The organism is Nocardia rosealba (assembly GCF_020216065.1).
In the GTDB taxonomy this organism is placed as follows: domain Bacteria; phylum Actinomycetota; class Actinomycetes; order Mycobacteriales; family Mycobacteriaceae; genus Nocardia; species Nocardia rosealba.
On record NZ_JAIWNA010000008.1, the window covers coordinates 241,634 to 298,542 of the forward strand.

General features: G+C 68.8%; 53 protein-coding genes and 2 tRNA genes (1 of these 55 cut by a window edge). 24 read left to right on the forward strand and 31 right to left on the reverse strand.

Translation table 11 applies throughout. The features are described 5' to 3' along the window. Positions 1-77 precede the first annotated feature (77 nt). From LDL21_RS25655 to LDL21_RS25685, 7 genes are read right to left on the reverse strand one after another with little or no spacing between them, the layout of a single operon-like run. Positions 78-293 carry a phosphopantetheine-binding protein gene (locus LDL21_RS25655; RefSeq protein ID WP_067641464.1) on the reverse strand — a complete coding sequence of 72 codons (216 nt, stop codon included), beginning with the start codon at positions 291-293 and terminating at the stop codon, positions 78-80. Positions 294-295: 2 nt separating this feature from the next. Further along, positions 296-1,135 (reverse strand): siderophore-interacting protein, encoded by an 840-nt coding sequence (locus LDL21_RS25660; protein WP_225282084.1) that lies wholly within the window; start codon positions 1,133-1,135, stop codon positions 296-298. Next, positions 1,119-2,351, reverse strand: coding sequence for an enterobactin transporter EntS (entS, locus tag LDL21_RS25665; protein WP_225282085.1), 1,233 nt, complete (start codon positions 2,349-2,351; stop codon positions 1,119-1,121). The genes LDL21_RS25660 and entS overlap by 17 nt, the downstream gene beginning before the upstream one ends. Continuing rightward, positions 2,348-3,343 carry an ABC transporter substrate-binding protein gene (locus LDL21_RS25670; protein WP_225282086.1) on the reverse strand — a complete coding sequence of 332 codons (996 nt, stop codon included), beginning with the start codon at positions 3,341-3,343 and terminating at the stop codon, positions 2,348-2,350. The genes entS and LDL21_RS25670 overlap by 4 nt, the downstream gene beginning before the upstream one ends. 22 nt (positions 3,344-3,365) lie before the next feature. After that, positions 3,366-4,178 (reverse strand): ABC transporter ATP-binding protein, encoded by an 813-nt coding sequence (locus LDL21_RS25675; RefSeq protein ID WP_181697518.1) that lies wholly within the window; start codon positions 4,176-4,178, stop codon positions 3,366-3,368. A gap of 8 nt (positions 4,179-4,186) precedes the next feature. Beyond that, on the reverse strand, positions 4,187-5,242 hold the full coding sequence (locus tag LDL21_RS25680; protein WP_181697517.1) for a FecCD family ABC transporter permease: 1,056 nt from the start codon (positions 5,240-5,242) through the stop codon (positions 4,187-4,189). Further along, positions 5,239-6,237 carry an iron chelate uptake ABC transporter family permease subunit gene (locus tag LDL21_RS25685; RefSeq protein WP_225282087.1) on the reverse strand — a complete coding sequence of 333 codons (999 nt, stop codon included), beginning with the start codon at positions 6,235-6,237 and terminating at the stop codon, positions 5,239-5,241. The genes LDL21_RS25680 and LDL21_RS25685 overlap by 4 nt, the downstream gene beginning before the upstream one ends. A 186-nt stretch (positions 6,238-6,423) precedes the next feature. Here LDL21_RS25685 and LDL21_RS25690 point away from each other — a divergent pair, with 186 nt between their 5' ends. Continuing rightward, the gene (locus LDL21_RS25690; protein ID WP_225282088.1) at positions 6,424-7,053 is read left to right on the forward strand and encodes an MspA family porin; all 630 of its coding nucleotides are present in this window, start codon (positions 6,424-6,426) and stop codon (positions 7,051-7,053) included. Between the two features lie 34 nt (positions 7,054-7,087). Next, positions 7,088-7,753 (forward strand): MspA family porin, encoded by a 666-nt coding sequence (locus LDL21_RS25695; protein WP_225282089.1) that lies wholly within the window; start codon positions 7,088-7,090, stop codon positions 7,751-7,753. Between the two features lie 47 nt (positions 7,754-7,800). Here the strand turns inward: LDL21_RS25695 and LDL21_RS25700 are convergent, their stop codons facing one another. Continuing rightward, entirely contained in the window at positions 7,801-9,366 is a 1,566-nt protein-coding gene (locus tag LDL21_RS25700) for an MFS transporter (protein WP_225282090.1), read from the reverse strand. A gap of 118 nt (positions 9,367-9,484) precedes the next feature. Here LDL21_RS25700 and LDL21_RS30100 point away from each other — a divergent pair, with 118 nt between their 5' ends. Further along, a complete protein-coding gene (locus LDL21_RS30100) occupies positions 9,485-10,612 on the forward strand; it encodes a DUF5925 domain-containing protein (protein WP_225282091.1) in 1,128 nt (375 codons plus the stop codon). A gap of 9 nt (positions 10,613-10,621) precedes the next feature. Here the strand turns inward: LDL21_RS30100 and LDL21_RS25710 are convergent, their stop codons facing one another. Beyond that, positions 10,622-11,902, reverse strand: coding sequence for an MFS transporter (locus tag LDL21_RS25710; RefSeq protein WP_225282092.1), 1,281 nt, complete (start codon positions 11,900-11,902; stop codon positions 10,622-10,624). 108 nt (positions 11,903-12,010) lie between these two features. Next, complete coding sequence (locus LDL21_RS25715; RefSeq protein WP_225282093.1) at positions 12,011-12,853, reverse strand: NAD(P)H-binding protein; 843 nt, start codon at positions 12,851-12,853, stop codon at positions 12,011-12,013. 81 nt (positions 12,854-12,934) lie between these two features. Here LDL21_RS25715 and LDL21_RS25720 point away from each other — a divergent pair, with 81 nt between their 5' ends. Both LDL21_RS25720 and LDL21_RS25725 read left to right on the forward strand, forming a co-directional pair. Then, entirely contained in the window at positions 12,935-13,885 is a 951-nt protein-coding gene (locus LDL21_RS25720) for an AraC family transcriptional regulator (protein ID WP_225282094.1), read from the forward strand. 22 nt (positions 13,886-13,907) lie between these two features. After that, positions 13,908-14,324 carry an acyl-CoA thioesterase gene (locus LDL21_RS25725; RefSeq protein ID WP_181697510.1) on the forward strand — a complete coding sequence of 139 codons (417 nt, stop codon included), beginning with the start codon at positions 13,908-13,910 and terminating at the stop codon, positions 14,322-14,324. Between the two features lie 5 nt (positions 14,325-14,329). Here LDL21_RS25725 and LDL21_RS25730 read toward each other — a convergent pair whose 3' ends face one another. The 5 genes from LDL21_RS25730 to pdhA form a co-directional block, all read right to left on the reverse strand. Beyond that, entirely contained in the window at positions 14,330-15,133 is an 804-nt protein-coding gene (locus LDL21_RS25730; RefSeq protein WP_225282095.1) for an SDR family oxidoreductase, read from the reverse strand. 51 nt (positions 15,134-15,184) lie between these two features. Then, positions 15,185-16,543 carry a uracil-xanthine permease family protein gene (locus LDL21_RS25735; protein WP_225282096.1) on the reverse strand — a complete coding sequence of 453 codons (1,359 nt, stop codon included), beginning with the start codon at positions 16,541-16,543 and terminating at the stop codon, positions 15,185-15,187. Between the two features lie 108 nt (positions 16,544-16,651). Beyond that, positions 16,652-17,959 carry a dihydrolipoamide acetyltransferase family protein gene (locus LDL21_RS25740; protein ID WP_225282097.1) on the reverse strand — a complete coding sequence of 436 codons (1,308 nt, stop codon included), beginning with the start codon at positions 17,957-17,959 and terminating at the stop codon, positions 16,652-16,654. A gap of 17 nt (positions 17,960-17,976) precedes the next feature. Continuing rightward, positions 17,977-18,951, reverse strand: a complete 975-nt coding sequence (locus LDL21_RS25745; protein WP_225282098.1) for an alpha-ketoacid dehydrogenase subunit beta — start codon at positions 18,949-18,951, stop codon at positions 17,977-17,979. After that, the gene (pdhA, locus tag LDL21_RS25750) at positions 18,948-20,030 is read right to left on the reverse strand and encodes a pyruvate dehydrogenase (acetyl-transferring) E1 component subunit alpha (RefSeq protein ID WP_225282099.1); all 1,083 of its coding nucleotides are present in this window, start codon (positions 20,028-20,030) and stop codon (positions 18,948-18,950) included. The genes LDL21_RS25745 and pdhA overlap by 4 nt, the downstream gene beginning before the upstream one ends. Positions 20,031-20,201: 171 nt before the next feature. Here pdhA and LDL21_RS25755 point away from each other — a divergent pair, with 171 nt between their 5' ends. Continuing rightward, complete coding sequence (locus tag LDL21_RS25755) at positions 20,202-20,693, forward strand: Lrp/AsnC family transcriptional regulator (protein WP_225282100.1); 492 nt, start codon at positions 20,202-20,204, stop codon at positions 20,691-20,693. Positions 20,694-20,806: 113 nt separating this feature from the next. Here LDL21_RS25755 and LDL21_RS25760 read toward each other — a convergent pair whose 3' ends face one another. Then, on the reverse strand, positions 20,807-22,012 hold the full coding sequence (locus tag LDL21_RS25760; RefSeq protein WP_181697504.1) for a benzoate/H(+) symporter BenE family transporter: 1,206 nt from the start codon (positions 22,010-22,012) through the stop codon (positions 20,807-20,809). A gap of 251 nt (positions 22,013-22,263) precedes the next feature. On the opposite strand from LDL21_RS25760, the gene LDL21_RS25765 reads away from it, so the two are divergent. Then, on the forward strand, positions 22,264-23,082 hold the full coding sequence (locus tag LDL21_RS25765) for a sulfurtransferase (RefSeq protein WP_372462226.1): 819 nt from the start codon (positions 22,264-22,266) through the stop codon (positions 23,080-23,082). 15 nt (positions 23,083-23,097) lie between these two features. Here the strand turns inward: LDL21_RS25765 and LDL21_RS25770 are convergent, their stop codons facing one another. Together LDL21_RS25770 and LDL21_RS25775 are read right to left on the reverse strand one after the other, a co-directional pair. After that, entirely contained in the window at positions 23,098-23,781 is a 684-nt protein-coding gene (locus LDL21_RS25770) for an HNH endonuclease family protein (RefSeq protein WP_225282101.1), read from the reverse strand. Positions 23,782-23,832: 51 nt separating this feature from the next. Further along, entirely contained in the window at positions 23,833-24,195 is a 363-nt protein-coding gene (locus tag LDL21_RS25775) for a hypothetical protein (RefSeq protein WP_067490527.1), read from the reverse strand. A gap of 196 nt (positions 24,196-24,391) precedes the next feature. Here LDL21_RS25775 and LDL21_RS25780 point away from each other — a divergent pair, with 196 nt between their 5' ends. Together LDL21_RS25780 and LDL21_RS25785 are read left to right on the forward strand one after the other, a co-directional pair. Further along, positions 24,392-27,187: a DEAD/DEAH box helicase gene (locus LDL21_RS25780; protein WP_443678058.1), complete on the forward strand. Its 2,796-nt coding sequence runs from the start codon at positions 24,392-24,394 to the stop codon at positions 27,185-27,187. Further along, entirely contained in the window at positions 27,187-27,936 is a 750-nt protein-coding gene (locus LDL21_RS25785; RefSeq protein ID WP_181697500.1) for an SWIM zinc finger family protein, read from the forward strand. Before LDL21_RS25780 ends, LDL21_RS25785 begins: the two co-directional genes overlap by 1 nt. A gap of 2 nt (positions 27,937-27,938) precedes the next feature. Here LDL21_RS25785 and LDL21_RS25790 read toward each other — a convergent pair whose 3' ends face one another. From LDL21_RS25790 to icmF, 4 genes are all read right to left on the reverse strand, one after another. Then, on the reverse strand, positions 27,939-29,231 hold the full coding sequence (locus LDL21_RS25790) for a lipase family protein (RefSeq protein ID WP_225282103.1): 1,293 nt from the start codon (positions 29,229-29,231) through the stop codon (positions 27,939-27,941). 122 nt (positions 29,232-29,353) lie between these two features. Next, positions 29,354-29,761, reverse strand: coding sequence for a DUF3224 domain-containing protein (locus LDL21_RS25795; protein WP_225282104.1), 408 nt, complete (start codon positions 29,759-29,761; stop codon positions 29,354-29,356). A gap of 35 nt (positions 29,762-29,796) precedes the next feature. Continuing rightward, positions 29,797-30,861 carry an amidohydrolase family protein gene (locus LDL21_RS25800; RefSeq protein ID WP_181697498.1) on the reverse strand — a complete coding sequence of 355 codons (1,065 nt, stop codon included), beginning with the start codon at positions 30,859-30,861 and terminating at the stop codon, positions 29,797-29,799. Positions 30,862-30,938: 77 nt separating this feature from the next. Beyond that, on the reverse strand, positions 30,939-34,154 hold the full coding sequence (icmF, locus tag LDL21_RS25805) for a fused isobutyryl-CoA mutase/GTPase IcmF (RefSeq protein WP_225282105.1): 3,216 nt from the start codon (positions 34,152-34,154) through the stop codon (positions 30,939-30,941). Between the two features lie 115 nt (positions 34,155-34,269). Between icmF and LDL21_RS25810 the strand changes: the two genes are divergently transcribed. Then, positions 34,270-35,229 carry a DUF2157 domain-containing protein gene (locus LDL21_RS25810; RefSeq protein ID WP_225282106.1) on the forward strand — a complete coding sequence of 320 codons (960 nt, stop codon included), beginning with the start codon at positions 34,270-34,272 and terminating at the stop codon, positions 35,227-35,229. Between the two features lie 23 nt (positions 35,230-35,252). Here LDL21_RS25810 and LDL21_RS25815 read toward each other — a convergent pair whose 3' ends face one another. Then, positions 35,253-36,041: an NAD(P)H-dependent oxidoreductase gene (locus tag LDL21_RS25815; protein ID WP_225282107.1), complete on the reverse strand. Its 789-nt coding sequence runs from the start codon at positions 36,039-36,041 to the stop codon at positions 35,253-35,255. A gap of 101 nt (positions 36,042-36,142) precedes the next feature. On the opposite strand from LDL21_RS25815, the gene LDL21_RS25820 reads away from it, so the two are divergent. Further along, positions 36,143-37,108: a GlxA family transcriptional regulator gene (locus LDL21_RS25820; protein WP_225282108.1), complete on the forward strand. Its 966-nt coding sequence runs from the start codon at positions 36,143-36,145 to the stop codon at positions 37,106-37,108. Here LDL21_RS25820 and LDL21_RS25825 read toward each other — a convergent pair whose 3' ends face one another. After that, positions 37,109-37,654 (reverse strand): hypothetical protein, encoded by a 546-nt coding sequence (locus tag LDL21_RS25825; protein ID WP_181697492.1) that lies wholly within the window; start codon positions 37,652-37,654, stop codon positions 37,109-37,111. It abuts the gene before it with no gap. A gap of 94 nt (positions 37,655-37,748) precedes the next feature. Between LDL21_RS25825 and LDL21_RS25830 the strand changes: the two genes are divergently transcribed. Continuing rightward, positions 37,749-38,819 carry an enoyl-CoA hydratase/isomerase family protein gene (locus LDL21_RS25830; RefSeq protein WP_225282109.1) on the forward strand — a complete coding sequence of 357 codons (1,071 nt, stop codon included), beginning with the start codon at positions 37,749-37,751 and terminating at the stop codon, positions 38,817-38,819. A gap of 36 nt (positions 38,820-38,855) precedes the next feature. Next, positions 38,856-39,650: an enoyl-CoA hydratase gene (locus LDL21_RS25835; RefSeq protein ID WP_067641528.1), complete on the forward strand. Its 795-nt coding sequence runs from the start codon at positions 38,856-38,858 to the stop codon at positions 39,648-39,650. Here the strand turns inward: LDL21_RS25835 and LDL21_RS25840 are convergent, their stop codons facing one another. The 4 genes from LDL21_RS25840 to LDL21_RS25855 form a co-directional block, all read right to left on the reverse strand. Further along, on the reverse strand, positions 39,651-40,688 hold the full coding sequence (locus LDL21_RS25840) for an Hsp70 family protein (RefSeq protein WP_225282110.1): 1,038 nt from the start codon (positions 40,686-40,688) through the stop codon (positions 39,651-39,653). Between the two features lie 68 nt (positions 40,689-40,756). After that, positions 40,757-41,296, reverse strand: a complete 540-nt coding sequence (locus tag LDL21_RS25845; protein WP_225282111.1) for a MarR family winged helix-turn-helix transcriptional regulator — start codon at positions 41,294-41,296, stop codon at positions 40,757-40,759. Positions 41,297-41,336: 40 nt separating this feature from the next. Beyond that, positions 41,337-41,408, reverse strand: a tRNA-Cys gene (locus tag LDL21_RS25850). A gap of 65 nt (positions 41,409-41,473) precedes the next feature. Further along, on the reverse strand, positions 41,474-42,094 hold the full coding sequence (locus LDL21_RS25855) for an Rv0361 family membrane protein (protein ID WP_225282112.1): 621 nt from the start codon (positions 42,092-42,094) through the stop codon (positions 41,474-41,476). 298 nt (positions 42,095-42,392) lie between these two features. On the opposite strand from LDL21_RS25855, the gene LDL21_RS25860 reads away from it, so the two are divergent. Further along, a complete protein-coding gene (locus tag LDL21_RS25860) occupies positions 42,393-42,758 on the forward strand; it encodes a hypothetical protein (protein ID WP_225282113.1) in 366 nt (121 codons plus the stop codon). A gap of 60 nt (positions 42,759-42,818) precedes the next feature. Here the strand turns inward: LDL21_RS25860 and LDL21_RS25865 are convergent. The 3 genes from LDL21_RS25865 to LDL21_RS25875 all read right to left on the reverse strand — a co-directional run bounded on the left by LDL21_RS25865 (position 42,819) and on the right by LDL21_RS25875 (position 44,573). Then, a tRNA-Arg gene (locus LDL21_RS25865) sits at positions 42,819-42,891 on the reverse strand. A gap of 114 nt (positions 42,892-43,005) precedes the next feature. Continuing rightward, the gene (locus LDL21_RS25870; RefSeq protein WP_225282114.1) at positions 43,006-43,695 is read right to left on the reverse strand and encodes a DUF305 domain-containing protein; all 690 of its coding nucleotides are present in this window, start codon (positions 43,693-43,695) and stop codon (positions 43,006-43,008) included. After that, positions 43,695-44,573: a thioredoxin-like domain-containing protein gene (locus tag LDL21_RS25875; RefSeq protein ID WP_225282115.1), complete on the reverse strand. Its 879-nt coding sequence runs from the start codon at positions 44,571-44,573 to the stop codon at positions 43,695-43,697. The genes LDL21_RS25870 and LDL21_RS25875 overlap by 1 nt, the downstream gene beginning before the upstream one ends. Positions 44,574-44,662: 89 nt before the next feature. Between LDL21_RS25875 and argS the strand changes: the two genes are divergently transcribed. The 10 genes from argS to LDL21_RS25925 all read left to right on the forward strand — a co-directional run. After that, positions 44,663-46,324, forward strand: a complete 1,662-nt coding sequence (gene argS / locus LDL21_RS25880) for an arginine--tRNA ligase (RefSeq protein WP_225282116.1) — start codon at positions 44,663-44,665, stop codon at positions 46,322-46,324. Between the two features lie 34 nt (positions 46,325-46,358). After that, a complete protein-coding gene (gene lysA, locus LDL21_RS25885) occupies positions 46,359-47,780 on the forward strand; it encodes a diaminopimelate decarboxylase (protein WP_067641540.1) in 1,422 nt (473 codons plus the stop codon). Beyond that, positions 47,777-49,111, forward strand: coding sequence for a homoserine dehydrogenase (locus tag LDL21_RS25890; protein ID WP_067641542.1), 1,335 nt, complete (start codon positions 47,777-47,779; stop codon positions 49,109-49,111). Before lysA ends, LDL21_RS25890 begins: the two co-directional genes overlap by 4 nt. After that, entirely contained in the window at positions 49,108-50,202 is a 1,095-nt protein-coding gene (gene thrC, locus LDL21_RS25895) for a threonine synthase (protein ID WP_181697481.1), read from the forward strand. The genes LDL21_RS25890 and thrC overlap by 4 nt, the downstream gene beginning before the upstream one ends. Before the next feature lie 25 nt (positions 50,203-50,227). Beyond that, on the forward strand, positions 50,228-51,154 hold the full coding sequence (gene thrB / locus LDL21_RS25900) for a homoserine kinase (RefSeq protein ID WP_225282128.1): 927 nt from the start codon (positions 50,228-50,230) through the stop codon (positions 51,152-51,154). Between the two features lie 264 nt (positions 51,155-51,418). Further along, positions 51,419-53,548, forward strand: coding sequence for a transcription termination factor Rho (rho, locus tag LDL21_RS25905; RefSeq protein WP_225282117.1), 2,130 nt, complete (start codon positions 51,419-51,421; stop codon positions 53,546-53,548). A 208-nt stretch (positions 53,549-53,756) separates the two neighbouring features. Then, positions 53,757-53,990, forward strand: a complete 234-nt coding sequence (rpmE, locus tag LDL21_RS25910; RefSeq protein ID WP_067490466.1) for a 50S ribosomal protein L31 — start codon at positions 53,757-53,759, stop codon at positions 53,988-53,990. A 95-nt stretch (positions 53,991-54,085) separates the two neighbouring features. Next, the gene (prfA, locus tag LDL21_RS25915; protein ID WP_181697479.1) at positions 54,086-55,156 is read left to right on the forward strand and encodes a peptide chain release factor 1; all 1,071 of its coding nucleotides are present in this window, start codon (positions 54,086-54,088) and stop codon (positions 55,154-55,156) included. An 80-nt stretch (positions 55,157-55,236) separates the two neighbouring features. Then, positions 55,237-56,118, forward strand: a complete 882-nt coding sequence (gene prmC / locus LDL21_RS25920; protein ID WP_225282118.1) for a peptide chain release factor N(5)-glutamine methyltransferase — start codon at positions 55,237-55,239, stop codon at positions 56,116-56,118. A 190-nt stretch (positions 56,119-56,308) separates the two neighbouring features. Then, on the forward strand, positions 56,309-56,909 hold the 5' portion of the coding sequence (locus LDL21_RS25925) for an L-threonylcarbamoyladenylate synthase (protein ID WP_181697478.1). It continues 65 nt past the right edge of the window; 601 of the gene's 666 nt are visible here — the first part of the coding sequence; its start codon is at positions 56,309-56,311; its stop codon lies off the right edge, out of view.

A 56,909-nucleotide genomic window follows, 5' to 3' on the forward strand; every position in this document is an offset into this window, starting at 1 on the left:
GGGGGGCGCCCGCGCTCACCCCCCACGGGGGGGGGGGGGGGGGGGGGGGCCCCCCCGGGGCCCCCCCCCCCCGCTGCTCACGCCAGCAGTTCGATCCACGACCCGAGTACGGGTTCGCCCGCGAGCGTGGGAAAGTCGATATCCGCATGACCAGCCGACCGCCATTTCTCCACCAGCGACATGATGCGCACCGAATCGAGTCCGGCGTCGAGCAGATCGGTCTCGGCGCTCAGTTCGGTCGCCTCGACTCCCAGTACGGTGGCCACATCGGCGATCACCTGTTCGTCGGTCATGGTCATTCCTCTCGATCGAAGTCGGCGACGCCGCGCTTCCAGTAGCCGGCGATGAGCGAGTCCTTGGGACCGATGCCCAGGTCGTCGCGGATGATCTTGCGGACACCACGCAGGCACCCGGCCTCCCCGGCGACCCAGGCGAAAACCCGGTGTCCGGCAGCGACTTTCACCTCGCGGACAGCCTGCTCGAGGATGTCGCTCGTGCCGGGCGCCGCGTCACCCCGGTGCAGCCAGCGCACGGTCACGCCCGCGGGCGGGTCGAGGGGGATCTCCTCGGCGGGCCCGGCGACCTCGATGAATGCCCAACCGGTGGTGTCGCGCGGCATGCGCTCGAGCCAGCGGGCGATGGCGGGCAGCGCGGTGATGTCACCGGCGAGCAGATAGTCGTCGTAGGTCTCCGGGATGACGACGCCACCGGGCGGACCCGCGATGTGGACCTTGGTGCCCGGGGTCACCGCGGTGGCCCAGTCCGAGGCGAGACCGCCGGGGTGGATGACGAAATCGATGTCGAGTTCGCCGTCCTCGACGCTGTGGCGGCGCACCGTGTACTCGCGCGAGATCGGTCGCGGGTTGCCCCACTCGAGCATCGTGCCGTCGAGCTTCGGCAGCCGCAGCACGCCGTCTTCGCCCGGGAAGATCAGGCGCACATGCTCGTCCGGCACATAGCTGTGGAACTTCGCGATGTCCGGGCCGCCGAAGGTGATCCGCAGCAGTGCCGCGCCAACGGGCACGACCCGCAACACCTCCACTTCCTGCAGGCCGATCGGGTACGGCACCTTGGCGTAGTGGTCCCCGGCGAGCACCTCGGCGATGTTCGCGGCGTAGTCACTGCGATCCTTCACCGTTTTCCTTTCTGTGCAGTGGCCCGGCGACGAGCGCCATCAGGCCGGTGAGTACCAGGACGGCGACGCCGTAGAACACGAGCGCGCGTCCGGGTTCGAAGGTCTGGCCGACGAATCCGGCCACCATGGAGCCGACCGCGGTGCCGGCGACGGACTGCACCATCAGCAGGCCCGACATCCGTCCGCGCATGTGGTCGGGCGCGGCCTGCTGCAGCATCGTGTAACGCAGCACCATGTTCACGGCTCTGGCCAGGCCGAATCCGGCCAGCCCGAGAAACACCAGCGCGGCGTGCGACCACAGTCCGGCCGCGATCACGCCGATCGGCATCAGTCCGAGCGAGATCAGCAGCGCCCGACCGGTGTGCGCGCGCCCCATCCAGCCGCTGGTCAGCGTGCCGAGCACCGCACCGGCGCCGGGTGCCGCGTAGAGCAGGCCGAGGGTGCCCGGCCCCGCGTCGAGTTCGACATCGGCGAAGGCGGGCAGCAGCACCAGCGGGCCGCTGACGAGCATCCCGATCAGCCCGGTGAGCAGAATGAGCCGGATGGACTCGTGCCGCACCGCGAACGCGATACCCGCCACCAGCTCACGGACCGGGTTCTCCAAATCGCGTTGCGGTGGCGGCGACGGGCCGATGGCGGTGATCAGCCCGACGGTCGCGGTGGTCGCGAGGGCGCAGAGGAAATAGGCCGTGGCCACACCGGTTTTCGCGACGAGCAGGCCGGCGAACGCCGGGGTGATCATGGTGCCGAGGTCGGTGGTCAGCGAGACCAGAGCACCCGCGGCCGCGACTTTTTCACGTCCGACGAGCACCGGGACCATGGCCATCAGCGCCGAACCGCTCACCCCGCCCGCGAGACCGTCGACGACCGCCGCGAGATAGATGGCGGACAGGAACGGCTCGGGCAGTACGGCATTCACCCCGAGGATCAGGAAGCCGATACCGGCCGCGCTGCGCGACCACTGGATCACTGTCCGGCGGTCGTACCGGTCGGCGACCACCCCGCCCGCGAGACTGCCCGCGAACAGGGCGACCGCGGTGGTGGTGGCGACCCCGGCCACCTGCACACTCGATCCGGTCAGCTGATAGATCTGCAGCGGCAGGGCGACCATGAGCAACCCGATGCCGAGTACCGACACCAGCCGCGCCGCGAACGCGCACCGGAAGGGGCGCGACGCCCGCAGCGGGCTGAGGTCGATGAGCAGTCCCGACGTCACCGGAAACGTTCCACGAGCAGATCGAGTGTCGCCATGACGGTGCGGTAGTCCGGACGCGAGCTGGTGGCGGGGAGTTCGAAGACCTTGCCCGCCTCGAACGACGGCAGCGAGGCGTAGAGCGGATCGGCGCGCAGCTCTTCGAGCGAACGTCCGCCGCTGAGCGGGATGGTGAACAGCACCGGCGCGTCGATCACCGTGCTGAGCAGCTCCGGGCTGAAGCTGATGAAGTCGGCGCTCTGCTCCTTGGCGGGGTTTCCGGCCTTGGCCTCCACCTGCGTGTCCAGCGTGAAACCGACTTCGGCGAGCAGCGCGGGCAGCGCGGCGGTCGGCACGAAGACCGTCGGCTTCTGACTCTTGATCGACTGGAACACCGTCGTCGCGCCGACGGGCGGCTTGATCTTGCTCTTGGCCTCGGACAGCTTGGCCTGGTAGTTCGCGATCAAGGTGTCGACATTGGCCGGCTTGTTCACGGTCTCGGCGATGAACCGCAGCTGGTCCTGCCAGTTGGTTGTCTCGGTCGGCATCAGCACGGTCGGGGCGATGGCGCTGAGCTGGTCGTAGGCATTCACCGACTGCTGGCCGGGGTAGCCCTGGCCACCGCCGATGATCAGATCGGGACGCTGGGCGGCGATGAACTCGAGGTTGATGTTGTCACCGGACGGAACGGCCTGTGTCCCTTGTGCCTTGGCGTCATCGGCCCAGCCGGTCGGGAACTCGCCCGGCTTGGTCGGCACACCGAGCAGGCGCGGGTCGGCCGCGACGACGGGCGCCTCGAGGTCGTAGAGGTAACCGGCCAGGTTGCCGTTGAGCACGACGATGCGCTGCGGATCGGCGGGCACCTTGATGGGGCCCTTCGCGGACGGCACCTCGCGTGGGCCGGAATCGGCGGAGTTCGACGACGAGTCACCGCACCCGGCGAGCACCGCGACCAGCGCGAGAACCGGGACGACGAGGGCGGCGCGAAGCCGGCCCGGGGAACGGTTGGTGAACATGGACGGGGTTTTCCTCATTTCTTCAGTGCACCGGTGCGGCGTTCTCGGCCAGCGGAATCACCAGCGGCGTCCCGGTTTCCGGGTCGTCGACGATGCGGCAGCGCAGCGAGAACACCTCGTGGACCAGGTCCGCGGTGACGATGTCGGCGGGGGTGCCGGTGGCGACGATCCGCCCGTCGCGCATGGCGATCAGGTGGTCGGCGTAGCGGAAGGCGTGATTGAGGTCGTGCAGTACGGCGACGACGGTGCGTTCCGATTCGCGGTTGAGCGCGCGGCACAGGTCGAGCAGCTGGATCTGGTAGGCGATGTCGAGAAAGGTGGTCGGCTCGTCGAGCAGGATGATTGGCGTCTGCTGGGCGAGCACCATCGAGATCCAGACCCGTTGCCGTTGACCGCCCGACAGTTCGTCGACCGGGCGGGCCGACAGCTCGGCGACGCCGGTGGCCGCCATCGCCGCCGCCACCGCCTCCTCGTCGGCCTTGGACCACTGCCGCAGCAGCGTCTGGTGCGGATAGCGGCCGCGCGCGACGAGGTCGGCCACCCGGATGCCGTCGGGTGCGGTGGAGGTCTGGGGGAGCAGGCCGATCTGACGAGCCAGCTCCTTGGCCGGATAGTCCGTCACCGGCTTGCCGTCGAGCAGCACCTTCCCGGATTCCGGGGCGAGCAGGCGGGCGAGCGCGCGCAGCAGGGTGGACTTGCCGCAGGCGTTCGGGCCGATGATCACGGTGAACTTGCCGTCCGGGATGTCTACGCAGAGTTGGTCGCTGATCGTTCGGCCCTTGTACCCGAGGCGGACCTGGTCGGCGCGCAACCGCGCGGCGTGAGTGTCGTTCATGTCGCTTCCTATTTCCGTCGCGCTTCGGCGACGAGCAGATACGCCAGGTACAGGCCGCCGATCGAACCGGTGACGATGCCGACCGGGATGGTGGTCGGGGCGAAGGCGTGCTGGGCGATCCAGTCGCAGGTGACCAGCAGGGTCGCGCCCATCACCGCCGCCGGAACCAGCGCGATCGACGGGGTGCGGGTGAGCTTGCGCGCCAGATGCGGTGCCGCAAGGGCGACGAAGGCGATCGGCCCGGCCACAGCCGTTGCCAGCGAGGTGAATCCGACGCTGAGCGCGATCAGCCAGCCGGTGGCCTTGCCCGCGTCGAGCCCGAGGGCGCGGGCGGTGTCGTCGCCGAGTTCGAGGATCTGCAGACGCGGCGCGGCCGGGATCAGGGCCACCGCCAGCACGGCGAGCACGATCATGGTCGGCGCGACCTGCGGCCACGACAACCCGTTGAGCGAACCCGCACCCCAGGCCGCGGCCGACATCGCCGCGTCGAGGTCGGCCCGCATGATCAGCCAGGTGTTGACCGACGCGAGCATCGCGCTCACGCCGATACCGACGATGATCAGGCGGAACCCGGTCACGTTGTGCCGGAAGGCGAGCAGGTGGATGACCAGCGCGGCGCCGAGGCCACCGACCATCGCGCCCGCCGCAGTCTGGAAACTCCCGCCGCCGAGGGTCAGGATCACCAGGAGCGCGCCGGTGTAGGCGCCGGTGCTGAACCCGATGATGTCGGGGCTGCCGAGGGGATTGCGGGTGACCGACTGCAGGATCGCGCCACTCACACCGAGCGCCGCGCCGAGGGCGAGCGCCAGCAGAATGCGCGGCAGCCGCCAATCGAAAACCACCAGCCGATCGAAGCGTTCGTCACCGATGAACAGCGCGCGGAGCACACGCGGCGCCGGGATCTCGAAATCGCCGCTACCCAGGGCGAATACCGCGGTCGCCAGGGCAATGGCCAGCAGGATCGCGCACACCACAAGCGTGCGCACACCGATCCTCGCCGTGAGACCCGTGCGCCCGGGGCGCACCACCAGCATGGTGCGACCGAAATCGATCTTCGTGCTCATGCCGCGGCCCCCACTCGTGAACGGCGCGCCAGCCAGATCAGCATCGGCGCGCCGAGGAACGCCGTGACCAGCCCCGCGGGCACCTCGTCCGGGCGAATGATGATGCGGCCCAGCACATCCGCCGTGAGGACGAGCAGCGGCGCCAGCACCAGCGAGTACGCGAAGATCCAGCGCTGATCGGGACCGACCAGCCAGCGGGCGATGTGCGGAACCGCGAGACCGACGAAGGCGATCGGACCGACCGCAGCCGTCGCGGTACCGCACAACAGCACCAATGCCAGCGCGGTGAGCAGCCGCGTGCGGTTGACGTGCACGCCGAGCGACCGGGCCAGATCGTCACCGAGGGCAACGGCATTGAGCGACCGCGCGCAGACGGCGGCGATCAGCAGCCCGACCACGATGAACGGTGCGGCGCCCGCGATGATGTCGAATCCGCGCCCGGTGAGCGAACCGGCGTCCCAGCGGCGCATCTCGTCGAAAGCCTTGGGGTCGAGCAGGATCAGGCCGCGCGTGAGCCCGCCGAGTACGGCGGTGGCGGCCACTCCGGCCAGCGTGAGCCGGATCGGGTCGGTACCGGTGTGCCCCGCGGTACCGAGCCGGTACACGACCACCGACACCAGCGCGGCTCCGGCGAAGCCGAACCAGACGTAAGACGTGATCTCCTCCACACCGAGCAACCCGACGGCGACCGTGATCGCGAAGGCGGCACCGGCATTCACGCCGAGCAGTCCCGGGTCGGCCAGCGGGTTACGGGTGAGTCCCTGCATCAGGCAGCCCGCGACGCCGAGTGCCAGCCCGGCGAGTAGCCCGAGAACCGTTCGCGGCAGCCGGTATTCGATGACGGTGACGTGGTCGGGCGTGGTCGCGGCGCTGGTCAGCGCCTGCCAGACCTCGCCGACCGGAATCGATTTCGTGCCGACCAGCAGGCTCAGCAGACAGGCCGCGGTCAGCAGCGCCACCGTCAGCAACCAGCCGAACCAGCGCGGACTTCTCATCAGGGATCTCTCTCATATGGAACCGTGTCACGAGGAGGGTAGCTCATGTTTAGGTGAGCCTAGGCTTATTCAAAGTTAGCTAGGGCAAGGTCTTGATAGGTGAGCCTAACCTGTCTACAGTCCGAGCTGTTCAAGATCGGTGCGAATCGGTCACAACAGTTGATGAGGACATCCACGATGCGAAAAATGCTTGCGGCCACTGCGCTGGCCACGGCCGCGCTGGCCGTTGTCGGCGGAACGGCGAGTGCGGACACCTTCGTTCCGCTGCCCGACGGCGAGAAGGCCGGCCCCGGTGTGTTGATCAAGCGGGTTGCGGAAAGCGCCCTGATCTCGCCGTCCATGGCGGCCAACGGCGCAGGCCGCGTGGCGTGGGTGAGCGGAACCGTGCTGGCCGAGGTGGCCGAGACCCCGAAGGGTGAGCCCCGCCCGTTCGTCGGCGGCAACGGCGCGCCCGGCACCAACAACTCCTCCACGCACGGTTCTTCGCGCGTGAGCACCGGCTACATCGTCGGCTGCCAGGTGAGCATCGCCGACGACGCGATCTCGGCGGGTGTCTCCGGCGGCATCAACACCAGCGGCGTGAACGCGGGTGCCTCCATCGGCGTCAAGCTCGGCCCCGGCGAGGTGAAGTTCATCGGCATCGAGGGCTTCGACATCGTCGAGAAGGGCAACTACCACATCAGCTACAAGGACGTGGAGCTGCAGATCCAGGGCTGCGCCGGTTACGCGCAGGCCCGCGCCTACACCGTCGTGGAGATCATCGGCGACAACTACTCCAAGACCTCCCTCTACGGTGCCCCGTTCAGCATCGGCTGACCTGTCGCCCTTCTCGACGAATAGGAACAACTCCATGACCATCTTCACGAAGGCCGGTGCCCGTCTGGCCGGCGCCGCCGCGGCCACGACTGTCGCGCTCGGCCTCTTCTCCACCGGCGCCGCCAACGCCGACACCTTCATCCCGCTGCCGGGCGGAGAGCTCACCCAGACCCTGCCCGACGGCACCGCGGTGACCATCCGTCTGGTCGGCGAATCGGTGAACATCAGCCCCTCCATGGGCGCGACTCCCTTGCATCGCAATGTCTGGGCCTCCGGCCGGGCCGAGGTGCAGGTCCACGCCGAGCACAAGGGCGTCAAGATCTCCCCCGGATACGTCGTCGGCTGCCAGGTCGACATCTCCGGCGGCAACGCCACCGGTGGTGCCAACGGCGCGGTGAACAACTCGGGCAACGGCAGCGGCGGCGTGACCTCCGGTGGCAACCTGACCCTCGGCCCCGGCCAGGCGTCGACCTTCTGGCTGCTCCAGGTCGAGGGCCCCGATGCCTACGGCGAGGAGAGCTACGTGCCCGCCATCAAGTTCTTCGGCCAGGAAGGTTCGGTCACCTGGGCCGACTCGACCCTCGGCCTCTCGGGCTGCGCCGGCTACGCCCAGGCGCGTGCCTTCGTCTCCGTCGAGGTGACCACCCAGTTCGGTCGCTCGGAGCTGCGCCTGTGGGGCCAGCCGTTCAGCCTCGGCTGATGCCACGGGCCCCGCGGGGAGCTGCGCGCTCCCGGCGGGGCCCCGGCTCATTTCTGCTCGTCGGCACGCTCGTTCGGTGCCGGAACGTGGCGAAGCAGGACGACGACCAGGCCGGCCGCGATCGCGGTGAGTCCGATACCGACGATCGAGTTCACTTGCAGTGCATGGGTATACGCCTGCCGTGCCGTCGTGGTGAGCTCGGCGCCGAGGGCTTCGGGCAGCATCGAGGCGACGTGCAGCGCTCCGGCGAGGGTGTCCTCGGCGGTGTGCGCGAGCTCGGCGGGCAGGCCATCCGGTAGTTCACCGGCCATCTGCCCGCGATAGACCGCGGTGCCGATGCTGCCGATCACCGCGACCCCGAGCGCGGTCGACAGTTCCTGCCCCGTCTCCGAGATCGCGGACGCGGCACCGGCGCGTGCCGGGTCGACCGCGCCGACGATCAGGTCGAGGCCGAGCACGAACATCGGGCTCAGACCGAGTGCGAACACCACCATGCCGGTGACGATCAAGCCGAGATCGTCACCGCCCGCGAGCTGGGTGAAGATCGCGTAGCCGAACATCGCGATCACCAGCCCGCCCGTCATCAGATACGCGGGACGTATCCGAGGCGCGAGGGCGCTCACCGCACCGGCCGCGAACACCATGGCCACCGCCTGCGGCACCGTCCACAGCCCGGCCTCGAACGCCGAAAGCCCGAGCACCAGTTGCAGATACTGCGCGAGCAGCAGGAACAGGCCGCCCATGGCGAGCATGGCAACCATCAGCGCCGCGAGCGAACCGCTGAACCGGACATTGCCGAACAGTCGCAGATCGATCAGCGGGTCGGTGAGTCGTTGCTGTCGCAGCACGAACACGGTGCCGAGCACCAGCGCACCGACCAGGACGGCGACGGGTTCCACGGCCAGTCCGTCCTTGGCCAGTTCCTTGATGCCGTAGATGACACCCATCACCGACACCAGCGACAGCACGGCGCTGAGAATGTCGGGCTTGCCCGGGTTCGGATCCTTGTACTCGGGCAGCAGGAACGGTCCGGCCGCAAGCAGCAGCACCATCGCGGGAACGGCGACCAGGAACACCGAACCCCACCAGAAGTTCTCCAGCATGGCCCCGCCGACCAGTGGTCCGACCACCATGCCGACCATGAAACTGGTCATCCACACACTGATCGCGGTGGTCCGCTGGCGGTCGTCGTGGAACATATTGCGGATCAAGGCCAGGGTCGAGGGCATCAGCGTCGCACCTGCGATGCCGAGCAGCGCGCGCGTGCCGATGAGCATGTTCGCGCTGGTCGAATAGGCCGCGATCACCGAGGCGGCGCCGAAGGCCAGCGCGCCGATCATCAACAGCCTGCGCCTGCCGATCCGGTCGCCGAGAGTGCCCATCGTGATGAGGAAGCCCGCGACGAGGAAGCCGTAGATGTCCAGGATCCACAACAGCTGTGAACTGCTCGGCTGCAATGCCTCGCTGATGTGGGGGATCGCCAGGTAGAGCACGCTCATGTCCATCGAGATGAGCAGGGTGGGCAGGGCCAGGACCGCCAACCCGATCCACTCCTTGACCCCTGCGGTCGGAGTGGGTTCGTCGACCGGCCGGGGGCTCTGGGTGGAAGTCACATCGCCGACGTTACCGACGGATCGAGAACACGTGCCAGCGATTTTCCGGGCCCGGTGACCCAGCGCACAGCCGGAAGTCGTTGGACATTCCGGGTCCGCGACCACGATCATTGGCGCGGTGTCCACACCTATCGACCAGCTCCGGGATCCGTCGCGGGAGACGGGCGAGCCGTTTCCGTGGTCGGCGGCCATCGATTCGACCTATTCCACCCGCGACGCCATCGACGCGCTCGCACTCGCCCCGTTCCTGCGCGGCGAGCAGCCCTTCGCCCGGCAGGCGCACCTCGACCGGGTCCATCCCGACGCGCCGTTGCGACCCGAGGGGTCGACGATCCTGCGCTCGGTCTTCGACGACGACAGCAGTGCGATGCTGGCTGCCGGGGCAGGCTGGTCGCTGCGGGCGGTGCGCTGGGCGGGTGGCTCGGCGACGATCGAGGTGACCGCCGCAAGCGATGAGCTCGCTGTCGAGGTACTCGCGCGCGCCACCGAGGGCGCTGCCCAGGCTCGCGACACCGCGTCGACGGTGGAAATGGGCTTCTGGCACATGGATGTGCGGCGGCCCGCGCGCAGACGCAGGCAGATCGTCGCGCCCGCGTGGCCGGAGATCCGCGGCAACTACACCGCGCCGGTATCGGCCGCGTTCGACCGGCTGATGAGCCTGGGTACCGACGACATCCGCGGCAGGCTCGTGCTGCTGCACGGCGAGCCGGGCACCGGGAAGACCACCGCCCTGCGGGCGCTCGCGCGGGCGTGGGCGCCGTGGTGCCAGGTCGACTGCGTGGTCGATCCGGAGGAACTGTTCAGCAATCCCGGCTATCTGATGGAGGTGGCCGCGGGTGCCGACGGTGACGACGAGGACGGTCGCTGGCGGTTGCTGGTGCTCGAGGACTGCGACGAGCTGATTCGCGGCGAAGCCAAAGAAGCGGCGGGACAGAAGCTTTCGCGGCTGCTGAACCTCACCGACGGCATGCTCGGTTCGGGACGCAAGGTGCTCTTCGCGATCACGACCAACGAGGACCTGTCCCGCCTGCACCCGGCGGTCGTGCGGCCCGGGCGGTGTCTCGCGCAGCTCGAGGTGGGCAGGCTCTCGCCCGAGGAGGCGACGCAGTGGCTCGTCGGCCAGGACCATGCCTCCGCCGCATTCCCCGACGGCGCCACGCTCGCGGAGTTGGTGGCCCATCGTGACGGTGGAATTCAGATCCGCTCGACGGTCGAGCGAACGACCGAGGTCGGTATGTACCTGTAGGACTCGCACTCAGCGATGGACGACGGAGGCCGCCCCCGCGCAGGCGAGGGTGAGGACGAGGGGAACGATCAGCGCCGCGGTGAGCGGGATGATCGCGGTGAGCCAGCCGATCACCGCCGGGCCCGCGAGCAAGCCGAGGTAGCCGATGGTGAAGACGCGCGACATCTCGGTGGCCGCTTTCGGTCCGCCCAGATTGCCTGCTGCCGTGAAGATCTGGGGCACACCACCCGCGAGCCCGAGACCGCACATCGCCCAGCCGACCAGGGAAAGCGGCAGCCAGGGTGAGAGGATCACGACCGCGAAACCGGCCGCGCACAACAGGCTTCCGTAGCGCAGCAGCGCCACCGGTCCGATCGCCCCGCTCACCCGGTCGGCCAGGAAACGGCCGATGGTCATCGTCGCGGAAAACGCGCCGAACGCCAGCGCGGCGTCACCCTCGGACACATCGAGGTGTTCGCGGACTTGCAGCGCGCTCCAATCGGCGGCCACGCCTTCGGCCAGCAGCAGTACGAAGGCGATCAGCCCGAGCCACAACACTTTCCGGTTCCGGTGCGATTGCCGCTCTGCGTCGTTCAGGCTCGAGTCCTCGTCTCGGGCCCGCTGCTCCCGGGCTTGCGGGCTGCTGGACGATCCGGGGGCGCCGGTGATCTCGGGCGGTGTCGGTGGGAGGTCTGCGGCGGGACGTGTGTCGTAGTGCTCGGGGTGGGAAGCGGGCTCGCGGTGGTGGGAGAGGAGATGGGGGACAAGGGCTGCGGTGGTGGCCAAGCCGAGAAGGCCGGCGGCGGTGAGCGTTATCTCGGGGGCGATGCCCGCGCGCTGGGTGGCGGCACCGATGATCGAGCCGACGAAACCGCCCGCCGAGAACATGGCATGGAAGGCCGACATGATCGGGCGGCCGTAGCCGCGTTCGACGAGCACCGCCTGGGCATTCATCGATACGTCGAGCGCCCCGTTGCCGAAACCGAAGCAGGCCAGCGCGATCGCCAGGCTCACCGGCCCGGTCGCCAGGCCCGGCCCGACGATCGTCACCGAGATCGCCGACGCGGCCAGCGCCACCAACGTCCGGCTGCCGAGCCGGTCGGCGGTGGGGCCGGCCAGCCGCATCCCGATCAGCGCCGTCCCGGCGAGCAACAAGACGAACATGCCGAGCGTCGACGCCGACACCTCGGTCCGGTCGGTGATCGCCGGAATATGCACCACCCACATCGCGAGGAGCACCCCGTTCAGCGTGAAAGCGCCGAACACCGCCCCCCTGGCCGACCGCAGCCGACGATCAATCGCTGGCGTCACCCCATCGACGCTACCGGCCACCCGCGAGACCCTCCCCGAATTCAAGATCACCACGCTCTGGTGGCGGCATTTCGCGGCACCGGAGCGTGGTGATCAATCGTCCAGGATCTACTGCGGAGTCCAGACTCCGGTGGCGGCGGTCTGCTTGGCGTATTCGGTGAAGTCGCGGGGTGCACGGCCGAGGGCGCGCTGGACTCCGTCGGCGGTGGCCGAGTTGCGGCCGTCGAGGATGGTGCCGAACAGATAGTCGAGCAAGCCGACCACGTCCTCGGGGAGCTCGTATCCGCGCAGAGCCGCAACGAATTCCGGCCGACCGATCGGGATGAAGGCGATCTCGCGGTCCGCGGCCTCGGCGATCTCGGTGACCGCTTCGGCGAAGGTGAGCGCCCGCGGGCCCGTGAGCTCGTAGATCTCGCCGACGTGCCGGGGATCGGTGAGAGCGGCGACGGTGACCTCGGCGATATCGTCGGCGTGCACGAACGGTTCGGGCACATCACCGTTGGGCAACGCGACAGCACCTGCGAGCACATCGCCGAGGAAGGCGCCTTCGCTGAAGTTCTGGGCGAAGAAGCTGCAGCGCACAACGGTCCAGGCCAGGCCGGACTCACGAACGGCCGCTTCGCATTCCAGCGCTTCGGGCTCGCCGCGGCCGGACAGCAACACCACCGATCCGACGCCGGCCGCGCGGGCGGCGGCGGTGAAGGCGCGGATCGTGTCCGGTGCACCGGGGACGGCGAGGTCGGGCTGGAAGGCGAGGTAGATCGCGGTGACCCCGGCCAGGGCGGGACCCCAGGTGTCGCTGTCGGTCCAGTCGAAGGGGATCTCGGCGGACCGCGAACCGCGGCGCACCGGGTGACCCGCCGCGTCCAGGAGGGCGGCGACGCGGCTGCCGGTCTTGCCGTTGGCGCCGGTGACGAGGAAAAGAGGCTGGTGAGCAGCGGTGTTTGTCATGAGATAAGTACACCGGTGCCGGGCCTGCGTCACCATCGTCGGAACGCTCGCCGACATGCGCGGTCGTCTACTGTGAAAGATGTGGATGCGTTAGCCGGTCTGCTCGAGGGCCCACGTGCACGCGGTGCGTTTCTGATGTGCTCGCTGCTCAACCCGCCGTGGTCGCTGCGGGTCCAGGATCAGGCGCCGTTGACGGTGCTGGCCATGATTCGCGGAAAAGGCTGGGTGAGTACCGAATCCGGTTCGCCCCAACAGGTCGGCGCCGGTGATGTGGTGATCTTCCGTGGGCCGCAACCGTATACGGTGTCCGACGATCCGGCGACGGAGCCGCAGATCGTCGTGCAGCCCGGGCAGGTGACGACTACGCCCGACGGTGAAATCCTCTGCGAGACATTGACTCTCGGTGTTCGGCAGTGGGGTACCGACCCAGGTGGGGAGACCCTGATGGTCACCGGGACCTACGAGTCCGCCGGTGCCGTGAGCACCCGGTTGCTGCGCGCCCTGCCACAGGTCGCGGTCCTACCGCATGGCGACCTGGATTCCCGGCTGCTCGACCTGCTCGTCGACGAGGCGACCAGGGACCGCCCCGCCCAGGGCGCCGTCCTCGACCGCCTGCTCGACCTGCTGCTCATCGCCGCCCTGCGTGCCTGGTTCGCCCGCGACGACGCACCCGCCTGGTACCACGCCTACAGCGACCCGCTGGTCGGCAAGGCGCTGCGGCTGCTGCAACACAACCCGGCGCATCCGTGGACCGTGGTCGCGCTGGCCGACGCGGTCGGCATGTCGCGGGCCGCGCTGGCCCGCCGGTTCACCGAACTGGTCGGCGAACCGCCCATGACATTCCTGACCGAATGGCGTTTGTCGCTGGCCGCCGACCTGCTCGCCGAGACCGATTCGACCGTGGAATCCATCGCCCGCCAGGTCGGCTACGGCAGTGCGTTCGCCCTGAGTACCGCCTTCAAACGGCACTTCGGAGTGAGTCCGCGTGACCACCGGCAGGGTGGGGGAGCGGCTTTGTCGTCGTCGGCCTGAACCGGGCTGGCATCATGACGGCATGGATTACCCCGTGCTGTGGCCGATGCCGACCCGCTGGGCCGACAACGACCAGTACGGTCACGTCAACAACGTGACCTACTACTCCTACTTCGACACCGCGGTCAATGCCTGGCTCATGCGGGCCACCGGCACCGACATCACGGCGCTGCCGGCGCTCGGTGTGGTCGCCCAGACCTCGTGCCGGTTCCACGGCTCGGTCAGCTTCCCCGACCAGCTGCAGGTGGGGTTGCGTATCTCCCGCCTCGGCAAGTCGAGCATCACCTACGACCTGGCGATCTTCCGGGAAATCGACGGTGGTCTCGAGCTGGCGGCCACCGGCGATTTCGTGCACGTCTACGTCGACAACGAAACACGCAAGCCGGTGCCGATTCCCGACGTGGTGCGTACGGCCGCCGCGGAACTCGTGACCGAGTAACAGTCCTACCCGCGCAGTGCTTCCTGGAAACGGCGCATGCCCGCGATCCATCGGTCGTAGTCGGCGCCCTTGTTGCGATACATCTGCAGCACCTCCGGGTGCGGCAGGATCAGGAAGTGTTCGGCGGCCATCGCCTCGATGACGGTCTCGGCGACGTCCTCGGTCGACAGCACCGCGCCCGCGGTCTTCACCGCCTTGATCGCGAAGGCCGCCGCGTCGGGGTTCTCCGGGATGAGGTCGCCGCTGAGCAGCCGGGTGTCCACGCCCATCGGACACAGGCAGCTCACGCGAACGCCCTTGTCGCCGTAGGTGATCGACAGCCACTCGGCGAACGCGACCGCCGCGTGCTTGGTCACCGAGTACGGTGCCGAACCCAGCTGGGTGAGCAGACCCGCCGCCGACGCCGTCGAGACGAAGTAGCCTTCGCCCCGTTCGACCCAACCCGGCACGAGCAGCTTCGCGGCCCGCACATGCGCCATCACATTCACATCGATCGCAGCGGCCCACTGGTCCTCGGTGCTGTCGAGGCCGGGCCCACCGCCGATTCCGGCATTCGCGAAATACAGGTCGACCGGGCCGAATTCACGTTCGGCGGTGGCGATGAGCTGCGCGACCACCTGTTCGTCGGCCACGTCACCACCGACTGCTATCGCCTTGTCGCCGAGTTCGGCGGCCACCTTCGCCGCGCTGTCACCGTCGAGATCGGCGACGACGACCCGTGCGTCACCGGCGACCAGACGGGCGGCGAGTGCGGCACCGATGCCCGCACCCGCGCCGGTGACGATCGCGACCTTGCCTGCTGTCTCCATGCTGGCACCATAACGGCGGTGCCGCCGGTCCCGCACCGGATCGCGAGCGGTTCAGGTGGCGGCCACCGGCTCGCGGACCGGTTCGACGGGTGCCTTCGCAGTGCGGGCAAGGGTGCCGAGGACAGTGTGGTTGAAGGCCAGGTTCAGCAGGAAGGCGGTGGCCGCGCCAAGGGTGACACCGCTGTCCAGCAGGATCTGCGCCGAGGTGGGGAACTTGTCGAACATGTCCTTGGTGAAGACCGGCAGCAGACCGATGCCGATGGCCGTGGCCGCGATGGTGGCATTCACCCGGTCGGTGAGGTCGGCTTGCAGCAAGGTCTGCACACCGACCACGGCGACCGTCGCGAACAGGACCAGACCCACGCCGCCGACCACCGGTTTCGGGATCACCGCCACTACTTCACCGAAGCGGGGGACGAGGCCGAGCAGCACCAGGATCGCCCCGCTCACCGCGGTCACGTACCGGCTGTAGATCCTTGTCGTCGAGACCGCGCCGACGTTCTGGTTGAAGATCGTGTCGATGAACGCGGTGAAGATGCCGCCGAGCACACCGGACAGGCCGTCGCCGACCAGGCCGCGCGCGAGATCACCTCGGCCGAGCGGTTTTCCGGTGATCTCGCTGATCGCCAGCATGCTCGCGGTCGACTCCGCGAACACCACCGCCATCACGATGCTCATCGCCACCACGGCGGTCACCGGGAACTGCGGTGACCCGAAGTGGAAGGGTTGCGGAATGCCGATCCAGTCGGCGGCACCGACGCCCGCCGTCGAAATCAGCCCCATCGGCAGCGCGATCACGATGCCCGCGACCAGCGCGATGAGCACACCCAGCTGTGACCACACGCCACGACCGAGACACACGAAACCGACCGCGATCAGCACCACCACCGCCGCCAACCCGATACTGGACGGCGACGCGAAGCTCGGCGCCTTCGGATCGTTGCCGATGATCAGGCCACCGGCCACCCCGATCAGTGACACACCCACCACGGTCAGCACGGTCCCGGTGACCAGCGGCGGAAAGAAGCGCACCACCCGCGCGAACGGCCACGCCAGCGCCACACCGACCACGCCACCGATCAGCATCGACCCGTACACCGCGTCGAGTCCGTACTCCTTCGCGATCAGAATCATCGGATTGAGCCCGACGAAGGTGGCACCACACACGATCGGCAGCCTCGCCCCGGCCAGCTTGCCGACCCCGAGACTCTGCACCAGGGTGATCACCCCGGCCACCAGCAGATCGGCACTGATCAACAACCCGATCGTCGCCCGATCCAACCCCGCCGCCGCCCCGAAAACCAGCGGCACGGTGATACACCCGGTGTACATGATCAGGACGTGCTGCAGGCCGAAAGCCAGTTGCCGACCCAACGGCAACCGGGTGTCGACAGGATGTGCCTCGCTCATACACAGGTTGTAGCCCCCGATTTTTACAGCGGGAGCGCACCGTGTTTCGCCTGCGTTGCGGGACTCGTATATTCCCCGATCCGCTCAGGTGGGGGCGGTTCGGCCAGGTCAGACGCGGCTGAGGAGGGTCAGGGGGTCCTCGAGGAAGGTCGCGGTGGTGGCGAGGAAGCGGGCGCCGAGTTCGCCGTCGATCATGCGGTGGTCGAAGCTGAGGCCGAGGGTGGTTGTCCAGCGGACGGCTAGTTCGTCGCGGAAAACCCAGGGGCGCTTGCGGATCGAGCCGACGCAGAGGATGGCGGCTTCGCCGGGGTTGACCAGCGGGACGCCCGTGTCGACGCCGAAGACGCCGACGTTGGTGATGGTGAAGGTGCCGCCGAGGAGGTCGGCGGGAGTGGCGTTGCCCGAGCGGGCGGTGTCGGCGGCCCAGCTGATCTCGCGGCACAGTTCGCGCAGGCTCAGGGTTTGCGCGTCTTTGAGGTTCGGGACGAGCAACCCTCGATCGGAGGCGACCGCGATGCCCAGGTTCACGTAGTGCTTGGTGACGATCTGCTGATTCTGCTCGTCCCATGCGGCATTGATGCCGGGGTGTTCGGCGATGGCGGCCAGAGCGGCACGCGCGACCAGGGCCAGCGGGGTGAGGGTGAGTCCTTCGAACGACTTCGTGGTGCGCAGGTGGTCGAGCAGTTCCATCGATGCCGTGCAGTCGACGGTGACGAATGTGCTCGCCTGCGGAATGGTGCGGGCGCTGGCCAGCATCGCGGCGGCGGTGCGCTTGCGGATTCCGGTGACGGGCGTGCGTTCCTCGCGGGCCCTGGACTCGATGAGCCCCGCGTCGTGCCCGTTCTGCTGGGCGACAGCGGCGAGCTCGGCCCCGGGCTTGGCCCGCGGTCCGGTGACCGGCACGGCCGAGCGCACGTCCTCGACGGTGACCGCGCCCTCAGGTCCCGAACCCGCGACGTACCACAGGTCTATCCCGAGCTCCTTGGCCAGTTTCCGGGCCGCGGGCGTGGCAGCGGCCCGGTGCGTGCTCGGCGTAGTGGACGCCATCGACGGTGTGGGCTTGCGGCGTCGCGAGGTGGCTTCGGCCTCGGGCCCGTACCCGACCAGCACGTCCCTTCGATCCTCGGCGGTGGGCGGGTCGGTGACCTCGAGGTCGTTGCGCACCCGGATCAGCGGGGCGCCCACCGGCACCGTATCGCCGGGCGAGGCAAGCAATTCGACGACCGTTCCGGAGAACGGCGACGGCAGCGCGACCACCGCCTTGGCGGTCTCCACCTCGGCGATGGTCTGGTTCAGTTCCACCGTGTCGCCCACGTCGACGGCCCATGACACCAGGTCGCCGTCGGCGAGGCCCTCACCCAGGTCGGGGAGACGGAATTCGAGCACGTGTCCGTCGTCGCCAGCTGGTTGCGGCACGGGCGCACCTTTCGTCGTCATGCGGCTAGGCAGCGGTCGACCGCGGCGAGGATGCGGTCGGGATCAGGCAGATGGTGCTTTTCGAGCTTAGCCGGGGGGTAGGGGATGTCGTAGCCGCCTACGCGCAGCACGGGCGCCTCGAGGTGATAGAAGCAGCGCTCGGTGATCCGTGCCGCGATCTCGGCACCGAGCCCGGCGAATACCGGCGCCTCGTGCACGATCACCAGCCGTCCGGTCTTGTCGACGGATTCGGCGATGGTGTCGACATCCAGTGGCGACAGGCCGCGCAGATCGATCACCTCGATCGAGTTGCCTTCCTCACCAGCGATTTTCGCGGCCGTGAGCGCGGTGGCGACGGTGTCGCCGTAGGCGAGGACGGTGGCATCGGTGCCCTCGGTGAGCACACGGGCCTTGTGCAGTGGCAGGTCGGGTTCGCTGTGGAAGTCCACGTCGGCCTTGTCCCAGTACCGGCGCTTCGGCTCGAAGAAGACCACCGGATCGTCGAGCGAAATGGCCTGCCGGAGCATGTGATAAGCGTCGGCAGGCGTACTGGGCGACACCACACGCAGACCGGCGGTATGCGCGAAATACACCTCCGGCGACTCCGAATGGTGTTCGACGGCACCGATACCGCCGCCGAACGGAATGCGGATCGTCAACGGCGCCTTCACCTTTCCACCCGTCCGGTAGTGGATCTTGGCGACCTGGGACACGATCTGATCGAACGCGGGGTAGACGAAACCGTCGAACTGGATCTCCACCACCGGTCGGTAGCCGCGCAATGCCATTCCGAAAGCCGTTCCCACGATGCCGGATTCGGCAAGGGGCGTATCGATGACGCGATTGTCGCCGAAATCCTTCTGGAGCGTGTCGGTCACCCGGAACACCCCGCCCAGCTTGCCGATGTCCTCGCCGAGCAACACCACCTTCGGCTCGTCTTCCATGGCGCGGCGCAGACCCGTGTTGAGAGCGGCGGCGAAGGTGGTGATCATGACTGCGCTCCTTCGGCGAGGTAGGCCGAGAACTGTTGTGCCTCTTCGGTGATCAGCGGGTGCTCGGTCGCGTAGACGTGATCGAACATGCGGAGTGGGTCTGGGTCGGGCATCTGCAGCGTCGCGGTGCGTACCCGGTCGACGACATCGTCGGCCGCGCGTGCGACCGAGCGGGCGAACTCGTCGTCGAGCAGGCCCTCGCGTTCCAGCAGCAGCCGCACCCGTTCGATCGGATCGCGACGCTCCCAGTATTCGATGTCGGCGGCGGTGCGATACCTGCTCGGGTCGTCGGCGGTGGTGTGCGGACCCATCCGGTAGGTGATCGCCTCGATGAAGGTGGGGCCGCCGCCGCTGCGGGCGCGTTCGACCGCCTGGCGGGTGACGGCGAGCACGGCCAGCACATCGTTGCCGTCCACCTGCACACCGGGAATGCCGTACCCGTCGGCCCGGCGTACCAGCGGCACATGACTCTGCACGGTGACCGGTTCGCTGATGGCCCACTGGTTGTTCTGGCAGAAGAACACCACCGGTGCGCTCCAGGTAGCGGCGAAGCCGAGCGCCTCGGCGATGTCGCCCTGGCTGGTCGCGCCGTCGCCGAAGTAGGTGATGGTGGCGATGTCGGCGCCGTCGAGGTGGGCGGCGTAGGCGTAACCGGTGGCGTGCAGACCCTGGGAACCGACGACGATATTGGCGTTGGTCATGTTCACCGCGTCGGGATCCCAGCAGTGGTGGGCAACTCCGCGCCACAGCCTCGTCAGCTGCTCGGGCGGTACGCCACGGCAATACGCCACCGCGGTCTCGCGGTACGAGCAGAAGATGTAGTCGTCGGGATGCAGTGCGTGCACCGAGCCGACCTGCGCGGCCTCCTGGCCGAGCATGGGTGGCCACAGGCCGAGCTGACCCTGGCGTTGCAGGGCGGTCGCCTCGAGATCGATCCGGCGGGTCACGACGAGGTCCCGGTAGAGGCCCCGCAATCGTTCGGCATCGATATCGGCGACCAGCGCGCCGTGCTCACGATCGAATACGCGACGTCCGTCCGGCTGGATCAACTGGACCGGGTAGGTCTGCTTCTCCGGCATCGAGATCGCCTCCTCTCCACCGCGCCTTGTGGGCCGATGCGGGTACGACTGATCGCTGAGTGCGATGTGTATCACACAGCATCCACGATACCGCCGCCTGCGCAAGTGAACGACACGTGACTGAGCAGAATGCACGTTGTGCTGGGGTGACGCACTGTCATACTGCGTTGTATGACCAGTCGCGAACCCGCCGTGACCCTCGACGCGACCGACGCGCGATTGCTGCGCGAACTGATCGTCAGCCCCCGGGCCACCGGGGTGGAACTGGCCGCCCGGCTCGGGCTGTCACGCAATACGGTGCAGGCGCGACTCGCGCGCTGGGACAGCGGTGGGGTGCTCGGCAGTTTCGAGCGCCGCGTGGAACCGCGTGCTCTCGGCTATCCGCTGGCAGCCTTCGTCGCGGTGGTCGTCGACCAGCACCGGCTGGATGCGGTGGTCGACGAGCTCGCCGACGTTCCCGAGGTCACCGAGGTCTGCGGCATGACCGGCGAAACCGACCTCACCGTCCGCATCGTGGCCCGCGACGCCGACGACCTCTACCGCATCGCGGGCGCCATCCTGAAGATCCCCGGCGTCGAACGCACGAACATGGCGCTCGTCATGCGCGAACTCGTCGGCCCACGCACCGCACCCCTCCTCGACCGCCTCGCCGACCCGGACTGAGGTCGACGGAACCTGCGGGTCAGGCTGTGGGGCCCGGATTCACCTGACCCGGACGGGAAGGCTCGGCGGAGCGCGCGGGTCAGGCCGTGAGGTCCGGATCGATCTCAGCGCACCTACTTCTGAGCTGGGAGTATGCGGCGGACGATGAGGCCGGCGAGCAGCGCCCAGAAGGCGCCGCCGATCCCGAGCAGGGTGGTGCCGGAGGCGGCCACCAGGAAGGTGACCAGGGCGGCGAGGCGGTCGCCCGGGTCGGTGAGGGCGGCGGAGAGGGACGCGGCGAGCGTGGCGAGCAGGGCCAGGCCCGCGACGGTTTCGAGGGTGCCCGCAGGGGCGGCGGCGATGAGGGTGACCAGGGCGGCGGAGGCCAGGCCGAGGACCAGATAGGAGGCGCCCGCGGTGGCCGCGGCGATCCAGCGGCGCTTCGGGTCCGGGCTCGCGCTCGGTGCGGCGGCGAGGGCGGCGCTGATGGCGGCGAGGTTGATGGCGTGACCGCCGGCAGGGGCGCCGAGGACGGTGCCGATGCCGGTGACGAGCATGGCCGGCCGCCACGGCACCTGGTAGTCGAAGGAGCGCATCACCGCCACACCGGGGATGTTCTGCGAGGCCATCGTCACGATGTAGAGCGGAACGGCGATACCGACGATCGCCTGCCAATGCCAGTGGGGTGCGGTCCATTCCAGTGTCGGAACCATGGCGGACAGGTCGAGGTGCCGGTCGGCGACCACGATGTCGATGCCGGTGCCCACAGCCGCCGTCGCGAAGGCCACGAGCACCGCCCACTTCGGTGCGTACCGCTGCAGCACCAGCCACACCACGATCACCGGAACCACCACGGCGGGCGAGGTACGCAATGCCTGCACCGGAGCCAGGCACAGCGGAACGAGCACGCCGGCGAGCATGGCCTGGGCGATCGGCACGGGAATCGCCGCGACCAGCGAACCGAGACGCTGCCACAGACCGGTGACGACGATCAGCACGCCCGTCACAGCGAACGCCGCGACCGCGCCCGGCCACCCACCAGCCACCAGGCCGGTGCTCACCAGCAGTGCCGCGCCGGGCGTCGACCAGGCAAGGGTGATCGGAATCCGGTACCGGAAACTCAGCAGCAGGATGCCGATGCCCTGCGTGAAACACAGCACGAGCAGCCCCGACGCCGCCTGCGCCGGACTCGCCCCCACCGCCCGCAACCCGCTCAGCACCACCGCGAAGGAGCTGGTGAACCCGACCAGCGCGGTCACCGCGCCCGCACCGAGCGGCTGACCTATCCCGGCCGGCTGCTCGGTGGCATCGGACGACGAACTGGTGGAGACCTGCGACATTCGGCAAATCCTGCCCGACGGGTCTGGGAGCGTCACCGGCCAGTAGCGCGAAACTGGCCTGATCCGGCCCGCGGTGCCGGCCGCTCGATCACCACGCTCCGGTGGCGTGCGGCTCTCGGTCGTTGCCGCCACCGGATCGTGGTGATCATCTGTCCAGTCTCCGTCCGATGTGTGGGGTGCCGTTTCGGGTGTGGGTGGGCGGGGAGTGCGTAGGGTGGCGGCGGGGGACGGACCGGGAGTGAGGAGTTGGCGTGGGTGCGGTGCTGATCTCGGCGGCCGAGCTTCGGGAGGAGCTGGCGGCGAACAAGATTCATCTGCTCGACGTGCGGTGGGCACTCGGGGATCCGGACGGTCCACAGCACTATCTCGACGGGCACATTCCGGGCGCGGTGTTCGTCGACCTGGAGACGGAACTGGCCGCCGCACCGTCACCGGCCCGCGGCAGGCACCCGTTGCCCGACCCCGGAACCTTCGAGAAGTGCGCCCGCAGCTGGGGGCTCGGCGCCGATGAGCCCGTGGTCGTCTACGACGCGACCGGTGGCATGGCGGCGGCCCGCGCGTGGTGGCTGTTGCGCTGGGCCGGTGTCGACAATGTGCGCATTCTCGACGGTGGGCTGCCCGCCTGGACCGCGTCCGGCGGGGAACTCGCGACCGGTGCCGAACCCGATCCGACCCCCGGTGACTTGGTCGTTCGCCCCGGCGCGCTGCCCGTGATCGATGCGGACGCCGCCGCGAAATGGTCGGGTGTCTTGCTCGATGCTCGCGCGGGCGAACGTTTCCGAGGCGAGGTGGAACCGGTCGATCCGCAGGCCGGTCATATCCCAGGCGCCGTCAGCGCGCCGACCGCCGAAAACCTCTACCCCACAGGGCATTTCCGCACCGCCGAGGAATTGCGCGAGCGCTTCGCCGAGTTCGGCGACGGACCGGTCGCGGTCTACTGCGGTTCCGGCGTCACCGCTGCGCACGAAATCGCCGCCCTCGCCGTCGCCGGGATCGACGCCGCCCTCTACCCGGGATCCTGGTCCCAGTGGTCCAACGACCCGAAGCGTCCGGTGGCGACGGGCGCCTGACAGCGGCGGCACCCATCAAGGACACGTGCGGGCGATGTCGTGGAGGGCGGCGTTGTCGGCGGCGGTGATCGGCAAGTCGTAGGCGATGGCGACGGTGAGGTACTTGGCGGCGTAGAAGCAGTGGTTGGGCCGGGCGGGTGGCAGCCATTCACCAGGCGTGTCGTCGCTTTTGGACTGATTAGTCGCCTTGCCGGTGGCCAGCAGGTTGACGGCGAGGTCGTTGGCGAAGCGCAGACGGCGTTCCGGTGGCCAGGCGTGTGCGCCCATGTCCCAGGCGGCGGCAAGCGGATAGACGTGGTCGATCTGGATGTCGCCGCCGTCGGACTTACGAAAAGCGATGTCGGTGCCGGTGTAAGGGTCGGTGAGCACGCCTTCCACCACCACGCAGCGCCCCCGGCGAACCACATCGCGCAGCTGCGCGGCCAGCACGTTGTTGCGGGTGTCGCAGCCGTCGTGACCGCCGGGTGCGTCGGTGTCGTCGGACCAGGCCGGACCGAACACACAACCCTGCCCGGCCTTGCAGCCGCGTTCGTACCCGCCGGGGTGCGGTCGCGCATCGATCACGCGCACCTGATCGAGCAGCGCGCTCACCTCTGCCCGCGTGGGACTACCCGGCGCGGGCGCGACCGGTTCGGGCGCCAGCACCCCGCAACCCGCGCACGCGAGCACCAGCACGACCAGCCACGCGAGTCTCCCCATGCACAGGTTGTAGCCGACCCCACCGACAACTTCGCCGACTTGCCTGTGCCACTACAACCAGGCGCGCGCCAGGATGTCGTCGGCCGCGAGCTCAGCGGCGTGTGGCGGGAACCGGGTGGCCGCGATCGAGGAGATGTGGGTGCCGTCGTGGCCGATCAACCACGAACCACCCCGGTCCTCGCACTCGGCGATCTTGGCGAAGACGGTGAGCAGGAAGGTGATGGAATCGCGCGGGTCGGCCGTGTGGGCCAGCCGCTGGGATTCACCGGGCCGGGACAGATCGATCCATACGCCGGACTGACCGTCCAGGCGCATGCCGACGATCTTCCCGGCATCGACGAACGTGAACTTGCGCCGCTCCCACGGGGTGGTGGGGGTGTAGCTCTGCTCGAGAACCTGGAGCAGAATCGTCATCGCTGCCCTCCGCACGCAGTCAAGGGGTTCATCGGCCGAGCCGGTTCGTGGCCGGTTCGCCTGGGTGGATATGCAGTTGTCGCCGGTGATCTTCCGGCCGTGACCAGGGAATATCCAAGTATGTTCCGTGGGAGCCCAGAAATCCAGAGCGATGGCGAAGCACACGGTGTCGGTGGCTGCTGCTTGGATGGCAACCATGCTGCACGGTCTGTGGTCCCCCGGTTCGGGCCTGCTGCTGTGGCACGACGGGCAACCCGTTGCGGTGGGTTCGGTGCTCGGCGACATTCTCGAGCGCGCGCGGTTCCGCCACCGCGCCGAGGTGCTCGTCGTCGACGAGGCGGGCGCACCGGGTCGAGCCGAGGTCCGCGCGCACGCGCTAGCGCCGCCGACGGCCGCCGTCGTGCTGCGCAGCAGGCTGCCCCGCGAGCACATCTCCGGCGACCTGCGATTCCTCGCGCACGTCGCCCGTGGCATCGAGCGCTGGGTGCGGGCAGGTCGGGTGGTGCCGCAGGTGGATCGCGCCGACGGGCAGTGGTGGGTGCGGTGGCGGTTGGTCGGCGGGCAACGGCAGCGCGCGTGGCTCGCCGAGCTGGCCACGGCCATGCCCGCCGCGCTGCGGGTCGCCGGGCCGCCCACCGGGGTGCTCGAGGACCTGGTCACCGAACTCACCGACCCGATCGCCCGCGAATACCTGAGCCACCGTTCGATGACGCACCCGCTGCTGGCGGCGCTGATGAGCGACACCCCGCTCGACGAGGGCTCCTACCGGCTGGCCGAAACACTGTCGCAGTGGCGCGAGGGATACGCCGCCGACGAACCCGAACTGGTCCTTCGCCTGTGCGAACCCGACGGCGAATTCGGCACCGACGACGACTCGGTCGCGCTGTGGCGACTGCAGGTTTGTCTGCGTCCGGTCGACGACGCGCCGAAACCCGTTGTACTCGATGATGATCCGGTCCTGGTACGCACCGCCGCCGAGAAGCTGGGGCAGGCCCGCAAGGCCTACCCGCGCCTGCGTGATCTGCCGACCGACCCGCGCGGCCTCGACCTCCTGCTGCCGACCCAGGTGGTCGCCGACCTGGTAGCCCACGGCGCGCATGCGCTGCAGGAGGCCGGGATTCGCCTGCTGCTGCCGCGCGCTTGGAACATCGCCGAACCGAGCATGCGCCTGCGGGTGAGCAGCCCGGCCGCCGCCGAGTCCACCGTCGGTCTCAGCGGATTGCTTTCCTACCGTTGGGAATTAGCGCTCGGGGACATGGTGCTCACCCCGGCCGAGATGGAACGGCTGGTGCGCAGCAAATCCGATCTCGTCCAGCTGCGCGGCGAATGGGTGCAGGCCGATCACCGCGCGCTGGCGGCTGCCGCCCGGTACGTGGCGCTGCACGCCGACGACACCCCGATCACCCTGGCCGACATGATCGGCGAACTCGCCGCCGAACGGGTCGACAATGTGCCGGTCACCGAGGTCACCGCCGACGGCTGGGCGGCCGAATTGTTCACCGGACACGGCGATCCCGAGCCGGTTCCGGTACCGATCGGCCTGAAAGCCCAGCTCCGCCCCTATCAGGAGCGCGGCCTGAGCTGGCTGGCCACCATGAACCGTCTCGATTGCGGCGCGATCCTTGCCGACGACATGGGACTCGGCAAGACCGTGCAGGTACTCGCGCTCCTCGTGCACGAACGCGAGGCCGTCGGTCCGGTAGGGCCGACGTTGCTGGTGTGCCCCATGTCGGTGGTCGGCAACTGGCAGCGCGAGACCGAACGGTTCGCACCCGACCTGCGCGTCCTCGTGCACCACGGCACCGATCGGCGCAAGGGCGCGGATTTCGCCGCCGCGGTCGCGGAGGCGGATCTGGTCGTCACCACCTATGCCCTGCTCGCGCGTGACGCCGCGTTGCTGAGCGAACAGCATTGGGAGCGGGTGGTTCTCGACGAGGCCCAGCACATCAAGAACGCGACAACCAGGCAGTCACGGGCCGCCCGCGCCTTGCGGGCCCGGCATCGGCTGGCGCTCACCGGAACGCCGGTGGAGAACCGGCTGGAAGAACTGCGTGCCCTGTTCGATTTCGCCATGCCCAAGTTGCTCGGCAGCCCGCAGTCCTTCCGTGCCCGCTTCGCGGTCCCCATCGAACGCGAACGCGACCAGCAGGCCATCGACCGGTTGCGGCTCATCACCGAACCGTTCGTGCTGCGCAGGCTCAAAACCGATCCGGCGGTCATCAGCGATCTGCCCGAGAAGCTCGAGATGACGGTGCGCGCCAACCTCACCGTCGAGCAGGCCGCGCTGTATCAGGCCGTGGTCGACGACATGCTGGAGAAGCTCAAAGATGCCAAGGGCATGGCGCGCAAGGGCGCGGTGCTCGGCGCGCTGACCAGGCTCAAGCAGGTCTGCAACCATCCCGCGCATTTCCTCGGCGACGCCTCGCCCATCATGCGCCGCGGCGGCCATCGCTCGGGCAAGCTCGCCCTGGTGGAGGACATCCTCGACGCCGTCCTCGCCGACGGGGAGAAGGCCCTGCTGTTCACCCAGTTCCGTGAGTTCGGCGACCTGATCCTGCCGTTCCTCACCGAACGGTTCGGCACTCCCATCCCGTTCCTGCACGGCGGGGTGACCAAGCAGCGTCGCGACGACATGGTCACCGGGTTCCAGGCCGAGGGCGGACCGCCATTGATGCTGCTCTCGCTCAAGGCGGGTGGCACAGGCCTGAACCTGACCGCCGCCAATCATGTGATCCACCTGGACCGCTGGTGGAACCCGGCCGTGGAGAACCAGGCAACCGACCGCGCGTTCCGCATCGGCCAGCAGCGTGCGGTGCAGGTGCGCAAGCTCGTCTGCGTCGACACCATCGAGGAGCGCATCGACGAAATGATCAGCGGTAAAAAGGCATTGGCCGACCTGGCCGTCGGGGCGGGGGAGAACTGGATCACCGAACTGGGCACCGACGAGTTGCGTGAACTGTTCACCCTCGGGGCCGAGGCGGTGGGTGACTGATGGCCGATTTCAGCCAGTTCGGTCCGCGCAAACCGGTGCGCGGCGGTGCGCAGGCGCGCGGCGGTTTCGGTCGCACCTGGTGGGGAAAGTCGCTGCTCGAGGCGGTGGAGAAGGTGGCCGACGCGGGCAGGCTCTCGCGCGGGCGCACCTATGCGCGGGTCGGGCAGGTGGTGAACTATCGCGTGGAGCGCGGTGCGGTCACCGCCGAGGTGCAGGGCAGCCAACCGAGCCCGTTCACCTCCGTGTTGTCGGTGCGACCGCTGCGCGAGGAGGAGATCGAGCTGCTGCTGGCCGAGATCCGCGAAGCGCCAGGGATGCTCGCCGAAATCGCTTCGGGCGCTCTACCGCCCGCGCTCGGCCCCCACCTGCTGCCGACCACCGCCGCCGAACTGGACTTCTCCTGCACCTGCCCGGACATGGGCTGGCCGTGTAAACATGTGGCCGCCGTCTGCTACCTGCTCGCCGAACGCCTCGACGAGCAACCGGGCGAAATCCTCACCCTGCGCGGACTCGACCTCGACACCCTGATCGGTGGCGTCGAAAGATCAACCCGCACCACCGATTCCGACGATCCCTACGGTGACCACCTCACCCTCCCCGACCTGCCACGCATCGAATTCCACCCCGTCATCGAGGACCTGGATGCCATGGCTTTGCGCCGTGCCCTACGCATGTCGGCCGAAGACGAGCAGACCGCCGCCACCGGCCTCCGCGAATTACGTTCCCTCTACGCCGAATTCGACAGCTGAGTTCAGCAGGTGCGCTGCGCGGGCTCGCCCCGCAACAGGCCGTGCAGCCACAGCAGCGCGCCCGGCAAGCTCAGCGGGCTGTTGAGCACATGTGACACACCGAGTTTCACCGGATCGCCGGGGAGCGGCTGCTCGTAGTAGGCCACGGTGGCACCGGCGGCGCACCAGTCCGCGGCGAGCCTGCGAGCGCTGTAGGTGGGCACCAGTTCATCATCGGCCGTGCTGTGGATGAGTACCGGGGCGCCGGGTCGCAACTGTCCGACCCGGTCGTCGTCGAGGTGGGCTGCCCAGTCCGGGTCGGAATCCAACGCTTCGACCACGCTCTGTCCGGTGCTCGTCCAGCTACGGCTGTCCCGGAAACCCTGGGTGGCTACGGTTTCGGCCACACACTGCCGTGCGGTGTCGGCCAGCATGCGCTTGCCCGCGTCGTTGAGCAGCCGATCGGTGGCGGGCGCGAGTGCGGGGTTCTCGTCGACGGCGCCGTTGATGTAGTAGCCGAGGGCGCCGGCCAGCGAGCCGCGGTCGAAGTGCCGCAGCTGGGCGCGTGCGTCGACCACCGGTGCTCCGGCGTAGGCGCCGACGATCGGCAGGTCCGGTGCGTAGCTCGGGGCGAGTTCCGCCGCGGCGGCCGCAGCCCCGCCACCCTGCGAATAGCCCCACAGCGCCACCGGGGCACCCGGTTCGAGTCCGTTGCCGGGCAGTTCACGGGCGGCCCGCGCGGCGTCGAGCATGACCTGTCCGGTGGACGCACGCGACATGTAACTGTGCGGTCCCGGAGTGCCGAAACTTTCGTGGTCGGTGAGCATCACCGCACCACCGACCGCGAGGAACGGGTAGATCGCCGCGTACTGCTCGTACTGCACGCCCACATCGAGTCCGCCGTTGTACTGCAACAGAAATGCCAGGGTGTTCGACGGCGCGCACTGGTCGCCCTGACCCTGTGTGCCGGGCGCGAGCACGAGCAGCGGCCGCGGACCGGGTCCGACCCACGGCAGGGTCGGCCGCAGATACGCACCGGTCGCCGCGACCGCCGACCCCGTGCGGTCGGTGGCGGAGAACATCACGCGGGTGGTTTCCGCCGGAAGCGGGCCGTTGCTACCAGGCAGGGTGATCGGCAGCGACATGGGTTCGGTCTTGATCGGCTGTCCCGGCGTCGCCGGGATCTCGGCGGGCGGGGTGTAGAACGTGGTGTCGCCGGTCGGACCGAGCGGAGGAGCGGCCACGGCGGGAGCCGCCACCGAAACGGCCATCACCGCGATGACACCACCGACCCAGCACCGAAACCCTGCCGCCACCACAGCTCCCTCGAACGCGTCCTGTTGACAGGGGTCAACGTAGTTGGACTACGCGGTCACTCGCAGTCGATCGGGCTCATAACGCCGGTCCGGCGTCGAGATTCTGTCGAGCCGACGGTTCCTCAGGGCAGGTCGTACTCGAACCAGATGTGGTGGCCGCCGGTGGGGTCGACGTAGAGGGCCCCGGTGCCGGTGATGCCGGTGAGCTCGCCGGTGCCGCTACCGGGGACGATGTGGAAGAACTCGTCGGTCCGATCGGTGCCGCCGGTGGTGGCGGAATGGACGAAGTTGAACGCGCCAGACCTGCCCGCCAGGCTGCCCTCGAAGGACTCCATGGCGATGTAGGTGCCCGCACCCGTCGACATGTCGAACGCCGAGGTGAACAGCGTGGCCGAGGTGCCCGTGATGTCGCCCGCGTAGAACTTGGTCATGTGGGCGATGCCGACCGGCAGGCCGGTGCTGATCGGAGGTTGCGGCTGCAGATCGGTCGGGTCGAAGGCGGTGAGTTCGAACGTGCCGGTCGTCTTCATCCCGTGATGCTAAACCGTGCCACCGACAAAACCCGTCACCCCAGGTCGATGCGGTAAACGCGAACCGCGTTACCGCCGAAGACCTTCCGCAGGTCCTCGGCCGACGCACCGGCCTTGTTGAGCGCCGTCGCGACGGCGTCGACGGCCACGGGGAGGCTGGTGATCGGCTTGTCGACGGGGAAGTTCGAGCCCCAGATCAGCCGGTCGGGACCGAAGATCGACAGGGCGTGGGCGAGCATCGGACCCAACCGGTCGACGAGCACCGACAGCTGGGTCGACAACCCGCGCGGCGGGACCGGGTGGCCGAGTACCGGCATCATCAGCCCGCTCACCTTGGCGACCACATTGGGCTGGGCGGCCAGATCGGTGATGTCGTCGCGCCAGCGGTCGAAAATGTCGCGACGCTCGCCCGCTGTCCTGCCGGTGTGTTTGCCGACCGGCCCGAAGATGCCGGCGGGGGTGGCCAGGTGGTCGAGAACGATCGTCACCTCGGGAAAGCGTTCGGCCAGCGCCGTCACCTCGGGCAGCTGGCCCGAATACAGCCAGGCGTCGAAGCTGAGCCCGCGTTCGGCGAGCTGACCGAATCCGTCGAGGAAGGCGGGCGCGGTGAGCAGACCGTCGTGCGCGGCGAACGACTTCACTCCCGCATCGGGATGGTGGGCGACGGTGGCCCGGATCCCGCGCAACAGCGGCGAGGCCGACTGATGCGCGTCGAGCGTTGGGCCCAGATCCGCGGCGGCGGGATCGGCCGAGCCGACGATCGCGGTGAGCGTGGGCGTATCGACCCCGAACGGCAGGCTGGCCACCCAGCGCGTCTCGTCGGGCGCCGAACCGGTCCACTCGGCTTCCACGTGCACGAGCCCGCGCACCGCGACTCCGCCTTGGTCGGTGCGGTAGTCGGCGGGCAGATACGGGCCGAGGTAGGCCGTGGGGTCGCCGACGAACTGGAGGTCGCGGCGCGGGGTGAATTTCGCGGCGAGGTCGACCGGCAGCGGCACATACCGCAGCAGCTTGGCGTGCTTGCTGGACAATCGAGGTGTCGTATGCGGATCCCACTGGTGGATATGCGCATCGATGATGTCGAGCCCGGTCAGATCCATGTACGTCCCATCGCCGCGCCGGCATTGCTTCGGGAATTGTCACACGTCGGCAGCGGCGATGGTCGCATTCGGTCGCCTCAGACGGTTCGCCGATACTGTCCGCCGACGGCGAAAAAGGTATCGGTGACCTGCTGCAGAGTGCATACCCGTGCCGCGTCCATCAGTACCTCGAAAATATTGCCGTCGGTGTGGGCGACCTCGGCCAGGCGGGCGAGCGCGCGATGCGATTCCTCGGCGTGCTCGGCGCGGAACTGTTGCACCCGCTCGAGCTGGGACCGTTTCTCGTCCTCGGTGGCGCGGGCCAATTCCACCGTCGGCGCCGCGGCCTCGCTTTCGGGGCCGCGGAAGGTGTTGACCCCGATGATCGGCAGCGTTCCGTCGTGTTTGCGCTGCTCATAGCGCATCGACTCGTCCTGGATGCGGCCGCGCTGGTAACCGGTCTCCATGGCGCCCAGCACGCCGCCGCGTTCGCTGATCCGCTCGAATTCGAGCAGCACCGCCTCTTCGACCAGGTCGGTGAGCTCGTCGATGATGAAACTGCCCTGCAGCGGATTCTCGTTCACCGCCAGCCCCCATTCCTTGGCGATGATGAGCTGAATCGCCAGCGCCCGGCGCACCGATTCCTCGGTGGGTGTGGTGACGGCTTCGTCGAAAGCGTTGGTGTGCAGGCTGTTGCAATTGTCGTAGACCGCGATGAGCGCCTGCAGGGTGGTGCGGATGTCGTTGAACTGCATTTCCTGAGCGTGCAGCGATCGACCGGAGGTCTGGATGTGGTACTTCAGTTTCTGGGCGCGTTCTCCCGCGCCGTACCGGTCGCGCATGGCGACGGCCCAGATGCGTCGTGCCACCCGTCCGATGACCGAATACTCCGGGTCCATCCCGTTGGAGAAGAAGAACGACAGGTTCGGCGCGAATTCGTCGATCGCCAGTCCGCGCGCCAAATACGTTTCCACGTAGGTGAATCCGTTGGCCAGGGTGAAGGCGAGCTGGCTGATCGGGTTGGCCCCGGCCTCGGCGATGTGATAGCCGGAGATGGACACCGAATAGAAATTGCGCACATTGTTGCGGACGAACCACTCCTGCACATCGGCCATCATTCGCAGACTGAACTCGGTGGAGAACAGGCAGGTGTTCTGGCCCTGGTCCTCCTTGAGGATGTCGGCCTGCACGGTGCCGCGCACGGTGGACAGCGTGCGCGCCTTGATCTCGGCGGCCTCCTGCTCCGTCGGCTCCCGGCCCTCGGATTCGGTGAAGCGTCGCCTCGCTTGGTCGATCGCCGCATTGAGGAAGAACGCCAGAATCGTCGGGGCCGGGCCGTTGATGGTCATCGACACCGACGTCGTGGGTTCACACAGGTCGAAACCGTCGAACAGGGTGCGCATGTCGTCGATCGTCGCCACCGACACACCCGAGGTGCCGACCTTGCCGTAGATATCGGGCCGCTGCGCCGGTTCGTGGCCGTAGAGGGTCACCGAGTCGAAGGCTGTCGAGAGGCGAGTGGCCTCGGTGTGGGCGCTGAGTGCCTTGAAGCGCCGGTTCGTGCGCGCCGGATCGCCCTCGCCCGCGAACATGCGGGTGGGGTCCTCGTTGTCGCGCTTGAACGGGAAAACGCCTGCGGTGAAGGGGAATCGGCCCGGCAGGTTCTCCTCGCGCAGGAAGCGCAACAGTTCGCCCGCGTCGGTGTAGCGGGGCAGTGCGACCCGGGGAACGCTTGTGCCGGAGAGCGATTCGCGCCGCAACGGGGTGCGGATCTCGCGGTCGCGTACCCGCACCACCTGCTCCTCGCCCCGATAACTCTCGGCCAGTGCGGGCCATTCGTCCAGCAGGGCCGCCGAGGCGGGCGACAGATCACCGGTCGCCGCCGCCAGCAGGTCGCCGACGGCGGTATCGTCGGGCAGTTCCTCGTGCACCGCGCGCAATCGCTGAACCCGTTGCGCCGCAGCTATTTCCCGTGCCGTGTCCTGGTGGTAGGCGCGCACGGTCTCGGCGATCTCGGCCAGGTAGCGCACCCTGGACGGCGGGATGAGCTGGGCGAACCTGGTCGACACCTTCGTCTCCACCCGGGGCAGCGCGCCCGGCTCCACCGTGAGGCCGTGCTCGGTGAGCCGGGTGAGCAGATGCTGGTAGAGCGCGGTGACACCGTCGTCGTCGAAGGTCGCCGCGCTGGTGCCGAAGACCGGCATGTCGGACGGGTCGGAACCGAATTCCGCACGGTTGCGGATCAATTGGCGAGCCACATCGCGCACCGCGTCGGCCGCGCCGCGCCGCTCGTACTTGTTCACCGCGACCACGTCGGCGTAGTCGAGCATGTCGATCTTCTCGAGCTGGGAGGCGGCACCGAACTCCGGCGTCATCACGTACAGCGCCACATCCACGTGGTCGACGATGCCCGCGTCGCCCTGGCCGATGCCCGGTGTCTCGAGGATCACCAGGTCGAAGCCCGCTGCCCGGCACGCGGCGATCATGGTGTCGATGTCGTCGGGCAGTTCGTGATTGCCGCGCGTGGCCAGCGAACGGAAGTACACGTGTTCGCCGTCGAGGGCGTTCATGCGGATGCGGTCACCGAGCAGGGCGCCACCGGCGCGGCGCCTGGTCGGGTCGACGGCGAGCACCGCGACACGCAGCTTGTCCTGTTGGTCGGTACGCAGCCGGCGCACCAATTCGTCGGTGAGCGAGGACTTTCCGGAGCCGCCGGTGCCGGTGATGCCGAGGACCGGCACTTCGCGCGCGTCCGCCGCGGCGAGGATCGCGGCGCGGTCGGTTTCGGGCAGGCCGCCCTGCTGCAGACAGGTGATGGTGCGGGCCAGGGCGATTCGGTCGCCGGTGTAGAGGGCGTTCAGATCGGGGGCGACGGCGGCACGGTCCACATCGCAGAGCCGGATGAGCTCGTTGATCATGCCGGGCAGGCCGAGGCGCTGGCCGTCTTCGGGGGAGAAGATGCGCACGCCGCTGCGGGCGAGGCGTTCGATCTCCTCGGGGACGATCACTCCGCCACCGCCACCGAAGATGCGCACGTCGCCCGCCCCGGCCTCGCGCAGCGCCTCGGCCAGGTACTCGAAGAACTCGATGTGCCCGCCCTGATACGAGCTCACCGCCACACCCTGCACGTCCTCCTCGACCACCGCGTCGACGATCTCGCGCACCGACCGGTTGTGTCCGAGATGGATCACTTCCGCGCCTTGGGCCTGGAGGATGCGCCGCATGATGTTGATCGCCGCGTCGTGCCCGTCGAACAGGGCGGCCGAGGTCACGAACCGCACCGGATGGACAGGAACGTGCAATGAGGTGCTCATGACTTCCTCCGCCATTTTGTAGAACGCCCGATACTAGGACATCAAACTAATCCTACTGTGAACGGCGTCACTGCGAAAGGGGCGCACTCGGGTGTGGTGCCGACATACTCGACGGATGGTTCGCGAACACGGGGTGGGCGTGGCGTTGGAGCGGTTGGTCGCGGGCGGGGTCATCAGTGGTGACCAGCGTGACGCGGTGCTGCGAGCTGTCGAGGAGCAGGAGCGGGCCGGGCGTGCGCCGACCGGCCGGGTGGTCGCCGAGATGGTCGCCTACCTCGGTGCCGGGCTCGTCGCGGCGGGTCTCGGGCTGTTCCTCGACCGCGCGTGGGCCGATGTCGCCGACACCGGGCGAGTGGTGTTGCTCGCCGTCGTCACCGGGTGTTCGCTCGGTGGCGCCGTGGTGCTGGCCGGTGGACGGCCCGGCCTGTTCCGCCGTGTGCCCATCGCCACGGCCGTGCGAACCAGGCTCGCGTCGGCGCTGCTGGTGCTGGCGGCCATGGCGACCAGTGGCACGGTGGCGACCGCGTTCGGCGAGCGCGGTGGCGAAGCCGAGATCGCGGCTCTGTGCGCGGGGCTGTTGGTGGCGACGCTCGGCTATCTGATGGTGCCGAGCCTGCTCGGGATGGTCGCGATCGCCGGTTTCGGCGTCGCCACGATCGTCGAGCTCACCGACGGGACGCACCGCTGGCTGTGGCAGGGCATCGCGCTCATGGTCTTCGGGGCCGTCTGGTTCGGGCTCGCGTGGGCGCGGCTGCTCGTCGTCGACTGGGCCGGATTTCTGCTCGGTGGACTGATCGCGATAGGAGGCGCGCAATCGGTGACGCTCGGTGAATCGCTGTGGCGCCCAGTCCTTACCGGCTTCGTCGGGGCGGTCTTTCTCGGCGCCTATCTGCTTCGGCGCGAACCGGTCCTCGTTCTCGGCGGTTCCGCGTGCATCGCCATCGGCGTCGGTCAGGTGGTCGCCGACAACACGTCAGGCGGGCCTGCCGTCGCCAGCATCGTTCTGGCCGTCGGCGCGGTCGTGCTCACCGGTGGGCTCGTCGCCACCGTTGTGGGGCCGAAACGGCCCGGCTGAATCACCTTCGCCCAAGGGCTCGGTCAGCAAGCCTGGCGGGATTCGTTGTCGCGGCGGTGGACCCCGAGGCCGGATGCTCCCGGGTGGTTGGCCTGGTGCAGGTTCCAGTCGGCGTCGTAGTCGCCGCTGTCCTGGTGGCGGTAGGGGATGGGCGGTGTCGTCGGCAGGGTGAGTAGCCGGGCGTGCAGATCGGCGGTGATGGCGGCGAAGCGTTCGTGGCTCACCCGGTTGGTGCCGGGGATGATGACCGGCTCGATCACCTCCATGCCGGTGTAGAAGAAAGTGCCGTGGAGCAGGGGGAAGAGGACCTCCGTGAGGTCGCCGTGGATGCCGCGCGGTCCCAGCCCGGTATGGGCGCCGACCGACACCACCGCCGTGGCGCGCTTGCCTGCCAGGCCGCCGTCGCCGTAGCGGCGGGTGCGACCGGACTCGGGATCACGCACCCCGTACGCGTAACCCTGCACCAGTACGCGGTCCAGCCAACCCTTCATGATCGCGGGCATCCCGTACCACCACAGCGGGAAATGCAGCACCACGGTGTCGGCCCAGGCCAGCTTCTCGTGTTCGGCGCGGATGTCGGCGGCCAGCCGGCCGGTGCGCAGGGCCGCTTCGGATTCGTTGGCCACGTCCAACCGCTCGGCGCCGTCATGCGCGAAGTCCTCGGCCGTCACCACGGGGTTCCAGTTCATGGCGTAGAGATCGGATTCGATCACCTCGTGCCCGGCCTCGCGTAGCGCGGCGATTCCGGCGGTGCGCAGCTGGGCGGTCAGCGATCGCGGTTCCGGATGGGCGAACACCCACAGCACTCGCATCGGTCGTAGTCCTTTCGGTAGCTCGTTCGTGCTTCCCAGGCTGCCGAGTCCGGCACACGCACACCAGTGGCCGGAAAGCCGATATGTGAAAGGATCGGGCCATGGCTGTCCATCGGGTCGCGGTCCTGGCTCGTACCGGGGTGATGCCGATGGAGCTCGGCATCGTGCACCAGATCTTCGGCTCGGCCCGCTCCGCCGACGGCGAGCGCCTCTACGAGGTGCTGACCTGCGCGATCGAACCGGGCCTCGTGCGCACGGACGCCGATTTCGCCATCGCCGTCGAGCACGGCAGCGCGGCGCTCACCACCGCCGACACCATCGTCGTCCCGGCCTCGCACGAGCTCGACGAGGTCAGCGACGCCGCGCAGGACCAGGTCGCCGAGCAGCTGCGCCTGGCACGTGCGGCGGGTCGCCGGATCGCGTCGATCTGTACGGGCGCGTTCGTACTGGCCCGCGCAGGCCTGCTCGACGGGCGCCGCGCGACGACCCACTGGCTGTCCGCCGACCGGCTCCGCGCGGCCTTCCCGGCAGTGCGTATCGACGCCGCCGTGCTGTTCACCGAGGACGACGGCATCTTCACCGCGGCGGGCGAAGCGGCAGGCATCGACCTGTGCCTGCATTTGATCCGCACCGACCACGGCGCGGCCGTCGCCGGTGACGTCGCACGGCGCACGGTCGTGCCGCCCTATCGCGAAGGCGGCCAGGCGCAGTTCATCGATCTACCGCTCCCGGCCGAGGACGAATCGACGACCAGCCGCACCCGGGTATGGGCACTGAACCACTTGGATCGGCCGCTCACCCTGCGCGTTCTCGCCGAGCACGCCACCATGAGTCCGCGGACTTTCACCCGCAGATTCCGGCGCGAGACCGGGATGTCGCCGGGAGCCTGGCTCGCCGCACAGCGGCTGATCAGGGCGAGGCAGTTGCTCGAGCAGACCACGCTCGGTGTCGACCAGATCGCCGAGCGGGCCGGGTTCGGTACCGGCGCCTCCCTGCGTCAGCACTTCGCGCGATCGCTGGGCACCAGCCCCTCGGCGTACCGGGCCACCTTCCACGGCGGCGGATAGTCAGCGGATGAGGGTTGTCTGCTGGGCGCGGATGGTGCGGAAGAAGCGGGGGCCCACGTCGGGGCCGTAGTGGTTGTAGGCGTCGATGATCTCGGCCAGTTCGTCGGCGAGGGCGCGCAGGTCGCGGGTGGCGACGATGCGGTCGAACTCGTCGGACTCCCAACCCCACTGTGGCGGGATGTCGTCGATCGTGACGACGATCTGGTCGGCGAAGGGCGTGGTCACCGCGACCGTGAGTTCGGCCGGCGCTGCGGCCAGTGGGCTGTGCACGATCACCTCACCGGGCGCACCGGGGGCGAAGGTGCGCGCGAAGGAGATGTCCTCGCGCACCGACTCCACGATGGCGGCCGTGGTCGCGTGTCTGCCCGGTCGGTGGTGCCGCTCACCGTAGACCCGATCCGAAGGTCGAGAAGGGTTGCCGCCACTGGTTTTTCGCAACAGCCGGTCGAGCATGCGCTGGGCGGTCGCGCGTTCGCCCGCACCGGTGTTCGCATGGTCGATCAGCGCGCGCAGCCGGGATATCCGTGCGAAGTTGTCGGTGCCCATGCGCCGATTCTGCCCCACGCACCGGCGTGGAATGGGTCACAACTCGCACCTCGCGGCTGCGGGTACTCGGACATCCGACTTTATCGTGACGGACATGGGTGAAGCCGAAGTGTTGTTCGAGGTCCGCGACCGGCTCGGTCTGATCACGCTGAACCGGCCGAGGGCCATCAACGCACTCAACCACGCGATGAGCCTGGCCGTCACCGACGCCCTGCGTGCCTGGGCGACCGACCCGACCATCGACACCGTCGCCATCGTCGGTGCGGGTGAACGTGGCCTGTGCGCGGGCGGCGACATCGTCGCCATCCATCGCGACGCCAAGGCGATCAACGACGGCGCCCCCGGCGCGCCCGCCCCGCTCGACACTGCGGCGGCCGCGTTCTGGCGCGACGAATACCTGCTCAACGAGCTGATCGACAGCTACCCCAAGCCCTATGTGGCGATCATGGACGGCATCGTGATGGGCGGTGGCGTCGGTGTCTCGGCGCACGGCAGCCATCGCATCGTCACCGAACGCTCGCAGATCGGCATGCCGGAGGCCGGCATCGGTTTCGTTCCCGATGTCGGCGGCACCTACCTGCTCTCGCACACACCCGGCGAGCTGGGCACCCACGTCGCCCTCACCACCGCGCGGATGGGCGCGGGTGACGCGATCGTCGCCGGTTTCGCCGACACCTTCGTGCCCTCGGCCGACCTGCCCGCGCTCCTCGACGCCCTGCGCACCACTCCCGCCGACGCGGCCATCGCCCGATTCGCCACGCCCGCACCGGAATCCGAGCTGGCCGCGCACGCCGACTGGATCGACCGCTGCTACCGCGCCGACACGGTCGAGGAGATCATCGCGGCCCTGCGCGCGGCCGACCTCCCCGAGGCGACCAAGGCCGCCGAGGACATCCTCGCCAAGTCGCCGGTCGCGGTGAAGGCGACGCTGCGCGCCCTGCGCAACGCCCGTCGGCTCAGCCTGGCCGCCGCTCTCAACGTCGAATTCCGGATCACCGTGGCCGCGCTGAGCACCCACGACCTGGCCGAGGGCATCCGCGCCCAGGTGATCGACAAGGACCGCACGCCACGCTGGTCGCCCGCGACCCTCGCCGAGGTCACCGACGCGCAGGTCGACGCCTACTTCGCCCCGCTCGGCGACCGCGAACTCGGTTTGCCCGTGTAGTCCGGTGGCGGCGCCGCTCGGTATCGTCTGCAGACTATGAGCGAGTTCGAGACGATTCTGTTGGAACGCAAGGGCGGCAGCGACGGCAAGGGCGGGGTCGGCTGGATCACGCTGAACCGTCCCAAGGCCCTTAACGCCCTCAACGCGCAGGTGCTCGCGGACATCACCGCCGCGCTCGACGAACTCGAGCGCGACGATTCGATCGGCGCCGTCGTCCTCACCGGTTCGGAGAAGGCGTTCGCCGCCGGTGCCGACATCAAGGAGATGGCGACCAAGTCCTACATGGACATGTTCCTGGCCGACACCTTCGCCGGCTGGGACCGCCTGGCGAACTTCCGCAAGCCGACCATCGCCGCCGTCGCCGGTTACGCGCTGGGTGGTGGCTGTGAGGTGGCGATGATGTGCGACATCCTGATCGCCGCCGACACCGCCAAGTTCGGTCAGCCCGAGATCAAGCTCGGTGTCATCCCCGGCATGGGCGGTTCGCAGCGGCTCACCCGCGCGGTCGGCAAGGCCAAGGCGATGGACCTCATCCTCACCGGCCGCAACATGGGCGTCGAGGAGGCCGAACGGGCCGGTGTCGTATCGCGCATCGTGCCCGCCGACCAGCTGCTCGATACCGCGCTCGAAGCGGCGCAGACCATCGCGAGTATGTCGCTGCCCGCGGCCATGCTCGCCAAGGCCGCGGTGAACCGGTCCTTCGAGACCAGCTTGGCCGAAGGCCTGCTGTTCGAGCGCCGGGCGTTCCACTCGCTGTTCGCGACCGACGACCAGAAGGAAGGCATGGCCGCCTTCACCGAGAAGCGGCCGCCGAACTTCACCAACAGCTAGTTATTTCGCGGGTAGCGAGCCGTCGATGAACTGGGCGGGCGTGGGCGGGGTCTTCTCTTCCGCCCGGTCGTCGGTGCCGAGCAGCCCGGCGACCGCGCCGCCCAGGGTCGCCGTCACCGCTACGGCGGCGAGGAATTTGCGCCGACCGGGGCCGGCCGGTGCGACCGGGTCGGCCGTCGCGCCCGCCCGCAGCCGTGGCATGCGCAGGCGCGACGGTTTCCTGGCGGCGAGCAGCACCGCGCCGCGTGCCGAAACATATTCCGGCTCAGGGTCGTACACGATCGGCAGGTCGACCAGCTGACCCACGGCGTGCCGCAGCGCCGGGTTGCGGACGCATCCACCGAGCAGGACGAGCGCACCGGGTCGTACGCCGGTGTCCTCGATCATCTTCCGCACGAACGATGCCGAATGATGCAGTCCCGCTTCGCACAAGGCGGCCAGATCGCTGCGGGTCACCACGGCGCGCTCGCCGGTGTCGGCGTCGGTGGCGGTGACAACCCTTGCGCGGCTGAGCATTTCACGGTGTGTGCGGGTGGTGCGGCGGTCGGCCGCGACGCCGCCTCGTGCCAGTTGCCAGCGCAGCAGTGCGTCGTACCCGTCGCCGCTCAGGACGGTGCTGCGCTGACTGGCCAGGATGGTGTCGGTGCGGCAGTCGGCGTGGGTGACGGTGAGGCCGGAACTGCCCAGGTCGTAGAGCATCACCGAATCGGTGTCGGGCAGCAGGCCGGTGAAACGCAGGTAGCGCAGCTGGGCGAGGGGTTCGTCGACGATCGTCACCGAGGGGCCCGCCGCCGCGCGGATGGCGTCGCCGTGCAGATCGCTGCGGCAGGTGACGACGGTGGCGGTGACGCACTCGTCGCGGGCGATGGCCGCCACCCGCATCCGGCGGATCGCCGCGAGCACCGATTCCTCCACCGAGGCGCCCGCGCGGCGCGGGATGCGCACGCGATCGAGCGGCGGTAGATGCGGTTGGTCGGTGTGGTTGAGCACGGCACGGGCCCCACCCGCTCCCGCCGACACCCCGAGGACCAGCACCATGCGCTACATGGTGGACCTTTTCGCGCTACCTGCCAAGCGAGTCGGCCCGCGATTCGCGGCTCAGTCCCTCAGGTCGCGTGGAATGCGAGGTTTGCCGTGTCGTCGAAATCCCCGGCGGCATGGCGGAACCGGGCGAGCAGTTCGAGCAGTTGTCTGCTCTCGCCCGGTGCCAGGCCCGGTTCGGCGAAAACCTGCGCGTTCAACGCCTCGGTCGCCTCGGCGACGGATTTCCTTCCGGCGGAGGTGATTTCGATGAGCGTGGCACGGCGGTCGCTCGGATGTGGTACGCGCTCGACAAGTCCGGCCGCTTCCAGCCGGTCGACCGTATTGGTGACGCTGGTGGGGTGCACCTGCAGGCGCGCGCTGGCTTTGGCCATCGGCAGTGCGCCCGTGCGGCTGAAACTGAGCAGCTGCAGCAGTTCGTAGCGGGAGAAGGTGAGTCCTGAGGGTTTGAGGGCCTCGTCGACGCGGGCCATCACGATCTGCTGGGCCCGGACCAGGGAGGTGACAAGGGCCATGCCGTCGGCGACCGATCCCCAGCCGTGCTCGATCCATTGCCGGTGTGCCTCGGCGATCGGGTCTCGGGGTAGCGGTCCGGTTCGTGACATGTTTTCGATCATGTCACGAACCGGGCCACGTTCCGCATAGAGCGAGCGGCGGGAATCGAACCCACGTGAACGGCTTTGCAGACCGTCGCCTAAACCTCTCAGCCACGCCCGCCTCGCCATTGATGATGCCGGTGCGTGGCGGGTGTGCCCAGGGTTGCGATCACGGTGATCGCAATGTCAGTGCTTGTTGGCCGGGGCCGAGCAGATCTTCCAGGTGCCGTCTTCTTTGGTGAGGTGTTCCTCGGTGCTGTCCTCGGTGTCGGGCTCCTCGCCTTCGACCGAGAGGGTCAGCTGACCGACCACGGTGGCTTCCGCGTCGTCGCCGGTGATGACGATGTCGCGCACGTCGTCGATGCGCGCCGACACCGTCGCGGTGTCGAACTGTTTGCGCTGCTCCGGGGTGAGGTTTTCGATCTCGGCCCGATCAGCGGCGCACGCCAGTTCGGACGCGGCGATGAACCCGTCGGAATCGAGCGTGTCGTAGAAGTCGCGAATCGCCACCTCGATCTTCTTGTCGTCCGAGGCCAGCGGCGTGCGCCCCTGCACGGTGAGCACCACCCCCGCCGCCAGCGCACCCAGTACGACCAGCGCCAATACCCCCAACCCGATGAACAACCCGGTCCGCTTCTTCTTCGGCGGCGGCCCCGCTTGCGCCCCGAAGCCGCCGGGCGGCGGACCACCCGCCCCCGGATAGCCCGGCTGCGGTTGCCCGCCCTGTGGCTGCCCAGCCGGTGGTTGCCCCGGCTGTGGTTGCCCCGGCTGGGGCTGGTCCCCGAACCCGTCTGATGGATTAGTCATGCCCGCTCCTGCTGTCACCGGGGACAGGGCCCCGAAACCTGTGGAACCGTGCGTACAACCTGATGAACAACTGCGATGAACCGACAAGGCCCCGACCGAACGGACGGGGCTTGGAACGCGATGTGCCCTCGGCGGGATTCGAACCTGTGGCACTCATGGGCCGGAGGCGGCTTCGAGTCCTGCTGATGTTTCCGACGTACCGTAGCCTGCCGATTTCGCCCGTCGGAATCCAGGTCGGACTGCCCGCATACCGGCCTCGGGGTGTACAGCGGGCCATCGCTGCTGTAGTCATCGACGCATGAAAGAGCCTGTGCCATCGGAGAATGCGCTCTTACAGGTATGGCGTGGGTCGACCCGGTCGGCGCGCGCCGCGATGGCCTTTGCCTTGTCGGCGGCGGTCTCGGCGTTGGTCATGTACCGACTGCGTTCCCCGCTCGACTTCTACGAGCTCGGTTACGCGCTGATCTACTGTGCGATCCCCGGGATTCTCGCCGGCGTCGCGTTCGTGCTGGCGATCCGCGCCCTCGGCGGTGCGGAACAAGAAACCCGGCTCGGCCTGGCCGCGCTCGCAGTCGCGATTGTCACCATCGCGATCGCTGTTCACCGGGTAGCGCGCGTGGTCGTCATGATCATGATCATCTCGACAATGTCGGATTTCGGGTGACCTCGCGGACGAGAAAGGCCCCCGACCGCTTCAACGCTGGTCGGGGGCCTTTCTCAGGTGTGCCCTCGGCAGGATTCGAACCTGCGGCCTTCTGCTCCGGAGGCAGACGCTCTATCCCCTGAGCTACGAGGGCGGGATAGATGCCGGTCGCCGGTGGGGCGATCGGGCAGCGACAGCGTATCGCATCGGGTGCGGTGCGCCAAAAACGGTGCCCGACCGGGGGGTTGATCCCGGCCGGACACCGGGGTCAACCGAGGGGGAGGGGGGTGGCGCCTCGGGTGGTGAGCATGGTGGTCATCAGGGTCGATTCGCCGGACTGGGTCTTCGACATGGTGGCCGCGAGGGACCGGACCGCGGTGGTCGAGGCCTGTTCGGCGGCGTAGTCGAGCATGGGGACGCCGCCCTGGTGGTGGCGCAGCATCAGTTGCAGGAACATCGTGTCCAGGGCGGGACCGGTGGCCTGGCGCAGTGCGGTCATCTCCTCCTGGCTCGCCATGCCCGGCATCGCGGCGACAGGGCTGTGATGGGCGGTGGTCGGGCTCGCGCCGTGGCCGTGTCCGCTGTCGGCTTCGCTCATCCAGCCCATGAAACCCTCGACGCTCTGGCTCGGGGCGTCCCACAGCTGCAACCAGCCCTGCATGCGGCCGATCTGGTTCGACTGGGTGGTCATGATGTCGTAGGCCAGGCGACGCACGTCGTTGTCGGTGGAACCGATCAGCGCGATGCCCGCCATGTCGACGGCCTGGGCGTGGTGCACCGACATGTCCTGGTTGAAACCGATGTCGACCGGCCCGGGCGCGGCCGATTCGGCCTTCTCCAGCGGCATCCGCAGCAGCACACCCGCTACGGCACCGAGCAGGAGCAGGCCGATCGCACCGAGCACCAGCACCGCACCGGCAGGGCGCCTGCCGGTGGGTTCGTCGGTGGTTTCACTCATCACTGACCGGCCGGCGCGCCCGGCATCGGGATGCCCGGCAGGCCGGGGACACCCGAACCGAGTCCGCCGAGTTCGCTCGCGTCCTGGTTGGCGCCGGTGCCGTCCATCGGGATGGCGTCGGGGCCGTACGGCGAGGAGTCGAACGGCGGCGGGTTGTTGGCGTCGAAGATCGGGTTCGAGCAGCTCGCGCCGACCTCGGGGTGCGCGTACGGGTTGGTGCGCAGCGCGGAGATGAACTGCTTGATGCGCGCGTCCTCGGCCGAGTCCAGCTTCAGCTGGTGGCCCCACGACTGCAGCGCGATGGGGGTGTCGAGGGCCGGGTACGGCGACATCATCGTGTACGGCCGGTCCTTGACGAAGTTCGACAGCTTCTCCACCCCGGCCGCGTCGACCTTGTCGGGGTTGTAGGCGATCCACACCGCACCGTGCTCGAGCGAGTGCACCGCGTTCTCCATGCGGATCGGCTTTGCGTACACCGTGCCGGTGCAGTTGGCCCAGGCCACATCGTGCGGGCCACCGTAGGCGGGCGACTTGTCGTAGGCGACGCGCTGGGTCTCGGTGACGTGCAGTGCCGCCGGGTACTCCTGCTTCACGACGCCCTCGATCTTGGCCGCCGGATCCTGGTTCTGCTCGCTGGGCGCCCACTCGGACAGGTCGGTCTGCGCTTCGCGGATGGCTGCCTGGTCCATGTACTTGGGCACCAGGCTGTAGGCCAGCAGGCCGATCAACGCGACGATGGCCACGCCGCCGCCGAGGAGGGCCCAGGGCACTTCGCGCTTCTTGCCCGGAAGTTTGCCCTTGCCCGGTTTGCGGGACGGAGACGACTTCCCCGCGGCCCGGACGGCCTTGGCTGATGTTGCGCTTGTCCTGCTCGGCATCGCTCGGTTAGCTCTTTCGACGTATGGATCGGTGCGTTCGTGGCGGGCGGTCGTGGTTGCGAGCCGCCCAGCCAATAGGATAGAGACTCGTGACTCCAGCTGACCTTGCAGATCTCCTTCGCACCACCGCGGCGAAGGTGCTTGTCGAACGTGGACTGGACTCGTCGGTCCTGCCCGAGCAGGTCACAGTGGAGCGTCCGCGCAACCCCGAACACGGCGACTATGCCACGAATGTGGCGATGCAGGTGGCCAAGCGGGTGGGAACGAATCCGCGCGAGCTCGCGGGCTGGCTGGCCGAGGCCCTGTCGGCCACCGAGGGCGTCGAGGTCGCCGAAGTGGCGGGCCCCGGCTTCCTGAACATCCGCCTGGCCGCGTCGGCGCAGGGCGCGATCGTCACCCAGATCCTGACCGCGGGGGACACCTACGGCACCGGCTCGGCGCTGACCGGCACCAAGATCAACCTCGAATTCGTCTCCGCCAACCCCACCGGTCCCGTCCACCTCGGTGGCACCCGCTGGGCCGCGGTCGGTGACGCGCTCGGCCGCATCCTGGCCGCCGAGGGCGCCGACGTGACCCGCGAGTACTACTTCAACGACAACGGCGCCCAGATCGACCGGTTCGCGAAGTCGCTGGTCGCGGCCGCGCTCGGCGAGCCGACCCCGGAAGACGGCTACGCGGGCGAGTACATCCAGGAGATCGCCGCGAGCATCGTCGCCGCGCATCCCGATGCGCTCACCTTGTCCACCGATCAGCGTCACGAGCTGTTCCGGCGCGAGGGCGTGCAGCAGATGTTCGCCCAGATCAAGCAGGACCTGCACGATTTCGGCACCGATTTCGACGTGTACTTCAACGAGAGCGAACTGTTCGCCTCCGGCGCCGTCGAGCGTGCGGTCGAGCAGCTCAAGAACTCGGGCAACCTGTACGAGAAGGACGGCGCGTGGTGGATCGCCTCCACCGAGTTCGGTGACGACAAGGACCGGGTGGTCCTCAAGAGCGACGGCACCGCCGCCTACATCGCCGGTGACATCGCCTACTTCCAGAACAAGCGCTCGCGCGGGTTCGACCTGGCCATCTACATGCTCGGCGCCGACCACCACGGCTACATCGGCCGGTTGAAGGCCGCCGCGGCCGCCTTCGGTGACGATCCCGACACCGTCGAGGTGCTGATCGGGCAGATGGTGAACCTGGTCAAGGACGGCCAGGCCGTGAAGATGAGCAAGCGCGCGGGCACCGTGGTGACGCTCAACGACCTGGTCGAGCAGATCGGTGTCGACGCCGCCCGCTACTCGCTGGTGCGGTCCTCGGTGAACTCGAGCATCGACATCGACCTCGACCTGTGGACCAAGGCCAGCAGCGAGAACCCGGTGTACTACGTGCAGTACGCGCACTCGCGTACCAACAGCATCATCGGCAATGCCGCGAAGTACCCCGAATTCGCCACTGTGACACCGGATTTCGCGCTGATGACGTCCAGTCGCGAAGGTGACCTGATCCGCACCCTCGGTGATTTCCCGCGCGTGGTCGCCACCGCCGCCGAGACCCGCGAACCGCACCGGATCGCCCGCTACCTCGAAGAACTGGCCGGGGTGTACCACCCGTTCCAGTCCGACGACGACATGCGCGTGCTGCCCAAGGGCGACGACGCCGTCAGCCCGCTCAATGCCGCCCGCCTCGAACTGGTGAAGGCGACCCGTCAGGTGCTGGCCAACGGCCTGGCCCTGCTCGGCGTGAGCGCACCGGAGCGCATGTGAGCTCCGCAGACTTTTTCAGGAAGGACGCACCACGATGAGTGCACACCCCGCCGGGCCTCGGCACGCCGAGATCCCGCACGCCCCGACGCTCGGCGAGCGGCCGACCGATCCGCGCGAGATGATCGACCTGCCCGAACACGTGTGGCCGCGCAACGCCTCGCGCGGTGACGACGGCGTGGTGCGGTTGGCCGGCATCCCCGTCACCGAGCTGGCCGCGCAGTACGGCACCCCGCTGTTCGTGATCGACGAGGACGACTTCCGTTCGCGCTGCCGCGACATGGTCGCCGCGTTCGGTACCGCCGCTCGCGTGCACTACGCGTCGAAGGCGTTCCTGTGCGGTGAGATCGCCCGCTGGATCCGCGACGAGGGCCTCTCCCTAGACGTGTGCTCCGGTGGCGAGCTGGCCATCGCGCTCAACGCGGGCTTCCCCGCGGAGCGAATTGCGTTGCACGGCAACAACAAGTCCGTCCCCGAGCTGGAAGCTGCCGTCGCGGCGGGCGTCGGCCACGTGGTCGTCGACTCGCTCTACGAAATCGAACGCCTGGAAGCCGTCGCCGGTGCGGCGGGCGTGGTGCAGGACGTGCTGGTCCGCGTGACCGTCGGCGTCGAAGCGCACACGCACGAGTACATCTCCACCGCCCACGAGGACCAGAAGTTCGGTTTCTCGATCGCCGGCGGCGACGCGATGGAAGCCCTTGCCCGCGTCTTCGAGGCCGACAACCTGCGCCTGGTCGGCCTGCACAGCCACATCGGTTCGCAGATCTTCGAGCTCGACGGCTTCGAGATCGCGGCCCGCCGCATGCTCGGCCTGCTGCGCGAGGCGATCGACAAGTTCGGTGTGGAACGCACCGCGCAGATCTCCACCCTCGACCTGGGCGGCGGCCTCGGCATCGCCTACCTGCCCAGCGACAACCCGCCCGAGCTCGACGAGTTCGCCGCCAAGCTGCGCGACCTGGTCGCCGCCGAAGCCACCCGCGCCGGGCTGCCCGAGCCGATCATCGCGGTCGAACCGGGCCGCGCGATCGCCGGACCGGGCACCGTCACCCTCTACGAGGTGGGCACCATCAAGGACGTCGAGCTCGACGGTGGCGCGCGTCGCCGGTACGTGAGTGTCGACGGCGGGATGAGCGACAATATCCGCCCCGCGCTCTACCAGGCCGATTACGATTGCCGTCTGGTCTCGCGGAGCTCCGACGCGCACGCCGTGGTCGCGCGCGTGGTCGGAAAGCATTGCGAGAGCGGCGATATCGTCATCCGCGACACGTGGATGCCCGCCGACGCCGGACCGGGCGACCTGGTCGCGGTCGCGGCGACGGGGGCGTACTGCTATTCGATGTCGAGTCGCTACAACCTGCTCACCCGACCCGCCGTGGTCGCGGTGCGTGACGGGGAGTCGCGACTGATTCTGCGCCGGGAAACGGTGGCGGACCTGCTCAGCCTGGAGGTAGAAGGATGAACGGCACCAACGACGCGGGGCGCCCGCTCGGCGTAGCCGTGCTCGGCATGGGCACCGTCGGCACCGAGGTGGTGCGCGTGCTGCGCGACCACGCCGACGACCTGCGCTCGCGCGTCGGCGCGCCGCTGGTGCTGCGCGGTGTCGCCGTGCGCGACCTGTCCAAGGACCGCGGGCTGCCCGCCGAGCTGCTCACCACCGACGCCGAGGCGCTGCTGGCCCGCGACGACGTGGACCTGGTGGTCGAGGTTATGGGCGGTATCGACCCGGCCCGCAAGCTCATCGGTGACGCCCTCGCCGCGGGCAAGTCCGTGGTCACCGCCAACAAGGCGCTGCTGGCCGACTACACCGGCGAGCTGGCCGCCGCCGCCGAGAGCAGCCGCGCCGACCTGTACTTCGAGGCCGCGGTCGCCGGTGCGATCCCGGTGGTGCGTCCGCTGATCCAGTCGCTTTCCGGTGACCGGGTGAACAAGGTCGTCGGCATCGTGAACGGCACGACCAACTTCATCCTCTCCGCGATGGACGAGACCGGCGCCGCCTACGACGACGTGCTCGCCGAGGCCACCGACCTGGGCTACGCCGAGGCCGACCCCACCGCCGACGTGGAGGGCTACGACGCCGCCGCCAAGGCCGCGATCCTGGCCTCGCTCGCGTTCCACACCCGCGTCACCGCCGCCGACGTGTACCGCGAAGGCATCTCCAAGATCACCGCCGAAGACCTCGAGACCGCCTCGGCCGTCGGCTGCACGGTGAAGCTGCTCGCCATCTGCGAGCGCGTCCCCGGCGAGCCGAGCGCGGCCGAAGGCGGCAAGGACCGCGTCTCGGTGCGCGTGTACCCGGCGCTCATCCCGCGCAAGCACCCACTGGCCTCGGTCAACGGCGCCTTCAATGCCGTGGTCGTGGAGGCCGACAACGCCGGTCGCCTGATGTTCTACGGGCAGGGCGCGGGCGGCGCGCCGACCGCCTCGGCGGTGCTGGGCGACCTGGTGATGGCGGCCCGCAACAAGTTCTACGGTGGTCGCGCACCCGGCGAATCGGTTTATGCTGAGCTGCCGATCGCGCCGATCGGTGACACCCCCACCCGCTACCACGTGAACCTGCAGGTGGAGGACCGTCCCGGCGTGCTCGCCGCGGTCGCCGACACCTTCGCCCAGCACGGGGTGAGCATCTCCACCGTGCGCCAGCAGGGTCACGGCGACGGCGCCCGGCTCGTGGTCGTCACCCACCATGCGGTGGAGTCGTCGCTGGCCGATACTGTCGCGGTACTGGCGGAAATGGATTCCGTCACCGCTGTGACCAGCGTTCTCAGACTGGAAGGCACCGAAGAATCATGAACTCCACTGGCATCGCGCCCCAGGCCGGTGTGCACTCGCGCTGGCCCGGCCTGATCGCGGCCTACCGCGACCGCTTGGCCGGTGCGGCCGATTGGGAGCCGGTGACCCTGTTCGAGGGCGGTACTCCGCTGGTCCCCGCCACGCACCTGTCCGAACTCACCGGGTGCGAGGTGTACCTGAAGGTCGAGGGTGCCAACCCCACCGGTTCGTTCAAGGACCGCGGCATGACCATGGCGATGACCGACGCGAAGTACCGCGGTCAGAAGGCCGTGCTGTGCGCGTCCACCGGCAACACCTCGGCCTCGGCCGCCGCCTACGCCACCCGCGCCGGCATGGAATGCGCCGTGCTGATCCCGCAGGGCAAGATCGCGATGGGCAAGCTGGCCCAGGCCGTGATGCTCGGCGCCAAGATCATCCAGGTCGAGGGCAACTTCGACGACTGCCTCGAGCTGGCCCGCAAGGTGACCGCCGAATTCCCGCAGGTCGGACTGGTGAACTCGGTGAACCCGGCCCGCATCGAGGGGCAGAAGACCGCCTCCTTCGAAATCTGCGATGTGCTCGGCAAGGCGCCCGACGTACACGTGCTGCCCGTCGGCAACGCGGGCAACATCACCGCCTACTGGCGCGGATACCGCGAATACCACGCCGACGGCATCACCAAGGTGCTGCCGCGCATGCTCGGTGTGCAGGCCGCCGGTGCCGCGCCGCTGGTCAACGGTGCTCCGGTAAAGGACCCCGAGACCGTCGCCACCGCGATCCGTATCGGCGCACCGGCCTCGTGGAACGGTGCGATGGAGGCCAAGGAGCAGTCCGGTGGTGCCTTCCGGGCAGCCACCGACGAAGAGATTCTCGCCGCGTACCGTCTCGTCGCCGCGACCGAGGGCGTGTTCGTCGAGCCCGCGTCGGCCGCGAGCGTGGCCGGTCTGCTCGCCGCGCGCAAGGAGGGCTGGCTGGATTCGGGCCTGACCGTCGTGTGCACCGTCACCGGCAACGGCCTCAAGGACCCCGACAACGCGCTGGCCGGAATGCCCGAGGTCAAGCCGATCGCGGTGGACCCGGTCGCCATCGCCCGCGAACTCGAGCTGGCCTGAGTTGACCGCACGTGAGCCGACGCTGATGACAGCGACCCTGCCCGCCGGTCTCGAAGTGACCGTGCGCGTCCCGGCCTCCACCGCCAACCTCGGACCCGGATTCGATTGTCTCGGAATGGCGTTGGGCATCTACGACGAAATCGTCGTGCGCACCACCGAATCCGGTCTCGCGATCCGGGTCGAGGGTGAGGGCGCCGACGATGTGCCGTGGGGACCGACCCATCTGGTTGTCCGCGCCATCGAGCGCGGCCTGGAATCGCTCGGTGTCTGGGCCGACGGCCTCGATGTCGTGTGCCGCAACGTGATTCCGCATTCACGCGGTCTCGGTTCCAGCGCGTCGGCCGTGGTCGGTGGCCTGGCCGCCGGTGCCGGGCTGGCCGCGAAGTTCGATCCGGCGCTGCAACTCGACGGTGACCGCCTGGTGCAGCTGGCCTCGGAGTTCGAGGGTCATCCCGACAACGCCGCGGCCAGCGTGCTCGGCGGAGTCGTCGTCTCGTGGACCGAGACCGACGACGAGCAGGTCCGCGCCTACCGGGCCGTGCGCTTGGATCCAGCGCGGGCGCTGCGTCCGGTGGTGCTGATTCCGCAGGAGCGTTCGTCCACGGCGCACACACGCGGGCTGCTGCCCGAGCAGGTGCCCCACGGCGACGCGGCGTTCAACGTGAGCCGGGCGGCCCTGGCCGTCGTCGCGCTGACCGAGCGTCCCGACCTGCTGATGCCCGCCACCGCCGACCGGTTGCACCAGACCCAGCGTGCCCCCGCGCTACCGCTCACCACCGCCTGGATCGAGCGGCTGCGCGACGCCGGAATCGCCGCGACGGTCTCGGGCGCGGGCCCGACGATCCTCGCGCTTGCGACCACGGAATTCCCCGCTGACCTGCGCGAACTGGCCGAGAAAGACGGTTTGCGCGTGGTCGAGCCCGGTATCGCCGACGGGGTGTCGATCGACTGACGGCGTGCCTGCCTTGCCGTTGTTCGTGATAGGCGGCTATTCTGGGCTGGTCCGTACATCGTGCGCATCAGACGCCGGTGCTTCATCAGGGCAATCGCTCCCCTCACCACTTTCTTCTGGTGGCGAAGCCTCCGGTCCGGCGGGGCGGGTAGTACGGCACAAGCGTCCTGTGGGACGCATAATCCGAGCTCGGCATATGTTGCCGGGTCTGCGGAACGAACCCTCGACTCAGCACACGGCATTCGAGGGAAGGAAAGGATTTCCGTGACAGAAACGGACCTGCTCGCGACACCCGGGGTGGATACCGACCCGACGAATTCGGGCGGCCGCGAAAGTGAATCCGGACAGATTTCGAAACAGAGCGAACACACCGACGTCGCACGATCGGGGCTGACTGGAATGCTGTTGCCGCAGTTGCGTGCGCTCGCTGGGGAACTCGGTATCCGAGGCACCTCCGGTATGCGCAAGGGCGATCTCATCGCCGCAATCAAAGAAAACCAGGCCGGAGCGCCTGCCAAGGGTGCCAAGCCTGCCGAAGCCGCCGCCGTGACGGCCGACGCGCCTGCCACCAGCGACGCTCCCGCCAAGCGGGAACGGCCCGCCAAGGCCGAGAAGCCCGCCGCCGAAGCCAAGGCGCCGGAGGCGAAGACGGCCGAGGTGAAGCCGGTCGAGACCAAGGCCGCCGAGACCAAGCCGACCGAGACCGAGACCGCTGCGACCAAGCCGGTCGAGGCCAAGACCGAAGCGCCCGCCGAGGCGGGCGAGGAGTCGGGTCGCGAGAGCGGTCAGCGTGGCCGTGGCAGGCAGCGTCGCGGTCGTGACCAGGCCCGTTCCGGTGGCGGCGAGAACGCCCCCGCCGAGAATCGCACCGAGACTCGCGCCGAGGAGCCCAAGCAGGCCGAGGGTGGCGAGCAGGGCGAGCGTCGTCGCGAGCGCAACGACCGCAATGCCGGTGGCGAGCGCAACGACCGCAATGCCGGTGGCGAGCGCAACGACCGCAATGCCGGTGGCGAGCGTAATCAGAACGACCGCAACCAGAACGAGCGCGGCGAGCGCAACCAGAACCAGAACGGCAACGCGGGCGGCAATCGTGGCCCGCGCGACGACCGTGATCGTGGTGGCGACGACGAGGAAGGCGGCCGCGGTCGCCGGGGCCGTCGCTTCCGTGAGCGTCGTCGTGGGCGTGACCGCGACGGTGGCACGGGTTCCGGTGGCGGCGAGGCCCGCGATTTCGAGATCCGCGAGGACGACGTCCTGCAGCCCGTCGCGGGCATCCTCGACGTGCTCGACAACTACGCCTTCGTGCGGACCTCCGGCTACCTGGCCGGTCCCAACGACGTGTACGTGTCGATGAACCTGGTCCGCAAGAACGGTCTGCGCCGCGGTGACGCCATCACCGGTGCGGTCCGCGCACCGCGCGACGGCGAGCAGAGCAACCAGCGCCAGAAGTTCGACCCGCTGGTGCGCCTGGACACGGTCAACGGTGGCGAGGTGGAGGCGGCCAAGCGTCGTCCCGACTTCCAGAAGCTCACCCCGCTGTACCCGAACCAGCGACTGCGCCTCGAGACCACGCCCAACAAGCTGAGCACCCGCGTGATCGACCTGATCATGCCGATCGGCAAGGGCCAGCGCGCGCTGATCGTCTCCCCGCCCAAGGCCGGTAAGACGACCGTGGTGCAGGACATCGCCAACGCGATCGCGACCAACAACCCCGAGTGCTACCTCATGGTCGTGCTGGTCGACGAGCGTCCCGAAGAGGTCACCGACATGCAGCGTTCGGTGAAGGGTGAGGTCATCGCCTCCACCTTCGACCGGCCGCCGGCCGATCACACCTCCGTCGCCGAACTCGCCATCGAGCGGGCCAAGCGACTGGTGGAAATGGGCAAAGACGTTGTGGTGCTGCTCGACTCGATCACCCGATTGGGCCGCGCGTACAACAACTCCTCGCCCGCCTCGGGCCGCATCCTCTCCGGTGGTGTCGACTCGACCGCGCTGTACCCGCCCAAGCGGTTCCTCGGCGCGGCGCGCAACATCGAGAACGGTGGCTCGCTCACGATCATCGCCACGGCGCTGGTCGAGACCGGTTCCACCGGCGACACGGTGATCTTCGAGGAGTTCAAGGGCACGGGTAACGCCGAGCTCAAGCTCGACCGCAAGATCGCCGAGCGCCGCGTGTTCCCCGCGGTCGACGTGAACCTGTCGAGTACCCGCAAGGACGAACTGCTGATGTCCCCGGACGAGGCCGCGGTGCTGCACAAGCTGCGCCGAGTGCTCTCGGGCCTGGATTCGCATCAGGCGATCGACCTGCTCATCGACCGGTTGAAGAAGTCGAAGAACAACCTCGAGTTCCTGATGTCGGTCTCCAAGACCGCACCGGGCGCACTCGACGAGTGACAGAACGAAAGGGCTCCGCTTCGGCGGGGCCCTTTCGGTTTGCCGGGAACATCCGAAGGGTAGGGGGTGTTCTCATGAGGGCGGCCGGGTCTGGCATACTGGACCGCTGTGTGTCTGCGAGCTCGCAGACATCCCGCCTAGTCGGTTCCGGTTCACGTACTCCACTCCATGGGGCTACGACCCGGCGACCATTATCGAGAGGACGCCCATGAAGGCAGGAATCCACCCCACGTATGTCGACACCACCGTCGTGTGTGGTTGCGGCAACACCTTCCAGACTCGCTCCACCAAGGAGTCCGGCCAGATCACGGTCGAGGTCTGCTCGCAGTGCCACCCGTTCTACACGGGCAAGCAGAAGATCCTCGACACCGGCGGCCGCGTGGCTCGCTTCGAGGCTCGCTACGGCAAGCGCGCAGGCAAGAAGGCCGACGCCGAAAGCTAGTTGCCTCCCCCGACGCCCGGTTCTGCATCTTGCAGGCCGGGCGTCGGTGGTTTCTCTACCCGAGCCGTCGCCCCGCACACCGAAGGAATCCTCCCGTGACGCAACCGTCCGCAATCGACGACATCCTCGCCGAGTACCAGGGCCTGGAGACGCAGCTGGCCGATCCGTCGCTGCACAACGACGCGGGCGCGGCACGCCGGGTGGGCAAGCGGTTCGCCGAGCTGGCGCCGGTGATGAGCACCTATCGCAAGCTCGAAGCGGTGCGCGACGACCTCGAGGCCGCCCGTGAGCTGGCCGCCGACGACGCCACCTTCGCCGCCGAGGTGCCCGGGCTGGAAGCCCAGCTGGCCGAACTCGAGCAGGCCCTCGCCGATCTGCTCGCCCCACGCGACCCGCACGACGGCGACGACGTGGTGCTCGAGGTGAAGTCCGGCGAGGGTGGCGAGGAATCGGCGCTGTTCGCCGCCGACCTGGCGCGCATGTACATCCGCTATGCCGAACGCCACGGGTGGAAGGTGGAGACGCTCGACGTCACCTACTCCGACCTGGGCGGATACAAGGACGCGACGCTGTCGATCAAGAGCAAGGACGCCGCGCGCGACGGGGTGTGGTCGCGCTTCAAGTTCGAGGGCGGCGTGCACCGCGTGCAGCGCGTGCCGGTGACCGAGTCGCAGGGCCGCATCCACACCTCGGCCGCGGGCGTGCTGATCTACCCGGAGCCCGACGAGGTGGAGCAGGTGCAGATCGACGAGACCGACCTGCGCATCGACGTGTACCGGTCCTCCGGCAAGGGCGGTCAGGGCGTCAACACCACCGACTCCGCGGTCCGCATCACCCACCTGCCCTCGGGCATCGTGGTGACCTGCCAGAACGAACGTTCGCAGCTGCAGAACAAGGCCCGTGCCATGCAGGTCCTCGCCGCCCGGTTGCAGGCGCTGGCCGAGGAGCAGGCCGAGCAGGAGGCGGCGGCGGGGCGTGCCAGCCAGATCCGCACCGTCGACCGCTCCGAGCGCATCCGTACCTACAACTTCCCGGAGAACCGGATCGCCGATCACCGCATCGGGTTCAAGGCGCACAACCTCGACGCCGTCCTCGACGGTGACATGGACGCGCTGCTGGACGCGCTCGGCAAAGCCGAGCGCGAGGCCCGGATGGCTGCCGAGTAAGGGCGTGAACGACCCGTGCCGCACGGCCTACGCGATCTCGCGCACCTTCGGAGGTCGTGGTGACATTGCCGGATGAGCCCGTGACCGCGCGAATCCCGTTGCGGCCCTTGATCGTCAGGGCCGGCGCGCGCCTCGAAGAGGCCGGAGTCGGCTCGCCGATGTTCGACGCGGAGAACCTCGCCGCGCACGCGCTCGGTGTGGAGCGGATGCGCCTTGCGTTGATCCCGATGGTCGACACCGACACCGCCGCGCGCATCGAGGCGCTGATCGACCAGCGTGCGGCGCGAATCCCGTTGCAGCACTTGACCGGAACCGCGCCGCTGGGTGCCGTCGACCTCGCCGTCGGGCCCGGCGTGTTCGTGCCGCGTCCGGAAACCGAGCTGCTGCTCGCCTGGGCGCTCGGCTACCTCGAGGCACAGCCGCTCGCGCACGCACCGATCGTCGTCGACCTGTGCACCGGCTCGGGCGCGCTGGCACTCGCCATCGCGCACGCCCGGCCGGACGCCGATGTGCACGCCGTCGAACTCGATCCCGACGCGTTGCGCTGGGCCCGCCGTAACGCCGATACGCGCATCGCCGCGGGTGACACCCCCATCACCCTGTACTCCGGTGACGTCACCGACCCGTTCGTGGTCGAACACCTCACCGCCCGTGCCGACCTGGTCGTCGCCAACCCGCCCTACATCCCGCAGGACGCGGTCCTCGACCCCGAGGTCGCCGACCACGACCCCCACCGCGCCCTGTTCGGCGGTCCCGACGGTCTCGACGTCATCCGTGGCATGGTCCCCACGATCGCCCGCCTACTGCGCCCCAGCGGCGCCACCGCCGTCGAACACGACGACACCAACGGCGGGGGAGTGGCGGCACTGCTGTCGGCCGCCGACCTCACCGACGTCGCCGAACACACCGACCTGTCCGACAAGCCGCGCTTCGTCACCGCGCGCCGCCCCTCGAACACCTGAGCGCGGAAGCGTCACGCAGGTAGACAGGCTGCGCTGTGTCCGCCGGACATGACCGCGCTCCATCGGGCAATCACCTGGCTAACACCGGGATGAGCGCCCCAAAGTCCCTCGGCTCTCGCCCCTCGAACCGGGGGCTACACTCTTGCCCGCAGCTAAAGACCGGGAAAGTACGCGGAGGAGGCGGACAGCTTTGAGTACTGTCTACGACTGTGCCGATGAGGCGTCTCGAGACGCGGGGATCACCGCGGCCACCAGTGCGTTGAAGTCGGGTCGCCTCGTCGTGATGCCAACCGACACCCTCTACGGCATCGCCGCCGACGCGTTCGATTCGTCCGCCGTCGCCGACCTGCTGGCCGCCAAGCGGCGCGGTCGCGATATGCCGGTCCCGGTGCTCGTCGGTTCGTGGCACACCATCGACGGACTCGTGTTCTCGGTTCGTCCGCAGGCACGTGACCTGATCCGTGCGTTCTGGCCCGGTGCGCTGAGTCTTGTTGTGCAGGCGGCACCTTCGCTGGCCTGGGATCTCGGTGACACGCGCGGCACGGTGATGCTGCGGATGCCGCTGCACCCGGTGGCGCTGGAGCTGCTGCGCGCGGTCGGCCCGCTCGCGGTGTCGAGTGCCAATGTGTCGGGGCAGCCGCCCGCCACCACCGTCGAACAGGCTCGTGAACAACTCGGTTCGCTGGCTAGCGTGTACCTCGACGGCGGCCCGGCCGAGCACGCCGTCGCCTCAACGATCGTCGACCTCACCGCGGACCAACCTCGGGTGTTGCGGGAGGGTGCGGTGCCGG

Coding starts and splice junctions, on each gene's coding strand:
- LDL21_RS25655 (WP_067641464.1), bottom strand. CDS start 293: ATGACCGACGAACAGGTGATCGCCGATGTGGCCACCGTACTGGGAGTC.
- LDL21_RS25670 (WP_225282086.1), bottom strand. CDS start 3,343: ATGTTCACCAACCGTTCCCCGGGCCGGCTTCGCGCCGCCCTCGTCGTC.
- LDL21_RS25675 (WP_181697518.1), bottom strand. CDS start 4,178: ATGAACGACACTCACGCCGCGCGGTTGCGCGCCGACCAGGTCCGCCTC.
- LDL21_RS25680 (WP_181697517.1), bottom strand. CDS start 5,242: ATGAGCACGAAGATCGATTTCGGTCGCACCATGCTGGTGGTGCGCCCC.
- LDL21_RS25685 (WP_225282087.1), bottom strand. CDS start 6,237: ATGAGAAGTCCGCGCTGGTTCGGCTGGTTGCTGACGGTGGCGCTGCTG.
- LDL21_RS25690 (WP_225282088.1), top strand. CDS start 6,424: ATGCTTGCGGCCACTGCGCTGGCCACGGCCGCGCTGGCCGTTGTCGGC.
- LDL21_RS25695 (WP_225282089.1), top strand. CDS start 7,088: ATGACCATCTTCACGAAGGCCGGTGCCCGTCTGGCCGGCGCCGCCGCG.
- LDL21_RS25715 (WP_225282093.1), bottom strand. CDS start 12,853: ATGACAAACACCGCTGCTCACCAGCCTCTTTTCCTCGTCACCGGCGCC.
- LDL21_RS25725 (WP_181697510.1), top strand. CDS start 13,908: ATGGATTACCCCGTGCTGTGGCCGATGCCGACCCGCTGGGCCGACAAC.
- LDL21_RS25730 (WP_225282095.1), bottom strand. CDS start 15,133: ATGGAGACAGCAGGCAAGGTCGCGATCGTCACCGGCGCGGGTGCGGGC.
- LDL21_RS25735 (WP_225282096.1), bottom strand. CDS start 16,543: ATGAGCGAGGCACATCCTGTCGACACCCGGTTGCCGTTGGGTCGGCAA.
- LDL21_RS25745 (WP_225282098.1), bottom strand. CDS start 18,951: ATGATCACCACCTTCGCCGCCGCTCTCAACACGGGTCTGCGCCGCGCC.
- pdhA (WP_225282099.1), bottom strand. CDS start 20,030: ATGCCGGAGAAGCAGACCTACCCGGTCCAGTTGATCCAGCCGGACGGA.
- LDL21_RS25755 (WP_225282100.1), top strand. CDS start 20,202: ATGACCAGTCGCGAACCCGCCGTGACCCTCGACGCGACCGACGCGCGA.
- LDL21_RS25760 (WP_181697504.1), bottom strand. CDS start 22,012: ATGTCGCAGGTCTCCACCAGTTCGTCGTCCGATGCCACCGAGCAGCCG.
- LDL21_RS25770 (WP_225282101.1), bottom strand. CDS start 23,781: ATGGGGAGACTCGCGTGGCTGGTCGTGCTGGTGCTCGCGTGCGCGGGT.
- LDL21_RS25775 (WP_067490527.1), bottom strand. CDS start 24,195: ATGACGATTCTGCTCCAGGTTCTCGAGCAGAGCTACACCCCCACCACC.
- LDL21_RS25780 (WP_443678058.1), top strand. CDS start 24,392: ATGCTGCACGGTCTGTGGTCCCCCGGTTCGGGCCTGCTGCTGTGGCAC.
- LDL21_RS25785 (WP_181697500.1), top strand. CDS start 27,187: ATGGCCGATTTCAGCCAGTTCGGTCCGCGCAAACCGGTGCGCGGCGGT.
- LDL21_RS25795 (WP_225282104.1), bottom strand. CDS start 29,761: ATGAAGACGACCGGCACGTTCGAACTCACCGCCTTCGACCCGACCGAT.
- LDL21_RS25800 (WP_181697498.1), bottom strand. CDS start 30,861: ATGGATCTGACCGGGCTCGACATCATCGATGCGCATATCCACCAGTGG.
- icmF (WP_225282105.1), bottom strand. CDS start 34,154: ATGAGCACCTCATTGCACGTTCCTGTCCATCCGGTGCGGTTCGTGACC.
- LDL21_RS25810 (WP_225282106.1), top strand. CDS start 34,270: ATGGTTCGCGAACACGGGGTGGGCGTGGCGTTGGAGCGGTTGGTCGCG.
- LDL21_RS25815 (WP_225282107.1), bottom strand. CDS start 36,041: ATGCGAGTGCTGTGGGTGTTCGCCCATCCGGAACCGCGATCGCTGACC.
- LDL21_RS25820 (WP_225282108.1), top strand. CDS start 36,143: ATGGCTGTCCATCGGGTCGCGGTCCTGGCTCGTACCGGGGTGATGCCG.
- LDL21_RS25825 (WP_181697492.1), bottom strand. CDS start 37,654: ATGGGCACCGACAACTTCGCACGGATATCCCGGCTGCGCGCGCTGATC.
- LDL21_RS25830 (WP_225282109.1), top strand. CDS start 37,749: ATGGGTGAAGCCGAAGTGTTGTTCGAGGTCCGCGACCGGCTCGGTCTG.
- LDL21_RS25835 (WP_067641528.1), top strand. CDS start 38,856: ATGAGCGAGTTCGAGACGATTCTGTTGGAACGCAAGGGCGGCAGCGAC.
- LDL21_RS25840 (WP_225282110.1), bottom strand. CDS start 40,688: ATGGTGCTGGTCCTCGGGGTGTCGGCGGGAGCGGGTGGGGCCCGTGCC.
- LDL21_RS25845 (WP_225282111.1), bottom strand. CDS start 41,296: ATGTCACGAACCGGACCGCTACCCCGAGACCCGATCGCCGAGGCACAC.
- LDL21_RS25855 (WP_225282112.1), bottom strand. CDS start 42,094: ATGACTAATCCATCAGACGGGTTCGGGGACCAGCCCCAGCCGGGGCAA.
- LDL21_RS25860 (WP_225282113.1), top strand. CDS start 42,393: ATGAAAGAGCCTGTGCCATCGGAGAATGCGCTCTTACAGGTATGGCGT.
- LDL21_RS25870 (WP_225282114.1), bottom strand. CDS start 43,695: ATGAGTGAAACCACCGACGAACCCACCGGCAGGCGCCCTGCCGGTGCG.
- LDL21_RS25875 (WP_225282115.1), bottom strand. CDS start 44,573: ATGCCGAGCAGGACAAGCGCAACATCAGCCAAGGCCGTCCGGGCCGCG.
- lysA (WP_067641540.1), top strand. CDS start 46,359: ATGAGTGCACACCCCGCCGGGCCTCGGCACGCCGAGATCCCGCACGCC.
- LDL21_RS25890 (WP_067641542.1), top strand. CDS start 47,777: ATGAACGGCACCAACGACGCGGGGCGCCCGCTCGGCGTAGCCGTGCTC.
- thrC (WP_181697481.1), top strand. CDS start 49,108: ATGAACTCCACTGGCATCGCGCCCCAGGCCGGTGTGCACTCGCGCTGG.
- thrB (WP_225282128.1), top strand. CDS start 50,228: ATGACAGCGACCCTGCCCGCCGGTCTCGAAGTGACCGTGCGCGTCCCG.
- rpmE (WP_067490466.1), top strand. CDS start 53,757: ATGAAGGCAGGAATCCACCCCACGTATGTCGACACCACCGTCGTGTGT.